This is a genomic window from Streptomyces sp. 35G-GA-8 (genome assembly GCF_023534745.1).
GTDB lineage: Bacteria > Actinomycetota > Actinomycetes > Streptomycetales > Streptomycetaceae > Streptomyces.
Genome location: NZ_JAMHJQ010000007.1, coordinates 390,425 through 448,095 on the forward strand (window position 1 = coordinate 390,425; position 57,671 = coordinate 448,095).

At 70.4% G+C, this 57,671-nt stretch carries 46 protein-coding genes (2 of these 46 running past the window's edge); 26 read left to right on the plus strand and 20 right to left on the minus strand.

What is annotated here, in order from left to right:
• From trpD to M1203_RS18585, 5 genes are all read right to left on the minus strand, one after another.
• Positions 1-1,031: the 5' portion of an anthranilate phosphoribosyltransferase gene (gene trpD, locus M1203_RS18565; RefSeq protein ID WP_249950846.1), read on the minus strand. The gene continues 34 nt to the left of window position 1, outside the view; 1,031 of the gene's 1,065 nt are visible here — the first part of the coding sequence; the start codon lies at positions 1,029-1,031; its stop codon lies off the left edge, out of view.
• A gap of 194 nt (positions 1,032-1,225) precedes the next feature.
• Positions 1,226-2,851: a ubiquinol-cytochrome c reductase cytochrome b subunit gene (locus tag M1203_RS18570; protein ID WP_249950847.1), complete on the minus strand. Its 1,626-nt coding sequence runs from the start codon at positions 2,849-2,851 to the stop codon at positions 1,226-1,228.
• The gene (locus M1203_RS18575) at positions 2,848-3,903 is read right to left on the minus strand and encodes a ubiquinol-cytochrome c reductase iron-sulfur subunit (RefSeq protein ID WP_249950848.1); all 1,056 of its coding nucleotides are present in this window, start codon (positions 3,901-3,903) and stop codon (positions 2,848-2,850) included. The genes M1203_RS18570 and M1203_RS18575 overlap by 4 nt, the downstream gene beginning before the upstream one ends.
• Positions 3,900-4,709 (minus strand): c-type cytochrome, encoded by an 810-nt coding sequence (locus M1203_RS18580; RefSeq protein WP_249950849.1) that lies wholly within the window; start codon positions 4,707-4,709, stop codon positions 3,900-3,902. The genes M1203_RS18575 and M1203_RS18580 overlap by 4 nt, the downstream gene beginning before the upstream one ends.
• A 70-nt stretch (positions 4,710-4,779) precedes the next feature.
• On the minus strand, positions 4,780-5,400 hold the full coding sequence (locus tag M1203_RS18585) for a heme-copper oxidase subunit III (protein WP_249950850.1): 621 nt from the start codon (positions 5,398-5,400) through the stop codon (positions 4,780-4,782).
• A 196-nt stretch (positions 5,401-5,596) separates the two neighbouring features.
• On the opposite strand from M1203_RS18585, the gene M1203_RS18590 reads away from it, so the two are divergent.
• The gene (locus M1203_RS18590; protein WP_249950851.1) at positions 5,597-5,998 is read left to right on the plus strand and encodes a hypothetical protein; all 402 of its coding nucleotides are present in this window, start codon (positions 5,597-5,599) and stop codon (positions 5,996-5,998) included.
• Between the two features lie 83 nt (positions 5,999-6,081).
• Here the strand turns inward: M1203_RS18590 and M1203_RS18595 are convergent, their stop codons facing one another.
• The 4 genes from M1203_RS18595 to coxB form a co-directional block, all read right to left on the minus strand.
• Entirely contained in the window at positions 6,082-7,332 is a 1,251-nt protein-coding gene (locus tag M1203_RS18595) for an Ig-like domain-containing protein (protein ID WP_249950852.1), read from the minus strand.
• Between the two features lie 106 nt (positions 7,333-7,438).
• Positions 7,439-7,837 carry a cytochrome c oxidase subunit 4 gene (locus M1203_RS18600; RefSeq protein ID WP_249950853.1) on the minus strand — a complete coding sequence of 133 codons (399 nt, stop codon included), beginning with the start codon at positions 7,835-7,837 and terminating at the stop codon, positions 7,439-7,441.
• Positions 7,834-9,573, minus strand: coding sequence for a cytochrome c oxidase subunit I (gene ctaD / locus M1203_RS18605; RefSeq protein ID WP_249950854.1), 1,740 nt, complete (start codon positions 9,571-9,573; stop codon positions 7,834-7,836). Before ctaD ends, M1203_RS18600 begins: the two co-directional genes overlap by 4 nt.
• A complete protein-coding gene (gene coxB, locus M1203_RS18610; protein ID WP_249950855.1) occupies positions 9,570-10,532 on the minus strand; it encodes a cytochrome c oxidase subunit II in 963 nt (320 codons plus the stop codon). Before coxB ends, ctaD begins: the two co-directional genes overlap by 4 nt.
• 278 nt (positions 10,533-10,810) lie before the next feature.
• Here coxB and M1203_RS18615 point away from each other — a divergent pair, with 278 nt between their 5' ends.
• Positions 10,811-12,196 carry a cysteine desulfurase/sulfurtransferase TusA family protein gene (locus M1203_RS18615; protein WP_249950856.1) on the plus strand — a complete coding sequence of 462 codons (1,386 nt, stop codon included), beginning with the start codon at positions 10,811-10,813 and terminating at the stop codon, positions 12,194-12,196.
• Positions 12,197-12,205: 9 nt separating this feature from the next.
• Here M1203_RS18615 and M1203_RS18620 read toward each other — a convergent pair whose 3' ends face one another.
• A complete protein-coding gene (locus tag M1203_RS18620; RefSeq protein ID WP_249950857.1) occupies positions 12,206-13,180 on the minus strand; it encodes a carbohydrate kinase family protein in 975 nt (324 codons plus the stop codon).
• A 241-nt stretch (positions 13,181-13,421) separates the two neighbouring features.
• On the opposite strand from M1203_RS18620, the gene M1203_RS18625 reads away from it, so the two are divergent.
• Complete coding sequence (locus M1203_RS18625; protein ID WP_374403332.1) at positions 13,422-15,005, plus strand: hypothetical protein; 1,584 nt, start codon at positions 13,422-13,424, stop codon at positions 15,003-15,005.
• Between the two features lie 113 nt (positions 15,006-15,118).
• Here the strand turns inward: M1203_RS18625 and M1203_RS18630 are convergent, their stop codons facing one another.
• Positions 15,119-15,475 (minus strand): iron-sulfur cluster assembly accessory protein, encoded by a 357-nt coding sequence (locus M1203_RS18630; RefSeq protein ID WP_030355429.1) that lies wholly within the window; start codon positions 15,473-15,475, stop codon positions 15,119-15,121.
• 266 nt (positions 15,476-15,741) lie between these two features.
• Between M1203_RS18630 and nadA the strand changes: the two genes are divergently transcribed.
• On the plus strand, positions 15,742-16,929 hold the full coding sequence (nadA, locus tag M1203_RS18635) for a quinolinate synthase NadA (RefSeq protein WP_249950859.1): 1,188 nt from the start codon (positions 15,742-15,744) through the stop codon (positions 16,927-16,929).
• Between the two features lie 1,020 nt (positions 16,930-17,949).
• On the opposite strand, the gene M1203_RS18640 is transcribed toward nadA, so the two are convergent.
• The 5 genes from M1203_RS18640 to M1203_RS18660 form a co-directional block, all read right to left on the minus strand.
• A complete protein-coding gene (locus M1203_RS18640; protein ID WP_249950860.1) occupies positions 17,950-21,108 on the minus strand; it encodes an efflux RND transporter permease subunit in 3,159 nt (1,052 codons plus the stop codon).
• 217 nt (positions 21,109-21,325) lie between these two features.
• Positions 21,326-22,018 carry a response regulator transcription factor gene (locus M1203_RS18645; RefSeq protein ID WP_249950861.1) on the minus strand — a complete coding sequence of 231 codons (693 nt, stop codon included), beginning with the start codon at positions 22,016-22,018 and terminating at the stop codon, positions 21,326-21,328.
• Positions 22,015-23,256: a histidine kinase gene (locus M1203_RS18650; protein ID WP_249950862.1), complete on the minus strand. Its 1,242-nt coding sequence runs from the start codon at positions 23,254-23,256 to the stop codon at positions 22,015-22,017. Before M1203_RS18650 ends, M1203_RS18645 begins: the two co-directional genes overlap by 4 nt.
• A 164-nt stretch (positions 23,257-23,420) precedes the next feature.
• Entirely contained in the window at positions 23,421-23,702 is a 282-nt protein-coding gene (locus tag M1203_RS18655) for a hypothetical protein (RefSeq protein WP_249950863.1), read from the minus strand.
• 9 nt (positions 23,703-23,711) lie between these two features.
• Positions 23,712-24,479, minus strand: a complete 768-nt coding sequence (locus M1203_RS18660) for a PspA/IM30 family protein (RefSeq protein WP_249950864.1) — start codon at positions 24,477-24,479, stop codon at positions 23,712-23,714.
• Between the two features lie 285 nt (positions 24,480-24,764).
• Here M1203_RS18660 and M1203_RS18665 point away from each other — a divergent pair, with 285 nt between their 5' ends.
• The 5 genes from M1203_RS18665 (at position 24,765) to rph (ending at position 32,207) form a co-directional block, all read left to right on the plus strand.
• Complete coding sequence (locus M1203_RS18665) at positions 24,765-25,361, plus strand: DUF3043 domain-containing protein (protein ID WP_249950865.1); 597 nt, start codon at positions 24,765-24,767, stop codon at positions 25,359-25,361.
• A 59-nt stretch (positions 25,362-25,420) separates the two neighbouring features.
• A complete protein-coding gene (locus tag M1203_RS18670) occupies positions 25,421-26,155 on the plus strand; it encodes a bifunctional 2-polyprenyl-6-hydroxyphenol methylase/3-demethylubiquinol 3-O-methyltransferase UbiG (protein WP_283958790.1) in 735 nt (244 codons plus the stop codon).
• A 66-nt stretch (positions 26,156-26,221) separates the two neighbouring features.
• Positions 26,222-28,021 (plus strand): ABC transporter ATP-binding protein, encoded by a 1,800-nt coding sequence (locus M1203_RS18675; protein WP_249950867.1) that lies wholly within the window; start codon positions 26,222-26,224, stop codon positions 28,019-28,021.
• Between the two features lie 136 nt (positions 28,022-28,157).
• Positions 28,158-29,246 (plus strand): S1C family serine protease, encoded by a 1,089-nt coding sequence (locus M1203_RS18680; protein ID WP_249950868.1) that lies wholly within the window; start codon positions 28,158-28,160, stop codon positions 29,244-29,246.
• A 363-nt stretch (positions 29,247-29,609) separates the two neighbouring features.
• Entirely contained in the window at positions 29,610-32,207 is a 2,598-nt protein-coding gene (rph, locus tag M1203_RS18685; RefSeq protein ID WP_249950869.1) for a rifamycin-inactivating phosphotransferase, read from the plus strand.
• 76 nt (positions 32,208-32,283) lie between these two features.
• Here the strand turns inward: rph and M1203_RS18690 are convergent, their stop codons facing one another.
• Positions 32,284-32,493, minus strand: coding sequence for a hypothetical protein (locus tag M1203_RS18690; protein ID WP_249950870.1), 210 nt, complete (start codon positions 32,491-32,493; stop codon positions 32,284-32,286).
• 92 nt (positions 32,494-32,585) lie between these two features.
• Here M1203_RS18690 and M1203_RS18695 point away from each other — a divergent pair, with 92 nt between their 5' ends.
• From M1203_RS18695 to M1203_RS18745, 11 genes are all read left to right on the plus strand, one after another.
• Entirely contained in the window at positions 32,586-33,794 is a 1,209-nt protein-coding gene (locus M1203_RS18695) for a bifunctional adenosylcobinamide kinase/adenosylcobinamide-phosphate guanylyltransferase (RefSeq protein WP_249950871.1), read from the plus strand.
• A gap of 652 nt (positions 33,795-34,446) precedes the next feature.
• Positions 34,447-35,535 carry a nicotinate-nucleotide--dimethylbenzimidazole phosphoribosyltransferase gene (gene cobT, locus M1203_RS18700; protein WP_249950872.1) on the plus strand — a complete coding sequence of 363 codons (1,089 nt, stop codon included), beginning with the start codon at positions 34,447-34,449 and terminating at the stop codon, positions 35,533-35,535.
• 75 nt (positions 35,536-35,610) lie between these two features.
• A complete protein-coding gene (locus M1203_RS18705) occupies positions 35,611-37,389 on the plus strand; it encodes a phosphatidylglycerol lysyltransferase domain-containing protein (protein WP_249950873.1) in 1,779 nt (592 codons plus the stop codon).
• 23 nt (positions 37,390-37,412) lie between these two features.
• On the plus strand, positions 37,413-38,228 hold the full coding sequence (locus M1203_RS18710) for an adenosylcobinamide-GDP ribazoletransferase (protein ID WP_249950874.1): 816 nt from the start codon (positions 37,413-37,415) through the stop codon (positions 38,226-38,228).
• Between the two features lie 204 nt (positions 38,229-38,432).
• Positions 38,433-39,965 carry a leucyl aminopeptidase gene (locus M1203_RS18715; protein WP_249950875.1) on the plus strand — a complete coding sequence of 511 codons (1,533 nt, stop codon included), beginning with the start codon at positions 38,433-38,435 and terminating at the stop codon, positions 39,963-39,965.
• Positions 39,966-40,213: 248 nt separating this feature from the next.
• Positions 40,214-41,602, plus strand: a complete 1,389-nt coding sequence (lpdA, locus tag M1203_RS18720; RefSeq protein WP_249950876.1) for a dihydrolipoyl dehydrogenase — start codon at positions 40,214-40,216, stop codon at positions 41,600-41,602.
• A 96-nt stretch (positions 41,603-41,698) separates the two neighbouring features.
• Positions 41,699-43,480, plus strand: a complete 1,782-nt coding sequence (gene sucB, locus M1203_RS18725; protein ID WP_249950877.1) for a 2-oxoglutarate dehydrogenase, E2 component, dihydrolipoamide succinyltransferase — start codon at positions 41,699-41,701, stop codon at positions 43,478-43,480.
• A 131-nt stretch (positions 43,481-43,611) separates the two neighbouring features.
• A complete protein-coding gene (locus M1203_RS18730) occupies positions 43,612-44,235 on the plus strand; it encodes a GntR family transcriptional regulator (RefSeq protein WP_249950878.1) in 624 nt (207 codons plus the stop codon).
• Positions 44,236-44,451: 216 nt separating this feature from the next.
• A complete protein-coding gene (aceE, locus tag M1203_RS18735; protein WP_249950879.1) occupies positions 44,452-47,130 on the plus strand; it encodes a pyruvate dehydrogenase (acetyl-transferring), homodimeric type in 2,679 nt (892 codons plus the stop codon).
• 82 nt (positions 47,131-47,212) lie between these two features.
• Positions 47,213-48,178 carry a YafY family protein gene (locus tag M1203_RS18740; RefSeq protein WP_249950880.1) on the plus strand — a complete coding sequence of 322 codons (966 nt, stop codon included), beginning with the start codon at positions 47,213-47,215 and terminating at the stop codon, positions 48,176-48,178.
• A gap of 108 nt (positions 48,179-48,286) precedes the next feature.
• On the plus strand, positions 48,287-48,808 hold the full coding sequence (locus tag M1203_RS18745; protein WP_249950942.1) for a DUF4240 domain-containing protein: 522 nt from the start codon (positions 48,287-48,289) through the stop codon (positions 48,806-48,808).
• A gap of 10 nt (positions 48,809-48,818) precedes the next feature.
• Here the strand turns inward: M1203_RS18745 and M1203_RS18750 are convergent, their stop codons facing one another.
• Positions 48,819-49,316: a GNAT family N-acetyltransferase gene (locus M1203_RS18750; protein ID WP_249950881.1), complete on the minus strand. Its 498-nt coding sequence runs from the start codon at positions 49,314-49,316 to the stop codon at positions 48,819-48,821.
• 35 nt (positions 49,317-49,351) lie between these two features.
• Between M1203_RS18750 and M1203_RS18755 the strand changes: the two genes are divergently transcribed.
• Positions 49,352-50,245, plus strand: a complete 894-nt coding sequence (locus tag M1203_RS18755) for a TIGR01777 family oxidoreductase (RefSeq protein WP_249950882.1) — start codon at positions 49,352-49,354, stop codon at positions 50,243-50,245.
• A 672-nt stretch (positions 50,246-50,917) separates the two neighbouring features.
• Positions 50,918-52,240, plus strand: a complete 1,323-nt coding sequence (locus tag M1203_RS18760) for an NAD(P)/FAD-dependent oxidoreductase (RefSeq protein WP_249950883.1) — start codon at positions 50,918-50,920, stop codon at positions 52,238-52,240.
• Positions 52,241-52,337: 97 nt separating this feature from the next.
• Here the strand turns inward: M1203_RS18760 and M1203_RS18765 are convergent, their stop codons facing one another.
• Positions 52,338-53,789 carry a regulator gene (locus M1203_RS18765; RefSeq protein ID WP_249950884.1) on the minus strand — a complete coding sequence of 484 codons (1,452 nt, stop codon included), beginning with the start codon at positions 53,787-53,789 and terminating at the stop codon, positions 52,338-52,340.
• Between the two features lie 273 nt (positions 53,790-54,062).
• On the opposite strand from M1203_RS18765, the gene lipB reads away from it, so the two are divergent.
• The 4 genes from lipB to M1203_RS18785 all read left to right on the plus strand — a co-directional run bounded on the left by lipB (position 54,063) and on the right by M1203_RS18785 (position 57,301).
• Entirely contained in the window at positions 54,063-54,860 is a 798-nt protein-coding gene (gene lipB, locus M1203_RS18770) for a lipoyl(octanoyl) transferase LipB (RefSeq protein WP_249950885.1), read from the plus strand.
• A gap of 218 nt (positions 54,861-55,078) precedes the next feature.
• Positions 55,079-56,041, plus strand: a complete 963-nt coding sequence (lipA, locus tag M1203_RS18775; protein WP_249950886.1) for a lipoyl synthase — start codon at positions 55,079-55,081, stop codon at positions 56,039-56,041.
• A 359-nt stretch (positions 56,042-56,400) separates the two neighbouring features.
• Positions 56,401-56,586 (plus strand): hypothetical protein, encoded by a 186-nt coding sequence (locus M1203_RS18780; RefSeq protein ID WP_249950943.1) that lies wholly within the window; start codon positions 56,401-56,403, stop codon positions 56,584-56,586.
• 10 nt (positions 56,587-56,596) lie between these two features.
• Complete coding sequence (locus M1203_RS18785; RefSeq protein ID WP_249950887.1) at positions 56,597-57,301, plus strand: DUF4191 domain-containing protein; 705 nt, start codon at positions 56,597-56,599, stop codon at positions 57,299-57,301.
• Between the two features lie 152 nt (positions 57,302-57,453).
• Here M1203_RS18785 and M1203_RS18790 read toward each other — a convergent pair whose 3' ends face one another.
• Positions 57,454-57,671, minus strand: partial view of an RDD family protein gene (locus tag M1203_RS18790; protein ID WP_249950888.1) — the end only. 250 nt of this gene lie beyond the right edge of the window; the window shows 218 of its 468 coding nt (coding positions 251-468); its start codon lies off the right edge, out of view; it ends in the stop codon at positions 57,454-57,456.

Here is a 57,671-nt window from a genome sequence, read left to right on the forward strand (position 1 = left end):
GCCCGCCCCGCCTCGCCCGAGTCGATCGACTCCGCCGCCCGCTCCATCCCCGCCGACAGCTGCGTCGCCAGCGACTCCCCCGTCGGGTCCAGCGCCACCAGCGCCGCCGCCGAGTTCAGCAGCACCGCGTCCCGCACCGGCCCCGTCTCCCCCGCCAGCAGCCGCCGCGCGACATCCGCGTTGTACGAGGCGTCCGCGCCCCGCAGCGCCTCCACCGGTACCAGCTCCAGGCCCACGTCCCGCGGGTCGAACGCCTCCTCCGTCACCGCGCCGTCCCGTACGACCCACACCCGCGACGTCGCGGTGGTGGTCAGCTCGTCGAGGCCGTCGTCGCCGCGGAAGACCAGCGCGGAGGAGCCGCGCTCGGCCAGTACGCCCGCGATGATCGGCGCCATACGGGCGTCCGCGACGCCGGTCGCCTGCGCGCGGACCTTCGCCGGGTTGGTGAGGGGGCCCAGGAAGTTGAAGGTGGTGCGGATGCCCAACTCGCCTCGCGCGGCGGCCACATGGCGCAGGGCGGGGTGGAACTTCACCGCGAAGCAGAAGGTGATGCCGGCTTCCTCGGCGACCTCGGCGACCCGCTGGGGGGTCAGCTCCAGGTTGACGCCGAGCTTCTCCAGTACGTCGGAGGCGCCGCTCGCCGAGGACGCGGCGCGGTTGCCGTGCTTGACGACCTTCGCGCCGGTGCCGGCGACCACGATCGACGACATGGTCGAGATATTGACGGTCTTGGCGCCGTCACCGCCGGTGCCGACGATGTCGACGGTCCGGCCGGGCACCTCGATCAGGTTGGCGTGCGCGTACATCGAGCGTACGAGGCCGCTGATCTCGGCGACCGTCTCGCCCTTGGCGCGCAGCGCGACGGCGAAACCGGCGATCTGGGCGTTGGTGGCCTCGCCGCTCATGATCCGGTCCATCGCCCAGGCGGTGGCGTCCGCGCTCTGGTCTGCGCCGCTCAGCAGCGCGTTCAGTACGTCCGGCCAGGTGCGGGCCGCCGCGGTGTCGCCTCCGACGGGGGTCACAGCGCTCATGCTCGCTCCTGGGTGTCCGGGTCCAATACGTGGGCCTTGTGTGCGGCCCTTGGCCAGCCTATCGGCGCGTACCGGCGCACAGGGCGGATGCCCGTACTCCGGGACGGAACCTACGCCGAGGGCCCCGGCCGGTTCCCTCGCGGGAGACCGGGCCGGGGCCCTCGGTGGTGGCGACCTGATGAGGCCGGGCGGGATCAGTGGTGGCCGTGGCCGCTGGTGATCTCCTTGTACTCCTCGGCGGTGGGCTTGGGAATCTGGCTGCCCTCGCCGTAGTAGCCCTTGCTCAGCTTCGAGCGGAGCTTCTCGGTCGGGCCGACCTTGCGCTCGACGCCGTTCTCGTCGACCGTGGGGCCGATCTCGGCCGGCTTGTACTGCTCGTGCGCGGTGAGCTTGTGCAGGTCTCCCTGCTCCAGCGGGGTGTGGACCTCGATGAACTCACCGTGCGGCAGCCGCTTGATGACTCCGGACTCGCGTCCGTGCAGCACCTTCTCGGCGTCGCGCCGCTGGAGACCCAGGCAGATCCGCTTGGTGACGATGAAGGCGATGACCGGTCCGGCGAAGAAGGCGATCCGGACGAACCAGGTGATCGCGTTGATCGACAGATGGAAGTGCGTCGCCCACAGGTCGTTACCACCACCGACCAGCAGGATGAAGTACCAGGTCAGCCACGCCACACCGAACGCGGTACGGGTCGGTGCGTTGCGCGGGCGGTCCGCGATGTGGTGCTCGCGCTTGTCACCGGTGACCCAGGACTCGATGAACGGGTAGACCGCGATCGCGACCAGCACCAGCGGGAAGATCACCAGCGGGATGAAGACACCCAGGACGAGGGTGTGGCCGGCGAAGTTGATCTCCCAGCCGGGCATCACACGGATGAGTCCCTCGGAGAAGCCCATGTACCAGTCGGGCTGGGCGCCGGTGGACACCTGGTCGGGACGGTACGGGCCGAGGGCCCAGATCGGGTTGATCGTGGCGATCGCGGAGACGATCGCGATCACACCGAAGACCAGGAAGAAGAAGCCTCCGGCCTTCGCCATGTAGACCGGCAGCAGCGGCATGCCCACGACGTTGTTGTTCGTACGGCCGGGGCCCGCGAACTGCGTGTGCTTGTGGTAGAAGACCAGGATCAGGTGGGCCACCACCAGTCCGAGCATGATGCCGGGCAGCAACAGGATGTGGACCGAGTAGAACCGGGCCACGAAGTCGCCGCCGGGGAACTCCCCGCCGAAGAGGAACATCGACAGATACGTTCCGACGACCGGCACCGACAGGACCGCGCCCTGCATGAACCGGACACCGGTGCCGGACAGCAGGTCGTCCGGGAGCGAGTAACCGGTGAACCCGGTGAACATGCCCAGGACGAACAGCAGGAAGCCGAACAGCCAGTTGACCTCGCGCGGCTTGCGGAACGCGCCCGTGAAGAAGACACGCATCATGTGGACGAGCATGGCCGCGAGGAAGATCAGCGCGGCCCAGTGGTGGATCTGCCGGATCAGCAGACCGCCGCGGACGTCGAAGCTGATGTCCAGCGTGGAGGCGAACGCCTCCGACATCATCACGCCCTGGAGCGGGACGTAGCTGCCGTGGTACTCCACCTCGTTCATCGACGGGTGGAAGAACAGCGTCAGATACACACCCGTGAGGATGATGATGATGAAGCTGTAGAGGCAGATCTCACCGAGCATGAAGGACCAGTGGTCCGGGAAGATCTTCCGCATGTTGGCCTTGGCCAGGCCGTAGATGCCCAGCCTGCCGTCCGCCCAGTCGGCGACCCGCTCACCGGCGGGCGCCTTGCGGTTCTTTTCGTCAGCGGTACTCATCCGCGCTCCCAGAAGGCAGGGCCGACGGGCTCGTCGAAGTCGCCGAGCGCTTCGAGGTTGCCCTCAGCGTTCACACCGATACGCAGCTGCGGAAGGGCGTGACCGGCCGGGCCGAAGATGACGCGGGCGCCGTCGGAGAGGTCGAAGGTGGACTGGTGGCACGGGCAGAGCACGTGGTGCGTCTGCTGCTCGTACAGGCTGATCGGGCAGCCGACATGGGTACAGATCTTCGAGTACGCCACGATCCCCTGGTGGGACCATTCGAGCTCGCGCTTGTCCTTGATCTCGTCCGGCTGGATCCGGACGATCATCAGAGCCGCCTTGGCGATCTGCTTCTGGAAGTCCTCGCTGTGCGTGTCGAGGCCCTCGGGCATGGCGAAGGTCAGCGAGCCCACGACGATGTCCTCGGGGCGCAGCGGCTCATTGGTGTTCATGTTGATGAGCTCTTTGCCCTTGCGCCACAGCGTGGAGCGGAGCTTCTTCTCGGGCAGCGGGCCCAGGTCGCGCAGGAGCACCACGCCGGAGAGCGGCACCAGCGCCATCGCGCCGAACATGGTGTTGCGGATCAGCTTGCGCCGGCCGAAGCCGGACTCCGCCGCACCCTGGGCGAAGTCCTCCAGGACCTTCGCCTTGACCTCGGGCGTCGCCTCGATCGGATGGCGGTCGTCGGACATCTCCACGTCCGACATCAGCGTGCGGGCCCAGTGGACCGCGCCGGCGCCGATGCAGAAGAGCGCGATACCCAGGGTCAGGCCCAGCGAGAAGTTCAGGATGCTGATGTGGCCGAACGGGAAGATAAAGACGATCTTGTCGACCGGGAACGCCACGTACGAGGCGATGAACGCCACCGTCGCGACCATCGACAGCAGGAACAGGAAGGCGATCGCGCGCTCGGACCGCTTGGCCGCCCGCTCGTCGATGTCCTGCACCCGCGGCCGGTGGGCCGGCAGGCCCGGGTCGGCGAACGGGTCGTCCGTACGCTCCACCGCGCTGCCCGCGGCCCCCTGCTCGCTCGGCAGGTTCTTCTCTTGGATGTCTTCTTGGCTACTCATGACTTCTTGGCCTTAGCGGTGTGGGCCGCGACCCAGACGGCAACTGCGATCAAAGCACCCAGACCGAAGATCCAGGCGAAGAGCCCTTCGCTGACCGGGCCGAGGCCACCCAGCTTGAGACCGCCGGGGCTCTCGGACTGCTCACCGTTCACCGCCTTGACGTAGGCGATGATGTCCTTCTTCTGCTGCTCCGGCATCGTGGAGTCGGGGAAGGACGGCATGTTCTGCGGGCCGGTCTGCATGGCCTCGTAGATGTGCTTCGGATCCACGCCCTCAAGCGACGGCGCGGTCTTGCCGTGTGTCAGCGCCCCACCCTCACCGGTGAAGTTGTGGCACTGGGTGCAGTTGGTACGGAACAGTTCGCCACCGTTGGCGATGTCCGCACCGGCGGGGCTGTACTGCTTCTCGGTCGGTGTGATCGGACCGGCGCCGAGGGACGCGACATACGCGGCGAGCTGGTCGATCTCCTTCTGCGAGTAGATGACCTTCTTCTTCGGCACCTGGGCGCCGGGCGCCATGGCCGGCATACGGCCGGTGCCGACCTGGAAGTCCACGGCGGCGGAGCCGACGCCGACCAGGCTCGGGCCGTCAGAGGTTCCCTGACCGCCGGTTCCATGGCAGCTGGCACAGCCGACGGCGTAGAGCTTCTTGCCCTCCTCGATGGCGAGGGACTGGGCGGTTTCGTCAGCCTGCGCCTTGCCCGCGGGCGCGAACGCGGTGTACAGCCCCCCGGTGGCCGCCAGCGCGAGGAGTAGGACGACGACCGCCGCCAGCGGATGGCGTCGTCGTGCGGAGAGCTTTTTCACGGATTACCCCGGTGTCAGGATCTTCTGCGTCGGTGCTTCTGGACTGTGTGCGCTCGGGCGCGGTGCCCGGCTACTTGATCAAGTAGATCGTGGCGAAAAGGCCGATCCAGACGACATCGACGAAGTGCCAGTAGTAGGACACGACGATGGCGGCGGTCGCCTGCTCGTGGGTGAATCTCTTGGCCGCGTACGTCCTGCCCAGGACGAACAGGAACGCGATCAGACCCCCCGTCACGTGCAGACCGTGGAAGCCGGTGGTCAGATAGAACACCGAGCCGTACGGGTCGGAGGAGAGCGAGATGCCGTCCTTCTTGACCAGCTCGGTGTACTCGAAGACCTGGCCTCCGATGAAGATCGCACCCATCACGAACGTGATCACGAACCAGGTGCGGAGCTTCTTCACGTCACCTCGCTCGGCGGCGAAGACGCCGAGCTGACAGGTGAGGGAGGAGAGCACCAGGATCGTGGTGTTCGTTGCCGAGAACGGGATGTTCAGGGCATGAGCCATTTCCTTCCAGTACTCGGCTCCCATCACCGATCGCAGGGTGAAGTACATCGCGAAGAGGGCCGCGAAGAACATCAGCTCGGAACTCAGCCAAATGATGGTTCCGACGCTGGTGAGGTTCGGTCGATTGACCGACGGGTGCGCGTGCCCGGTTTCTACTGTCGTTGCTGTCGCCACGACCGACATTATGTCGGTCGCTTATCCCGCCCTGACCCCGGGGGTGCCGTTCGGTGTGTCCACGGGGTGTGCCCTGCTCGAACAGCCCGGCGAAGGGGTGTCATTACCCGTGCTGACATGGTGTCCGACGGAGTAGCATCCGCGGCATCGGTTCATGGCAACGACGCCCTGAAGCCCTCGCAGACACTGATGTCACGGAGGAACAATGCAGCCGACCGCCACGGTGCTGGTCTACAGCGACGACGCGAACACCCGCGAGCAGGTCCGGCTGGCAGCGGGACGCCGGCCGGCCGCCGATGTGCCGCCCGTCGAGTTCCTGGAGTGCGCCACTCTGCCCGCGGTGCTCAAGCAGCTGGACAAGGGCGGCGTCGACGTCTGCGTGCTGGACGGCGAGACGGTCCCGGCGGGCGGCATGGGGGTCTGCCGGCAGATCAAGGACGAGATCTTCAACTGCCCGCCCGTGCTGCTGCTGATCGGCCGCCCGCAGGACGCCTGGCTGGCCACCTGGAGCCGCGCGGACGCCGCGGTGACGCTTCCGGTCGAGCCGGTCGGCTTCGCGGAGGCGCTGGCCTCCCTGCTGCGCACCAGGCTCTCCGTGGACGCCTGAGGGCCACGCACGACTGAGGGCCGCGGACGTCGGCCAGGACGTCCACGGCCCCTTCTCGGACCATGCGGTTCGGTTCCCCGGATTCAGACGACGGGACGGAGCCTCGCCTTGTCGGCGGGGCTGCTGCCCTCCCGTGTACCGGCCTGGAGGACGCTGCCCTCGCGCCAGTCCTTCCAGTCCACGTTCCAGTCGCCGTAGCCGTTGCCGAAGTCCTCCATGTAGTCCCCGGCGCTGTTGATGACCTGGACGATGTCGCCCTCCTGGACGGTCTCGAAGAACCAGGCGGCGTTGCCGGTGGACATGCCCACGCAGCCGTGGCTGACGTTCGCGGACCCCTGCGAGCCCACGGACCATGGCGCGGCGTGTACGTACTCACCGCTCCAGGTGACGCGGGTGGCCCAGTAGACGGGCAGGTCGTAGCCCTCGCCGCCGCCGATGCCCACGCTGGTGCCGCGCATCCGTACGAAGTACTCCTGGCCCAGTACGACCTTGATGCCGTTACGCGTGGAGAAGCCGGGCTTGCCGGTGGTCACCGGAATGCTGTTGATCTCTTCCCCGTTGACGTAGACCGTCATGTAGTGCGCGCTGGCGTCGACGATGGCCTCGACCCGGTCGCCGGTCTTCATCTTGATCGGCTTGACCGTCCCGCCGTACAGCTTGTCGCTGATCTTCACACCTTCGAGGGTGCTCCACGCGGTGACGGTCCCGTTGGCGGGCCAGTAGTCCTTGGGGCGGTAGTGGAGTTCGGTTTCGTCCACCCAGTGCCAGGCGCCGCCGTCCGCGGCGGGCTGGGAGCGGACCTTCAGGGACCGCTCGACCACGTCCCTGGCCTTCTTGGAGGTGACCGGCTCGCTGAGCGTGGCGGTGATGGGCTGACCGACCCCGTACTCGCCGGAGTCCGGGCCGAATTCGACGGTGAGCTTCTTCTTGGCGGGGCGAGTATCGAAGGTGAGCGTCCGGAGCCCGGGGGCACCCTTCTTGCTCTCCGTGGAGACCTTGACGGTGTAGCGGCTGCCGGCGGCCAGGGGCGCCGTGGAGTGCCAGCGTGTGCCGTCGGCGGCGAGTTCGCCGGCCAGGTAGTGGCCCGTCTTGTCGACAGCGGTGACGTCGGTGATCTTGCCATCGGCCCCTGTGGAGGTGACTTCGAGGGGCTTGTCCGGGTCGGCCTTGGTCTTGCCCGCGGACGTACTGAAGGAGATCTTGCCGGTGGCGTCGGACGGCTTGGCGGAGAGCGGGTGCTTCTCGTTGCCGCCGCACGCGGTCGCGCTCGCCCAGAGGGACACGACCAGCAGGGTGCAGCTCAAGACAGTGCGCAAGCGTGGCGTGTGATTCATGAGCACAAGATAAGAACGCCTGCCGCTTTTGCGCGCGGTGAGAAGAGCAAACGGGGGACCCGAGCACTCCGCATGGAATGCTCGGGCCCCGGGTTCACTCGGAGTGCTACTGGTTCTGGTTCTCGCCCCGGTAGAACTCGAAGACCCAGCCCCAGAGGCCGATCAGGATCAGTGGTGCCGAGAAGTAAAGCAGCCACCAGCCGATAGCGATACCCAGGAAGGCGAGCGCACCACCGACGGCGAGCGAGAACGGCTGCCAGCTGTGCGGGGCGAAGAACCCCACCTCGCCGGCCTCGTCCGCGACATCGGCCTCCTTGTTGTCCTGAGCCAGCGCGTCCATCCGGCGAGCCGTGAAGGCCAGATAGAACCCGATCATGATGCTCAGGCCGAAGGCCAGGAACAGCGCCGTCGTACCGACCGGCTCCTTCGACCAGACGCCGTAGACAACGGCGGTGGCGAGGATGAAGACGCTCAGCCAGATGAACAGCCTGCCTTGGATCTTCACTTGCCGACCTCCTTGCCACCCGCGAGGGCGGTGTCCTTGTGGCCGTCGAGCTCAAGGTGTTCCAGTGCGGCGATCTCCGGGTGGTGCAGATCGAACGCCGGCGATTCGGAACGGATGCGCGGCAGCGTGAGGAAGTTGTGCCGCGGCGGCGGGCAGGAAGTCGCCCATTCGAGCGAACGGCCGTAGCCCCACGGGTCGTCGACCTCGATCTTCTTGCCGTACTTGGCCGTCTTCCAGACGTTGTAGAAGAACGGCAGGACGGAGGCGCCGAGGACGAACGAGCTGATCGTGGAGATGGTGTTCAGCGCGGTGAAGCCGTCGGCGGCGAGATAGTCCGCGTAACGGCGCGGCATACCTTCGGCGCCCAGCCAGTGCTGGACGAGGAAGGTGCCGTGGAAGCCGATGAACAGCGTCCAGAACGTGATCTTCCCGAGCCGCTCGTCCAGCATCTTGCCGGTGAACTTCGGCCACCAGAAGTGGAATCCGGCGAACATCGCGAACACCACGGTGCCGAACACGACGTAGTGGAAGTGCGCCACCACGAAGTAGGAGTCGGACACATGGAAGTCCATCGGCGGCGACGCCAGGATCACACCGGTCAGACCACCGAACACGAAGGTGATCAGGAATCCGATCGTCCACAGCATCGGTGTCTCGAAGGACAGTGAGCCCTTCCACATCGTGCCGATCCAGTTGAAGAACTTCACACCGGTGGGCACCGCGATCAGGAAGGTCATGAAGGAGAAGAACGGCAACAACACGCCGCCCGTCACATACATGTGGTGCGCCCATACCGTCACCGACAGGCCCGCGATCGCGATCGTCGCCGCCACCAGACCGATGTAACCGAACATCGGCTTGCGCGAGAAGACCGGGATCACTTCGGAGACGATGCCGAAGAACGGCAAGGCGATGATGTACACCTCTGGATGCCCGAAGAACCAGAACAGGTGCTGCCACAACAACGCCCCGCCATTGGCGGAGTTGAAGATCTGCGCACCGAACTTGCGGTCGGCCTCCAGCGCGAAGAGCGCGGCGGCAAGCACCGGGAAGGCCAGCAGGACCAGCACACCGGTCAGCAGCACGTTCCAGGTGAAGATCGGCATCCGGAACATCGTCATGCCGGGGGCGCGCATGCAGATGATCGTGGTGATGAAGTTGACCGAACCGAGGATCGTGCCGAAGCCGGAGAAGGCCAGACCCATGATCCACAGGTCCGCGCCGATGCCCGGCGAACGCACCGCGTCAGACAGCGGCGAGTACGCGAACCAGCCGAAGTCGGCGGCGCCCTGGGGGGTGAGGAAACCGCTCACGGCGATGATCGAGCCGAAGAGGTAGAGCCAGTACGCGAACATGTTCAGCCGCGGGAACGCCACATCGGGCGCGCCGATCTGCAGCGGCATGATCCAGTTCGCGAATCCGGCGAAGAGCGGCGTCGCGAACATCAGCAGCATGATCGTGCCGTGCATCGTGAACGCCTGGTTGAACTGCTCGTTCGACATGATCTGCGTACCGGGACGGGCCAGTTCGGCGCGCATGAAGAGCGCCATCAGACCGCCGATGCAGAAGAACGCGAACGACGTGACCAGGTACATCGTGCCGATCGTCTTGTGATCTGTGGTGGTCAGCCACTTCACGACGACATTGCCCGGCTGCTTGCGCCGTACCGGCAGCTCGCTCTCGTAGGAGTCGTCAGCTGCTGCGGCGGCACCCTGGGGTTCGTTGAGGATGCTCACAGTTTGTTCGTCTCCGCGTTCTTGGCCGGATCCGTCTGCGCGATGCCCGACGGGATGTAGCCGCTCTGGCCCTTCTTGGCCAGATCCTCCAAGTGCTGCTGGTAGCGCTCCGGGGAGACCACCTTGACGTTGAAGAGCATCCGCGAGTGGTCGACGCCGCAGAGCTCGGCGCACTTGCCCAGGAAGGTGCCCTCCTGGTTCGGGGTCACCTCGAAGGAGTTGGTGTGCCCCGGGATGACGTCCTGCTTCATCAGGAACGGCACCACCCAGAAGGAGTGGATGACATCACGCGACGTGAGGATGAACCGGACCTTCTCGCCCTTGGGGAGCCACAGCGTCGGACCCGGGTTCCCGGTCTGCGGGTTCCGCTGGCCCGGCACACCGGCGTCGTAGACGCCCTCGGCACCCTTGGGGAACTGGTCGGTGAACCGCTTCGGGATGGCATCGAGCTCCGGGGGGATCTCGTTGCCCGTGGAGGTGTTGCCGTCCACGTTCTCGATGTAGTTGAAGCCCCAGCTCCACTGGTAGCCGACCACGTTCACGGTGTGGGCCGGCTTCTCGGAGAGCGAGAGGAGCTTCGACTCGTCCCGGGCGGTGAAGTAGAACAGCACCGAGACGATGATGAGCGGGACCACGGTGTACAGCGCCTCGATGGGCATGTTGTACCGGGTCTGCGGAGGTACCTCCACCTTGGTGCGGCTGCGCCGGTGGAAGATGATGCTCCACAGGATCAGACCCCATACCAGGATGCCCGTGACGAGCGCTGCCGCCCACGAGCCCTGCCAGAGGGAGAGGATCCGGGGAGCCTCCTCCGTCACTGGGGTGGGCATTCCAAGGCGGGGGAAGTCCTTGTATGTGCAACCGGTGGCGGTCGCGAGGATCAGGCCCGCAGTCAGCACCTGCGGCAGCTTCCGCCGCATCGGGCGCCGCGACGAGCGGTCGGAGCCGTTGGGACTCACGTAGCGCCTTCCCGAGAGTCTCGCCCGCGCGGTCGGCTGCGGCCATCTCCTGGTCGGTCGCCGGCCCACGCAGGCAGGGGTTTGGATGTTTATGCGGACCAAACCCTACTGGACGCGATTTAGGGCCGTGCGGGGAGGGTGCCCAACGCGCCGCCCGACTCCACGAAGGGGTGGACTTGCCGTTCCCGGGGCTCTCCCGGGGCCTTGGAAGGGCCGCTTCCGGGGCGCTTCTGACGCTCCCTCCGGATAACCGGAACCGGCGCGCGTTAGCGTGGGGCGTGGCCTACTTCGACGTCGCTTCCTCGGCTCCGCTGCACCCTGTCGCCCGGCAGGCTCTCCAGGCTTCCCTGGACGAGGGCTGGGCCGACCCCGCCCGGCTCTACCGCGAGGGCCGGCGGGCCGCGGTGCTGCTGGACGCGGCGCGCGAGGCCGCCGCCGAGGCCGTCGGATGCCGCCCCGACGAACTGGTTTTCACTCCTTCGGGGACACATGCGGTGCATTCCGGAATGTCGGGCGCGCTGTCGGGGCGCCGGCGTATCGGGCGGCACGCGGTGGTCTCCGCGGTGGAGCACTCCTCGGTGCTCCACGCGGCGGCGGCCCATGAGGCGGCGACCGGCGGCGCGGTGACCGAGGTGCCGGTGGACCGGCTCGGCGCGGTGTCGCCCGACGCGTACGCGGGAGCGCTGCGCGAGGACACGGCGCTGGCCTGTCTCCAGTCGGCCAACCACGAGGTGGGTACGGAGCAGCCGGTGGCGGCCGTCGCCGAGGCGTGCCGCAGCCGGGGCGTACCGCTGCTGGTGGACGCGGCGCAGTCGCTGGGCTGGGGCCCGGTGGAGGGCGCGTGGTCGCTGCTGACGGGCAGCGCGCACAAGTGGGGCGGCCCGGCGGGCGTGGGGCTGCTCGCCGTACGCAAGGGTGTCCGGTTCGCCCCGGGGGGTCCGGCCGACGAGCGGGAGTCGGGGCGCGCTCCCGGGTTCCAGAACATCCCGGCGATCGTGGCCGCGGTGGCCTCGCTGCGGGCGGTACGCGCGGAGGCCGCGGACGAGTCGGTGCGGCTGCGGGCGCTGGTGGACCGGATCAGGACGCGGGTGCCCGAGCTGGTGCCCGATGTGGAGGTGGTGGGCGATCCGGACCGCCGGCTCCCCCATCTCGTCACGTTCTCCTGTCTCTATGTCGATGGAGAGGCGCTGCTGCACGAGCTGGACCGGGCGGGGTTCTCCGTCTCCTCCGGCTCCTCCTGTACGAGCAGCACGCTGACCCCGAGCCATGTGCTGCGGGCGATGGGCGTGCTGTCGGAGGGGAACGTCCGGATCTCGCTGCCCCCCGGCACGCCGGAGACGGATGTGGACGGGTTCCTGGAGGTGCTGCCCTCGGTGGTGTCCGGCGTACGGGAGCGCCTGGGAGCGCCGGTCTCCGCCGCCGGGTCCCCGGGCATGGAGCCGTCGCTGGTGGTGGACGCGCTCGGCAAGCGGTGCCCGATTCCGGTGATCGAGCTGGCGAAGGTGTTCGGCGACGTACCGGTGGGCGGGACGGTGACGGTGCTCTCGGACGACGAGGCGGCGCGGCTGGACATTCCGGCGTGGTGCGAGATGCGCGGCCAGGAGTACGTGGGCGAGCGGCCGGCGGACCACGGTGTCGCGTATGTGGTCCGCCGGATGTCGTAGAGCGTGGAGTCAGGCCAGGTGGGCCTGGACCTCGGCGGCGGCGTCATGGCCGTACGCCTTGGTGAAGCGCTCCATGAAGTGGGTCCGGCGCAGGGTGTACTCCTGCGTGCCGACGGTCTCGATGACGAGGGTCGCGAGCATGCAGCCGACCTGGGCCGCGCGCTCCAGCCCGACGCCCCAGGCGAGGCCCGAGAGGAATCCGGCGCGGAAGGCGTCGCCGACGCCCGTCGGGTCGGCCTTGGTCTCCTCCTCGGGGCAGCCGACGATGATCGGCTCCTCGCCGACGCGGTCGATACGGACGCCGTTCTTGCCGAGCGTCGTGACGCGGTGGCCGACCCGGGAGAGGATCTCGGCGTCCGACCAGCCGGTCTTGGACTCGATGAGCCCCTTCTCGTACTCGTTCGAGAAGAGATAGGTGGCGCCGTCGAGCAGGGTGCGGATCTCGTCCGAGCCCATGCGCGCGATCTGCTGCGAGAAGTCCGCGGCGAACGGGATCCCGCGGGTGCGGCACTCCTCGGTGTGGCGGAGCATCCCCTCGGGGTCGTCCGCGCCGATCAGCACCAGGTCCAGGCCGCCGACGCGGTCGGCGACCTTCTTCAGCTCGATCAGCCGGGCCTCGCTCATCGCGCCCGTGTAGAAGGAGCCGATCTGGTTGTGGTCGGCGTCGGTCGTGCAGACGAAGCGGGCCGTGTGCAGGACCTCGGAGATACGGACCGACAGGGTGTCGACCCCGTGGCGGTCCAGCCAGGCGCGGTACTCGTCGAAGTCCGCACCGGCCGCGCCGACCAGGATGGGAGCTGTGCCCAGCTGGCCCATGCCGAAGCAGATGTTGGCTCCGACACCGCCCCTGCGCACATCGAGGTTGTCGACCAGGAAGGAAAGGGAGACCGTGTGGAGCTGCTCGGCGACCAGCTGGTCGGCGAAGCGGCCGGGGAAGGTCATCAGATGGTCGGTGGCGATGGAGCCGGTGACTGCGATTCGCACGGCGTGAACGCTCCTGATGAGGAGAACGGTTGACAGTTCACGCTATCGGGTCCCCGGCGACCTTCCTAAGCTCACTAACCGCCTGATAGCGGTGTCTTCTCGGCGAAACGGGCGGTCATACGGGGCGGATACGGGACGCGGATACCGGACAACGTCCGGCCCGGACACCCACTCGGCGCACTCCGGGGAACCGCCCGTTCCTCCGTTCCGTCCCACCGGCGTCAGGGGACGACCCGGGACGATGCACAGCCGAAGGAGCGCAGCGGTGACCAGCACGGAGCGGCCTCAGCAGAGCACAGCGGGCGCCGACGCCCCCGAACGCCCCCGCCTGCGGCGTTCCCCGCTCGCCATCGCCACGGTGGCGGCGGCGGTACTGATCGCCGGGGGCGGTGGCGCGTATTTCGCCACCAGCGCCTCCGGCGACGCCACGGACGGCGGAAGCGGTGCGGCGGGGAGCGGCAAGCCACCGCCGCTCGCCCTCGACGGCGCGGCGAGCGGTTCCGGAACCGGGTCCGTGGCCGGAACCGGCCCGTCCGAGCCGCCCGGCATCGCGCCGGGCGAGCCGGATCCGAGCGGGGTCACCTACCGCGCCAAGGGCGCGCTGCCCGACGGTCCCGCGACGGCCCGGGTCTACCGGACGAACGGAGAGGTCGCGGCGGCCGATGTGGCCCGGCTGGCCGGGGCGCTCGGGGTGGCGGGCGCGCCGCGGTCCGACGGGACGGTCTGGAAGGTCGGTACGGAGAAGGACGGTTCCGGTCCGCTTCTCCGTGTCGACAAGCAGGCGCCGGGCACCTGGACCTTCGAACGGTACGGCCCCTCGGGCGGTGACAACTGTCTCAAGGGGAAGAGCTGTCCGAGCATGGGTGGCGCCGGCGGGTCCGGATCCGTGGCCGGCACCGGGGGCGACGGCCGCGCTGAGGCCGTGAGCGAGGCGGCGGCGAAGCGGGCGGCGGCTCCGGTACTGAAGTCGCTGGGCCAGGACCAGGCCGCGCTGGACGCACGCCAGTTGATGGGCGCGATCCGGGTGGTGAACGCGGACCCGGTGGTCGGCGGGCTGCCCACCCATGGCTGGTCCACCGGGATCCAGGTGGACGCCAACGGGCATGTGACGGGCGGCACCGGCCAGTTGACGGCCCCCGAGGAGAGCGACTCGTATCCGGTGATCGGCGCGGACGAGGCGCTGAAGGAGCTGAACGCGCCGGGCGACGCCACCGGCGGCGGGATCGGCGGTTGCGCGACCCCGGCGCCGCTGGAAGAGCCGCTGGAGAAGGGGACCTCGAAGGGGACCTCGTCGGAGGGCGGGAACCCCGCGGCTCCGTGTCTGCCCAAGAGCGCCCCGAACCCGGAGCCGCTGGTGGTCGAGAAGGCGGTCTTCGGGCTGGCGATGCGGTCCGTGGACGGGCGCGGTGCGCTCGTACCGTCCTGGCTGTTCGAGGTGGCGCCGGGCGGGGACGCCCTGCCGTACACGGTCGCCCATCCCGCGGTCGCCCCGGAGTTCCTGGCGAAGCCGAAGCCTCCGCAGTCACGGCCGCAGCCGAGCGAGGAGTCGCCGGGCGGCCGGGTCCAGCGGGTCACCTCGTACACCGCCGAGGGGCGGACCCTGACGCTGCACTTCTCGGGCGGTATGTGCAGTACGTACACGCCGTCGGCGGACGAGAGCGGCACGGCGGTGAAGGTGCGGCTGACCGAGTTCAGTGAGCCGGGGACGGTCTGTGTGGCGATGGCCAAGGTCATGACGGCGAAGGTGACGCTCGACAAGCCGCTGGGCGACCGGCGCGTGATCGAGGCGACGACGGGCGATCCGCTGCCGCTGAAGAAGTCCTAGACGAGCAGGCACGGGAAGGGACACGAACGACAGGCGGCGGCCCCAGGGTTCCGGGGCCGCCGCCTGTCGTTCGCGCGCTCTGTCCTGGCCGGACAGGACCTACCGGGCAGGACCTAGCTGAAGGAGTCCCCGCAGGCGCAGGAGCCCGTCGCGTTCGGGTTGTCGATCGTGAAGCCCTGCTTCTCGATGGTGTCGACGAAGTCGATGGAGGCGCCGCCCAGGTACGGGGCGCTCATCCGGTCGGTGACGACCTTGACGCCACCGAAGTCCTTGACGACATCGCCGTCGAGCGAGCGCTCGTCGAAGAACAGCTGGTAGCGCAGGCCGGAGCAGCCACCGGGCTGTACGGCGACGCGCAGCGCGAGGTCGTCCCGGCCTTCCTGGTCCAGCAGGGCCTTGACCTTGCCCGCGGCGGCGTCGGACAGGAGGATGCCGTCGCTCACGGTGGTGGTCTCGTCCGATACGGACATCTGCTTCTCTCCCGGGTTGTACGGACTGCTTGCCGACAGTGCAACCGGCTCGGCCGCGGATTCATTCCGGGCCCTGGCGCGTGTCTTTCCCTCCTTCATGCTCGCACACCGGCTCGCGATGCGGCAGCCGGTGGTTCCTCGGGGCCCCCGCCCGGGAACGCGTCACATCGACGCTATGGGCATCGTCAAAGTGACGTGAACCGGTTATCATAGATAGTGTCAATTAGACGAAAAGGCTCGTCTGCAGAGAAGAAAGGGTGCGTGACGTGACCACCGCCCAACCCCGTCAGGATCTCGCCGTCCAGCCGACGCCCCTCGCCCTGCTGCTGCTCGGCCGCGAGGCGGACCCGCGCAGCGAGCGCGGCGTGGAGTGTCCGGGCGATCTGCCCTCCCCGTCCGACCCGGACCTGGTGGAGCGCGCCCGCGCGGCGAAGGAGAAGCTCGGGGACAAGGTCTTCGTCCTCGGCCACCACTACCAGCGCGACGAGGTCATCCAGTTCGCGGATGTCACCGGCGACTCCTTCAAGCTGGCCAGGGACGCGGCGGCGCGGCCCGACGCCGAGTACATCGTCTTCTGCGGCGTGCACTTCATGGCCGAGTCCGCGGACATTCTGACCGGCGACGACCAGAAGGTCGTCCTGCCCGACCTGGCCGCGGGCTGCTCCATGGCCGACATGGCCACCGCCGAGCAGGTAGCGGAGTGCTGGGACGTACTGACCGAGGCCGGCATAGCCGAGCGGGTCGTCCCCGTCTCGTACATGAACTCCTCGGCCGACATCAAGGCCTTCACCGGCAAGCACGGCGGCACGATCTGCACCTCCTCCAACGCCGAGCGCGCGCTGAACTGGGCCTTCGAGCAGGGCGACAAAGTCCTCTTCCTGCCCGACCAGCACCTGGGGCGCAACACGGCGGTGCGGGATCTGGGGATGTCGCTGGAGGACTGCGTCCTCTACAACCCGCACAAGCCGAACGGCGGCCTCACGCAGCAGGAGCTGCGCGACGCGAAGATGATCCTGTGGCGCGGCCACTGCTCGGTGCACGGGCGCTTCTCGCTGGACTCCGTGCGTGATGTACGGGAGCGGATCCCGGGCGTGAACGTGCTGGTGCACCCGGAGTGCAAGCACGAGGTCGTGGCCGCGGCGGACTACGTCGGCTCGACGGAGTACATCATCAAGGCCCTGGAGGCGGCCCCGGCCGGCTCGAAGTGGGCGATCGGCACGGAGCTGAATCTCGTACAGCGGCTGGCGAACCGTTTCGCCGCCGAGGACAAGGAGATCGTCTTCCTCGACCGTACGGTCTGCTTCTGCTCCACGATGAACCGGATCGATCTGCCGCATCTGGTGTGGGCACTGGAGTCGCTGGCCGAGGGCAACGAGGTCAACCGCATCCAGGTCGACAAGGAGACGGCGGACTTCGCGCAGCTGGCGCTGGAACGGATGCTGGCGCTTCCGTAGGTACGCCACGCCTTGTCGCGGGGTAGTCGGGGTGGGCCGGAGTCGGACATGGCGGGTGGGGGCCGCCCCTTAGGTTTCAGTTTCGCGGTTGCGGGTCGGGCGTCAAGGGCGCTCCTTCGTCGCGTCGGCAAGCCGATGGGCTGCGCCCACCCTTGACCCCCGCCCCTCCACCGCAAGTGCTGCTTTGAGGGGGGCGGCCCGGGGGAGGGGTCCCCGGAGGGCTGTCCAGTGGACCGGCCCGGTTCCCGGCCTGCGACCCGGTGGACCCTGCGGGGCGCGCGGCAGTGGAGTGGGGCGGCCCGGCACCGGCTCAGCGAGCCGATGTGAGTGGGTAGTTGGGACTCATGCCCCGCTGTGCGGGCTCGTTGTCGCCTGCACCTGTCGACGGAGGCAGACGAGCCCGTCACCCACCCCCTATGTCCCAGTTTGGCAAGCCATTCCAGGGCCCTCAGGCCGGTGATGCGTCCTGAGTTCGGTTAAGTCGTCTCCACGACACATCACCGCCTCCGACCCGCCCACTCAGCGCCTCACCAGTCACACCCACCCCACCACCCACACAGCCTCACCAGCGGGGCATGAATCCCCGCCGCCCACGGGGATCAGTCGCTGAGCCGGTGCCGGGCCACCCCATTCCACTGCCGCGCGCCCCGCAGGGCCCACCGACCTGCGGTCGGCGACCGGCCTCCGGCACATGGGTGCTTCCCCGGGGACCCCTCCCCCCGGGCCGCCCCCCCTCAAAGCAGCACTTGCGGTGGAGGGGCGGGTGTCAAGGGTGGAGCGAAGCGCAATCGGCGCAGCCGACGCGACGAAGGAGCGCCCTTGACGCCCGACCCGCAACCGCGACACTCAAAGATCAGGGGCGGCCCCCACCCGCCACCAAACCCCCCGGCCCACCCCGACCACCCCTCCGCCCCAACCCCCACCACACACCAGTGCCCCGGAGCAGCGACACGATCATCGCCGCCCCGGGGCACCTTCGGTTACCTCACGTACCTCACGTATCTCATCTCACGAGATACCTCAGACGTTCACCGGCTCCGGCTCGCTCGGCGAATCCGAGGCCGGGGTGCCGTTGCCCCCCTTGGCGTGCCGCTTCCCCACCTTCTTCTTCGCGCGGCGCTCCTTCCGCAGCTCCACCATCGTGTACAGCGTCGGCACGAGCAGCAGCGTCAGCAGCGTCGACGACACCAGACCGCCGATCACCACGATCGCCAGCGGCTGCCCGATGAAGCCGCCCTCGCCGGTGATGCCCATCGCCATCGGGAGCAGCGCGAAGATCGTCGCCAGGGCCGTCATCAGGATCGGACGGAGCCGGTGACGGCCGCCCTCGACGACCGCTTCCACCACGCCCATACCCTGTGCCCGGTACTGGTTGATGAGGTCGATCAGCACGATCGCGTTGGTCACCACGATGCCGATCAGCATCAGCATGCCGATCATCGCGGGCACGCCCATCGCCGTACCGGTCATGACCAGCAGACCGATCGCGCCGGTCGCGGCGAAGGGGATGGAGACCAGCAGGATCAGCGGCTGGATCAGCGAGCGGAAGGTCGCGACCAGGAGCATGAAGACGATCGCGATGGCCGCCAACATGGCGAGAGCCAGCTGTCCGAAGGCGTCGTCCTGGTCCGCCGAGACACCGCCGATGGACGCGGTCGCACCCGCCGGCAGTTCCAGGGCGTTGATCTTCGACTGGAGCGAGGCGGTGACCGTGCCGGTGTCGTCACCGGTCGGCCGCGCCGTGATCGTCGCGGCCCGCGCGCCGTCGATCCGGGTCATCGAGACCGGACCGTCGACCAGCTTCACGTCCGCGATCTCCCCGAGCTTCACCGGACCCAGGGACAGGTTCTTCAGCTCGGCGATCGTCTTGGCCGGCTTGGCCGAGGCGACGACGACATCCCGCTCGGTGTCGTCCAGGATCGCCTTGCCGGCCTCGGTGCCGCGTACCGCCTGACCGACCGCCGCACCGAGTGTGGCGTCGTTGAACCCGGCCTCCGCGGCCTTGGCGTTGGCCTTGACCGAGATGCGCGGGACGGACTGCGACAGGTCGCTCTCCACATCGGTGACGCCGTCGAGCTTCGCGACGGTGTCCCGGACCTGCTCGGCGGCCTCGCGGAGGGTGTCCGCCTCGGACGCCTTGACCACGACGCTCACGTTCTGGCTGCCGAGGCCGCCGCCACCCGAGGAGATCGCCGTATGACCGATGCCGTCGAGGCCGGCCAGTTCCTTCTCGATGCGGTCCTGCGTCTCCTTGTACGTCGCGGCGTCCTTCAGGGTCACCTGGTACGTCGCCTGGTTGGCGCCCGAACCGCCGCCGAAGGCGGCCGCGAAGCCGGAGGCGCCGACGGTGACCTGGTACTCCTTGATCTCCTCGATGCCGGAGAGGACCTTCTCGACCTTCTTCGCGGAGGCGTCGGCCGTCTCCAGGCTGGTGCCCGGGTCCAGCTCCTGCTTGATGGAGAGGACTTCCTGATCACCTGCGTCGAACAGGTTGGTCTTGAGCGCCGGCACCATGGCGAACGTGACCAGCAGGACGACGACCGCGATGACCACGCTCTTGATGCGGCGGTGGGTCGCGAAGTGCAGCACCCGTACATACCGCCGCTGGAGCTTGCTGTTGCTCTCCTTCTCCTCGGCCTGACGGCGGGCCTCTTCGGGGCTGATCCCGATGGCCTCCTTCGGCGCGCGCAGGAACCAGTACGAGAGCACCGGTACGACGGTCAGCGAGACGAGCAGGGAGGCGAGCAGCGCCGCCGTGACCGTCAGCGAGAACGAGCCGAACAGCTCGCCGACCATGCCGCCGACCAGACCGATCGGCAGGAACACCGCGACGGTGGTGAGGGTGGAGGCGGTGACGGCTCCCGTGACCTCCTTGACCGCGGTGAGGATGGCGGTCTGACGCTCCTCGCCGTAGCTCAGGTGGCGCTTGATGTTCTCCAGGACGACGATCGAGTCGTCGACCACCCGGCCGACCGCGATGGTCAGCGCGCCGAGGGTGAGCATGTCCAGCGACAGGTCACGCGTCCACAGCACGATCAGCGCCAGGACGACGGAGAGCGGGATGGAGACGGCGGTGACGAGGGTGGAGCGGATCGAGCGAAGGAAGACCAGGATCACGAGCACGGCGAAGACAAGACCGAGCATGCCCTCGGTGGTCAGTCCCGAGATCGACTTGGAGACCATCGGGCCCTGGTCGCTGACGACCGTGAGGGTGGCGCCGGAGCCGAGGTCCTTGCGGAGGTCGGGCAGCTTCTCCTTGACCGCGTCCGAGATGGCGACGGCGCTGCCGTCCTTGTCCATGGTGATCGTGACGGCGAGGCTGGGCTTGCCGTCGGTGCGGGTCAGCGAGGTCTCGGTGGCCGGCTTCTGCTTGACGGTGGCGATGTCACCGACGCGTACCGCGGAGGGCGTTCCCGTGGCGCCGCCCGGGGCCGCCTGGGGCAGTACCCGCAGGTCCTCGATCTGCTTCAGCGAGGTGAATCCGCCGCCGACCTGGACCGTACGGCTCTTGCCGTCCTCGGAGAACGAACCCGCGGGGAAGGTGGCACCGCCGGCCTTCAGCGCCTCGGAGAGCGCCATGGCGTTGAGGCCCGCGGCGGCGAGCTTCTTGTCGTCGGGGGTGACGGCGATCTGGAGGTCACGGACACCGTCGATGGAGACGTTGCCGACGCCGGAGATGTCCTGAAGGGCGGGGACGACCGAACGGTCCAGCTGATCGGCCAGCGCCTGCTGGTCCTTGTCGGAGGTGACGGCGAGGACGACGGCCGGGATGTCGTCCGTCGAGCCGGCCACGACCTGCGGGTCGACACCGGCGGGGAGCTGGGCGCCCGCGCGGTTCACGGCCTGCTGGACGTCGGCGACCAGCTGCTTGGTCTCCGTGCCGCCGAAGTCGAAGCTGGCCTGGATGACGGCGTTGCCCTCACTGGCCGTAGCGGTGGTGCCGGTGAGGCCGTCGACCGACTTGATGGAGTTTTCGAGCGGTTCGACGACCTGCTTCTCGACCACATCCGGGGAGGCGCCCTGGTAGGAGGCGACCACCGACACCATAGGGAATTCAATGGACGGCATGAGCTGCTGCTTGAGCTGCGGTATCGCGATGGCTCCGAAGACGATCGCGACGATCGACATCAGCCCGATCAGGGCCCGTTGCGAGAGACTGAATCTCGACAACCAGGACATGGGGGTCTCTCTTCTGTGGTGTACGCGGGAGGTGGAAGCGGCGGCTCGGCCGCGGAGGGGCACTGCGGAATCTCCGCGGATGGGCGACGACGGCCCCTCTATACGATCGGCCATCAACGGGGGCCGATCCGTAGACCAGAAGTCGAGTTCTTTATCCGGCGCGTACCGCACTTGGAGTACGCACGAGCGGTGTGCTATTCCACCCCCGGACGGTGTCCTACTCCACCCTTGGGCGTACCAGGCCCGATTCGTACGCGATTACTACCAATTGGGCCCTGTCGCGGGCCGCGAGTTTGGCCATCGCGCGGTTCACATGGGTCTTGACCGTCAGCGGACTGACCCGGAGACGCTCCGCGATCTCGTCATTGGAGTAGCCGCCCGCGACCAGCACCAGCACCTCGCGCTCGCGCCCGGTGAGCGCCTCCAGCCGCTTCGGGCTGACCGTCGGGGCCGCGTGCTCGCCCGAACCCGCGCTCGCGCTCTGCGCGAGGAAGGTGGCGATCAGACCCTTCGTCGCGACGGGCGAGAGCAGCGCCTCACCGGCCGCCGCGATCCGGATGGCGTTGAGCAGTTCCTCCGGCTCCGCGCCCTTGCCGAGAAAGCCGGAGGCTCCGGCACGCAGCGACTGCACCACGTACTCGTCGACCTCGAAGGTCGTCAGCATGACGACATGCACCCCGGCGAGGTCCGGGTCCGCGCTGATCACGCGGGTGGCGGCGAGGCCGTCCGTGCCGGGCATCCTGATGTCCATCAGCACGACATCGGGCCGGGTGGAGCGGGTGAGGGCCACGGCCTGCGCGCCGTCGGCGGCCTCCCCGACGACCTCCATGTCCGGCTCGGAGTCCACCAGGACCCGGAACGCGCTGCGCAGCAGTGTCTGGTCGTCGGCGAGCAGGACCCGGATCGTCATACGTTCTCCCCCGTGCGGTTCATGACCGGCAGTATCGCCTGGGTGCGGAAGCCGCCGCCGTAGCGGGGCCCCGCGCTGAGGGTGCCGCCGAGGGCGGAGACGCGCTCGCGCATGCCGATGAGGCCGTGGCCGCCGCCGTCCCCGGGCTCGCCCGTGCCCCGGCCGTCGTCCAGCACGGTGATCTCGACGGTGGCGCCCACGCGTACGACGCTGACCTCGGCCTTCGCCGACTGCCCCGCGTGTTTCCGCACGTTGGTCAGGGCCTCCTGGATGATCCGGTACGCGGCGAGGTCGACGGCGGCGGGGAGCCGGCTCCCGGAGCCGCCCGCCCCGTTCACCGCGAACTCCACGGGGAGGCCCGCGTTGCGGAAGGTGTCGAGGAGCCCGTCGATGTGGGCGAGGCCGGCGGCCGGTTCGGTGGGGGCCGTCGGATCGCCGGACTGCCGCAGCAGCCCGACGGTCGCGCGCAGTTCGTTGAGCGCGGAGCGGCTGGCCTCCCGTACATGGGCCAGCGCTTCCTTGGCCTGGTCGGGGCGCTTGTCCATGACGTGCGAGGCGACTCCGGCCTGCACATTGACCAGGGCGATGTGGTGGGCGACCACATCGTGCAGATCGCGGGCGATGCGCAGCCGCTCCTCCGCGACCCGGCGGCGCGCCTCCTCCTCCCGGGTTCGTTCGGCCCGTTCCGCGCGCTCGCGGATGGCGTCGATGAAGCGGCGGCGGCTGCGTACGGCGTCCCCCGCGGCGCCCGCCATGCCGGTCCAGGCGAAGAGCGACACATTCTTCTGGGCGTACCAGGGATCGGGGCTCACCCACATCGCCACGGCGGTGAGGACGACCGCCGTCGCGAGGCCGACCCGCCAGGTGGTGGGCCGGTCGGTGTGGGCGCCGACGTTGTAGAGCGCGATGATGGCGCAGATCACCACGCTCTCGGGCGGATGGTTCGTGAAGAGATCGACGAGGGACAGTCCGCCGGTGCACAGCAGTACGGGCAGCGGCGCGCGGCGGCGGAAGGCGAGCGCGCTCGCGCCGAGCACCATGAGCAGGACGCCGAGCGTGTTGGGGGAACGGGTGCCGAAGGTGGGGCCGCCGGGACCGGTGTGCGGCTCGGTGAACGACCCGAGCAGCATGCAGGTGAGGACGACCGCGGCCAGCACTCCGTCGGCCACGAAGGGATGCGCGCGCACCGAGCCGCGCGCACGGACGAGCGCGGTTCCGAGGGGGGTCACGTCAGGCATCCGAAAGGGGTCACGAAGCAACGGTACGGGGTCCGGGGTGGCGCGCCCACGCGCCTGTGTGCCGCATCCCGGACGCGGGGCCGTGCATGCGCGTGCCCCGCGCCCACCGGACGGAGCCGGAGGCGCGGGGCACGCGGGGAGTGCTGGAGTGCGGGAGACGCCGGTCAGGCCGAAGGGATCAGGCCGTCGTCGTTCAGCATCTCGCGGACCTCTTCCAGGGTCGCGCCAGGAGCGGGCAGGATCAGTTCGGACGGCTCCAGGGAGTCGTCGGGCAGTGGCTCGCCGAGCTCGCGGACCTTGTCCAGGAGGGCGTGGAACGTACGGCGGAAGCCGTCCGTGTCACCGTTCCTGATCTCGGCCAGCAGCTCGTCGTCCAGCTTGTCGAGTTCGGTGAAGTGGCTGTCCGCCAGCTTCACCTGGCCCTCCCCCATGATCCGTACGATCATGACGAATCCCTACTGCTTGTCGAATTTGTTCGTGGTCGGCGGGGCGTCCTGGGTGCCGCCCTCGATCGCCTGCTTCGGGGCCGAGCCGCCCGCGAGCTCCGCCTTCATGCGCTGGAGCTCGAGCTCGACGTCCGTGCCGCCGGAGATCCGGTCCAGCTCGGCGGCGATGTCGTCCTTCGCCATCCCGGACTGGTCGTCCAGGGCGCCGGAGGCCAGCAGCTCGTCGATCGCGCCGGCGCGCGCCTGGAGCTGCGCGGTCTTGTCCTCCGCGCGCTGGATCGCCATACCGACGTCGCCCATCTCCTCGGAGATGCCCGAGAAGGCCTCCCCGATCCGGGTCTGCGCCTGTGCCGCGGTGTAGGTGGCCTTGATGGTCTCCTTCTTCGTACGGAAGGCATCGACCTTGGCCTGGAGGCGCTGCGCCGCGAGCGTGAGCTTCTCCTCCTCGCCCTGCAGCGTCTGGTGCTGCGTCTCCAGGTCGCTGACCTGCTGCTGGAGCGAGGCACGGCGGGAGAGCGCCTCGCGCGCCAGGTCCTCCCGGCCGAGCGCCAGCGCCTTGCGGCCCTGGTCCTCCAGCTTCGACGACTGGCCCTGCAGCTGGTTCAGCTGCAACTCCAGCCGCTTGCGGGACGTCGCCACATCGGCGACCCCGCGACGTACCTTCTGCAGCAGCTCAAGCTGCTTCTGATACGAGTAGTCAAGGGTCTCGCGCGGATCCTCGGCCCGGTCAAGGGCCTTGTTGGCTTTCGCGCGGAAGATCATCCCCATACGCTTCATGACACCGCTCATGGGCTTCGCGCGCCCCCTTCTGACGGACTACAGCTCCAGCACTCCAACAGAACCCACAGTACGGGCCCTGCCTCTATTACCGCACTGTTCCAGCACGGATGCGCTCCTCCCCAAGGACGACTGCTCCGCCGCCCGGTCAGGCGCAAGGAGTAGACGGCTGTCAGGGACAGGGGAGACAAAGTCCCCCTCTGTCCCCATACGGACGCTCGCTGTTGCGGGATCGTTCCCCGCGGGGGTGGGGTCCAACCACGGCACCCCGTACCCTTGGGTTTTGTGTTCCGAAGCCGTTCCAAGGAAGAGAAGGCCCCCGCCACCCAGGTGACACCGGGCCTCTCCACGCAGCCCCGCGACCCGCAGGCCCCCAAGGGCCGCCCGACTCCCAAGCGCAGTGAGGCGCAGACGCAGCGACGTCGCGCCTCCACGACGCCGACCGACCGCAAGACGGCCATGAAGCGCCAGCGCGAGGCACGCCGCGCGGATCTGGCGAAGCAGCGCGAGGCGCTGGCGAGTGGTGACGAGCGCTATCTGCCAGCCCGTGACAAGGGGCCGGTACGGCGCTTCGTCCGCGACTTCGTCGACTCACGCTTCTGCATGGCCGAGTTCTTCCTGCCGCTCGCGGTGGTGATCCTCGTGCTGAGCATGATCAGGGTCGGTGCCCTCCAGAACATCGCGCTGCTGCTGTGGCTCGGTGTGATCGTGCTGATCGTCATCGACTCGATCGGGCTCTGGTTCCGGCTGAAGAAGCAGCTCGCCGAGCGCTTCCCGGACACCCCCAAGCGCGGTGCGGTGGCCTACGGCCTGATGCGTACGCTCCAGATGCGCCGACTGCGGCTGCCGAAGCCGCAGGTCAAGCGCGGAGAGCGGCCCTGAGCACGGAAGTCCCCCGCCACCCGGAGGGCCCGGCCGACAGACCGGTCACCGGTGGCGCGCTGCGCCATGTCGTCCGGCGTGAACTCGTCGCGCGCCAGCTCGACGAGCAGATCGTCGGCCGTTTCCCGGTGGGGCGGCGGCTGCGCGTCCTGGACGTCGGCATGGGACAGGGCACCCAGGCCCTGCGCCTGGCGCGCGCCGGACACACGGTCACCGGCCTTGAGTCGGACGCCGCGCTGCTCACCGAGGCCCGCGCGACGCTCGCCGACGAGCCCGCGGGCATACGTGAGCGGGTCAGGCTGATCGAGGGCGAGGGCCTGGAGACCGGGGTGCACTTCCTGCCCGGCAGCTTCGACGTGGTCCTCTGCCACGGGGTGCTGATGTACGCCGACGAGCGGGACGCGCTGCTCGCGGGGCTGGCCAGAATGGTGGCACCGGGCGGTCTGCTGTCGCTGCTCGTACGCAACGGGGACACCCTGGCCCTGCGGCCGGGTCTGGCCGGGGACTGGGCGGGGGCGCTGGAATCCTTCGACACGGACACCTATGTCAACCGGCTGGGGCTGCGGGTACACGCGGACCGGCTGGAGGCGCTCACCGCCACGCTGGCGGGGATCGCCGCGCCGCTGGGCGCCTGGTACGGCGTACGCGTCTTCACGGACGGCGCGGCCGGGGACGCCGAGGCGCCCGCCAGGGAGGAGCTGGAACGGCTGCTGGCCCTGGAGGACCGGGCGGGGCGCACCGATCCGTACCGGAGGGTCGCCGCGCTGCTGCATCTGTGCGGCGTGCGTGGCTGAGACCCGGGACATGATCCGGCCGGGGAGTCAGTCAGGTGAGGGGCCCCCGGACGCGTCCTCACGGTCGTGAGCAGCAGAGAGAGCGGCGGCGGAGCCGGCGCACCCGAGACGGCCCGGCTCTCCGCCGGGGAGACCTGGCGGGCCCTGTACCGGCACTTCCGGCCGCACCGCCGGATCGTTGCCCTCGGCGCCTTCCTGGCGCTGATCGGCGCGGCGGCCGGACTGGCGCAGCCGCTCGCCGCCAAGACCCTGGTCGAACGGCTGGGTGAGGACGGTTCGATCACCGGCATCCTGCTGGTGCTGACGGGGCTGGTGGTGTTCGGTACGGCGATCGAGGCGCTCGCCTCGTATCTCCTGGAGCGGACCGCCGAGTCGGTCGTCCTCGCCGCCCGCCGCACCCTGATCGGACGGCTGCTGCGGCTGCGGCTGCCCGAGGTGGAGCGGACCCAGCCGGGCGATCTGATGTCCCGGGTCACCTCGGACACCACACTGCTGCGCGCGGTGACGACCCAGTCGATCGTCTCGGCGGGCACCGGCGGGCTCGCGTTCCTGGCGACCGTCGTGCTGATGGGCGTGATGGACGTGGTGCTGCTCGGGGTGACGCTGGGCGTGATCGTGGTGATCGGCGCCGCCGTGGCGCTGGTCATGCCCCGGATCTCGCGGGCGACGCGACGGTCGCAGGAGGCCGTCGGCCATATATCCACCGTGCTGGAGCGGGCCTTCGGCGCGTTCCGTACGGTCAAGGCGTCGGGCGCGGAGGAGCGCGAGGCCGCCGTGGTGGAGGCGGCGGCCAAGGATGCGTGGCGGCACGGCGTACGGGCCGCGAAGTGGCAGTCCCTGGCCGGGTCCTCGGTCGGGCTCGCCGTACAGGTGTCGTTCCTCGCGGTGCTGGGGATCGGCGGGGCCCGGGTGGCCTCGGGGGCCATCTCCATCTCGACGCTGATCGCGTTTCTGCTGTTCCTGTTCTATCTGATGGATCCCGTCTCGAAGCTGGTGCAGGCGGTGACGCAGTACCAGGTGGGATCGGCGGCCGTCGCCAGGATCGCGGAGGCGGAGCGGCTGGAGACGGAGGTCCTGGAACCGGCCGCCGAAAGGGCGGGGGCGGCCGGGTCGCACGGCGGGGGCCCGGCCACCGTGGCCTTCGAGGACGTCACCTTCCGGTACCGCGAAGAGCTTCCGTACGTCCATCACGGTGTCTCCTTCGAGATTCCGGGCCCCGGGATGACGGCCTTCGTCGGCCCCTCGGGCGCGGGCAAGACGACCGTCTTCGGACTGATCGAACGGTTCTACGAGGCCACCGGCGGCCGGGTCCTGGTCGACGGCAGGGACGTACGCGACTGGTCGCTGCCCGAGCTGCGCGCGACGATCGGCTATGTCGAGCAGGACGCGCCGGTGCTGGCCGGGACGCTGCGCGAGAATCTGGTCTTCGCCGCCCCGGGCGCCACCGACGAGCGGATCCGGGAAGTCCTCGTACGAGCCAGGCTGGACGGGCTCGTCGAGCGGCTGCCGGACGGTCTGGAGACGCTGGTCGGGCATCGTGGCTCCAAGCTGTCCGGCGGTGAGCGCCAGCGCGTGGCGATCGCGCGGGCGCTGCTGCGCGGGCCCCGGCTGCTGCTCCTGGACGAGGCGACGTCCCAGCTGGACGCGGTCAACGAGCTGGCGCTGCGGGACGCGGTGGCGGAGGCGGCGAGGGAGGTGACGGTGCTGGTGGTGGCGCACCGGCTGTCGACGGTGACGCTCGCGGACCGCATCGTGGTGATGGACGCGGGCAAGGTGCGGGCGGTGGGCACGCACGACGAGCTGGTGGCGAACGATCCGCTGTACGGGGAGCTGGCGGCCACTCAGTTCCTGGCGGCGGCACGCTGAGGAGCGCGTCGGCGCCCGTGCCGGTCGGGGCCGGTCGGGGCGGGTCCGCGCCGGGTCGGGGCCGGTCGGGTCGGCGTCCCCCTGATCGGCGGTGCCCCGCAGGCACCACCGACAGGACAAACGGGATACTCCGGGCATGGATGTTTCCCTTCACCGCCGTCGCACCCGCCGGCCGCTGGGGCCTCTGACCGCCGCGATCTGCGTGGCGGCGGTGGCCGGCGGCTGTGCCGGCCCCGGCACCCCGGGCTCCCACAGGTCGAACCCCGACACCACGACCCAGGCGGCGGCCGTGCGGCGCGCGGGCAACGATCTGCAGACCGCCTACGAGACGGCGATCAAGAACGTGCTGCCGTCGGTCGTCCAGATCCAGTCGGGGGGCAATCTCGGGTCGGGCGTCGCCTACGACGGACAGGGTCATATCGTCACCAACGCCCATGTCGTCGACGAACAGCGGACCTTCTCGGTCACCTTGGCCAACAACGAGCAGCCCCTCCCGGCCAAGCTCGTCTCCAGCTTCCCCGAGCAGGATCTGGCCGTCATCAAGCTCGACAAGGTCCCGGCCGGGCTGAAGCCCGCCAAGTTCGGCGAGACCTCGGCGGTCGCGGTCGGTCAGATCGTGCTGGCCATGGGGTCACCGCTGGGGCTGCAGGGCAGCGTCACCCAGGGCATCGTCTCGGCGGTCGGACGGACCGTCAGCGAGCCCTCGTCGGGCGGCGGTACGGGCGCCACCATCGCCAACATGGTGCAGACGTCGGCCGCGATCAACCCGGGCAACAGCGGGGGCGCGCTGGTCAATCTGAACAGCGAGGTGATCGGCATCCCGACGCTGGCCGCGGTCGACCAGCAACTGGGCAACAGCGCCGCGCCCGGGATCGGCTTCGCGATCCCGGCGTCGCTGGTGAAGACGATCGCCGACCAGATCATCAAGAACGGCCGGGTCATCGACTCGGGCCGGGCGGCCCTGGGCATCAGCGGGCGTACCGTACTCGGCCCCGACTTCCAGCCGATCGGCGTCGCGGTCGTCACGGCCCCGAGGAGCGGCGCCGCGGCCAAGGCGGGGATCAGGCCCGGGGACATCATCACCAAGATCGACGGCACCCCGGTCACGACGATCCTCGCGCTGTCCGAGGAGCTCGCCTCGCACAAGCCGGGACAGAAGATCAAGGTGACGTACACGCGGCACGGCGCGAAGAAGACGGCGGAGGTCACGCTCGGCGAGATGTAGCGGCGCGGGGGGCGTTGACGCCCGATCACGCCGACTCGGCACACACGACAGGGCCCGCCGGACACGACCGGCGGGCCCTGCCCGCACGGTGCCATCGCCTCGGCAAACGCTTCGGCCAAAGGAAAAGGCGAGGAGAACTCTCCCCGCCACTCTCAACGTATAGCGCACCGGGGGGCTTGCGGCAAGACCCCCGTCACGGCGCAGAATCGTCGGCCGATGCCACAACCTGCGGAAACGGGAGCACGACGTGCGGCAGCCAGGGGCGAGGACGTGCCTGACAAAAGATTCGAGGGAGCGGGAGGCGCTGGTGATGCGACAGCCCGGTGCGGTGCGACCGGACATGGCCGCCCCGGAGGTGTCGCGATGACCGAGCGGTACGTATGGGATCTTCACGAGGTCGACGAGACGCGGATCGCGGCCGTCGGCGGCAAGGGCGCGCACCTGGGCGGGCTGTCGCGGATCGAAGGCATCCGGGTGCCGGGGGGCTTCTGTGTGACGACGGACGCCTTCCGACGGATCATGGCGGAGGCGCCGTCGATCGACGAGCGACTCGATCAGCTGTCGCGCCTGGACCCGGACGACCGGGAGGCGATCGGGGCGCTCAGCGCGCGGATCCGCCGGACCATCGAGGAGATCGCCATCCCGGGCGATCTCGTGGCGGCGGTCACCGGCGCGCTCGCCCGGCTCGGCGAACAGGCCGCCTACGCCGTCCGGTCCAGCGCGACGGCAGAGGACCTGCCGACGGCCTCCTTCGCCGGCCAGCAGGACACGTACCTGAACGTCATGGGGCCGGCCGCGATCCTCCGGCACATCAGCCGCTGCTGGGCCTCGCTGTTCACCGAGCGGGCCGTGACCTACCGTCAGCGCAACGGCATCGATCACCGTACGGTCCACATGGCCGTGGTCGTACAGCGGATGGTCTTCCCGCACGCGGCCGGCGTCCTGTTCACGGCCGACCCCGTCACCGGCGACCGGAAGGTCGCCACCGTGGACGCCGGCCTCGGCCTCGGCGAGGCCCTGGTCTCCGGTCTGGTGAACCCGGATGTCTTCAAGGTGCGACACGGCGAGATCATCGCCAGGACGATCGCCGCCAAGCAGCGCGCCGTGCACGCCCTGCCGGCCGGCGGTACGCGGGAGGTGGCGGTCGACCCGCGGCGGCAGGAGCTGCCGGCGCTGACGGATGCGCAGGTCGTGCGGCTCGTGGAGCTCGGACGGCGGATCGAAGCGCACTTCGGCCGCCCGCAGGACATCGAATGGTGCCTGGCCGACGACGGCTTCCAGATCGTGCAGAGCCGGCCGGTCACGACGCTGTTCCCCGTCCCCGACAGCGGCGACCAGGAGAATCACGTCTATGTCTCCGTGGGGCATGGGCAGATGATGACCGACCCCGTGAAGCCTCTGGGGCTCTCCATGTGGCGGCTGACGGCCATGGTGCCGATGCACGAGGCAGGCGGAAGGCTGTTCGTCGATGTCACCCGGCGTCTGGCCGCGCCCGCGAGCCGCGCCGGCCTCCTGGACGTCATGGGGAGAGGAGATCCGCTGATCAGGGACGCTCTGGAGACCGTCCTCGATCGCGGCGATTTCGTCCCGTCGCTGCCGGACTCGGGTCCCGGCGCACCGCCGGCCGGCGGTGCGCCCGCCCCGATCGAGACCGATCCGGCCGTCATCGCCGAGCTGATCGAGCGCAGCCGGGCGTCCATCGCCGCCCTGGAGCGCGACATCAGGACGAAGACCGGACCGGCGCTGTTCGACTTCCTGCTGGAGGTCTTCGAGGAGCACAAACGAGTCCTCGGTGATCCGCTGAACATTCGGGCGATCATGGCGGGGATGGAGGCCACGTGGTGGCTCAACGACACGCTGTGGGAGTGGCTGGGCGAGAAGAACGCGGCCGACACGCTCACGCTGTCCGCCCCCGACAACGTCACGTCGGAGATGGGACTGGCGCTGCTCGACGTCGCGGACGTGATCCGGCCGTGGCCGGAGGTGGTGGCGTTCCTCCAGGGTGTCGAGGACGAGGGCTTCCTGGACGAGCTGCCGAAGCTCGCGGGCGGGACCGAAGCGCGCGACGCGATCGAGGACTACCTCGACCGGTACGGCATGCGCTGCGTCGGCGAGATGGACATCACGAGGCCACGTTGGCGCGAGCGCCCCACCTCGCTCGTGCCCGTGATCCTCGACAACGTCAGGAACTTCGCACCCGGCGCCGCCGAGCGGCGCTTCGAACAAGGGCGGCAGAAGGCGCGGAAGAAGGAACAGGACGTCCTGTCACGCCTGCGGGCCCTGCCGGACGGGGACCGGAAAGCCGGCGAGGCCAAGCGGATGATCGACCGGGTCAGAACCTTCATCGGGTACCGGGAGTACCCGAAGTACGGCATCATCAGCCGCTATTTCGTGTACAAGCAGGCCCTGCTGGAGGAGGCCGGGCGCCTCGTGCGGGCCGAGGTGCTTCCCGAGAAGGAGGACATCTTCTACCTCACGTTCCAGGAACTCCACGACGTCGTGCGCTCGCACCAGGTGGACGAACGGCTCATCCAGGAACGCAAGGACGCGTTCCGTTCGTACCACGCGCTCACCCCGCCCCGGGTGCTCACCTCGGACGGTGAGGCCCTCACCGGGTCGTACCGCCGCGACGACGTGCCGGCCGGCGCCCTGATCGGCGTCCCCGTTTCCGCCGGGACCATCGAGGGAAGGGCCCGCGTCATCCATGACATGGCGGAGGCCGATCTCGCGGCGGGCGACATCCTGGTCACGACCTTCACGGACCCCAGCTGGTCACCGCTGTTCGTCGGAATCGCGGGCCTGGTGACGGAGGTGGGCGGCCTGATGACCCATGGCGCGGTGATCGCCCGGGAGTACGGCCTGCCGGCCGTCGTGGGCGTGGAGCGGGCCACCCGGCTGATCCGGGACGGACAGCGGATCCGCGTGCACGGAACCGACGGGTACGTCGAGATCCTGCCCTGACCACACCGCGCCGAGAAGCCCCCCGCCAATGCCGGGTGCCCGCGGACCGCTCCGCGGGCACCCGTGCGCGTACGGGTCAGCTCTCGTCGGCCCGCAGGCTCATCGGACCGTAGATCTTGGCACCGTCCTCGAACAGCGAGACCTGCTCCGCGCCTCCGTCGAGAAGCTCCTTCCACGCCTCGCCGACCCACGACTCGGCATCCCCCTGCGTCGTGAACTCCTCAGGCTCCACCGCCGGCGAGACCTCCGTCCCGTCGGCCTTCTCGAACCGCCACATCCACGCCATGTGCGCCTCCCGGCTCCCGCGGAACTGATCAATTTCCTGCCCGCAGCGTAGCCGGGCGCGCACCGTGAGCGGTGACACGGGAGGATCGCCCCGTGGAACTGACTCTGCTCGGCACCGGAGCCCCCTCGGGACTCCCCCGCCCCCACTGCACCTGCGCCGCCTGCGCGACCGCCCGAGGTGAGCGCGCCCGCGCCGCGACCGCCCTGCTGGTGGACGGCGTCCTGCTGCTCGACCTCACCCCGGGTGCGGCGCTCGCCGCGGCCCGCGCCGGGCACTCCCTGGCGGGCGTACGGCAGGTCCTGCTCAGCCATCCGCACGACGGTCCGGCGGTGGAGCTGCCCGCCGGACTGCCCGCGGCGGGCCGGGTGGCGGACGGCCGGGTACTGACGCTGCTCGGCGGACACCGGGTACAGGCGGTGCCGATGGACGCGCCGGGTACGGGGTACGAGGTGACGGCGTCCGGCGGCGAGCGGCTGCTGTATCTGCCGCCGGGCGGGGCGCCCGCGGGTCTCTCACCCGAGAACGGCCGGGCCGCGGCCCCCTACGACATGGTCGCCGCCGACGTGGTGGGGCGGCCCGACGCGGTGGCGCGACTGCGGGCGGCGGGGGCGATCGGGCCCGACACCGATGTCATCGCCGTCCATCTCGACCACGATGTGCCGCCGGGCCCCGAACTGGACCGGCGGCTGGCGGCGGCGGGCGCGCGGGCCGTACCCGACGGGACGACGCTGATCGTCGGCGCGTACCACCCCGTGCCCCAGGTGCCCCGGCGCACGCTGGTGACCGGCGGGGCGCGTTCGGGCAAGTCCTGGGAGGCGGAGCGGCGGCTCGCGGCGTTTCCCGGGGTGCTGTACGTGGCGACCGGCGGCGGTCGCGAGGGCGACCCCGAGTGGGACGCGAGGGTCCGCGCGCACCGTGAGCGCCGGCCGGGGTCCTGGCGCACGGAGGAGACCTGCGACCTCGTGCCCCTGCTCGCGGCGGAGGGCCCGCCGCTGCTGATCGACTGCCTGTCGCTGTGGCTGACGGACGCGATGGACGGGGTGAACGCGTGGGACGACGCGGCGTGGGCGGCGGGGGGCGAGAAGGCGCTGCGGGAGCGGACGGGGGCGCTGGTGGCGGCGGTACGGGCTACGCGGCGCACGGTGGTGGCGGTGACGAACGAGGTGGGGTCGGGGGTGGTGCCGGGGACGGTGTCGGGGAGGCGGTTCCGGGATGAGCTGGGGAGGCTGAACGCGGGGGTGGCGGGGGAGTGTGAGCATGTGCTGCTGGTGGTGGCGGGCCAGGCGGTGGCGCTGCGCTGAGCTCGCGCGGTTTCGGTTGCGGTCTCGTTGTCGGCTGCCGGGGTCCGGGGCCTCCGGAGGTACATGTCCGGACGGCACGATTTACGGCGCGAACCTGCCCAGACGATGGTTCGGGCGTCCGCGCGCCACAAATCACGCTTTAGTGTCCGGACACGCACCTCCTACGACCCCGACCCCCTCCCCCGGTGGTCCCAGCTGCTCGCCGCCCGGCGGGGTGTTGGGGGCGGGTGCGGCCCGGTGGCCCCGGCTACTCGCCGTCCCGGCCGGGGCGGGTGGGCTGGTGCGGAACGGTGCCGCCGCCTCCCCCACCCACCCTCGCGCACGACCGGGCCGCTTGAGCGGGCGGTGAAGGGGGGCGCGCAGGGGTCGTGTCCGGGACGTAGAGCGTGATTTGTGGCGCGCGACCGCCCGTTTCCTGACTGTGGCCCGTTGCGCGCCGTAAATCATGCAGTCCCGGACGCGAACCCGGAGCGACCACCGGCAACAACCCGCACCCGAAAACCGCCCCCAGCCGAAACGCACCGCAACCATGCCCCCGCCGGAGGCGCACCGCCCGGAGCGACCACCGGCGACAACCCGCACCCAACCACCGGCCCCAGCCGAAACGAACCGCACCCCCAACCGCCCCCGGCCAAACGGTAACCTCGGCGAAATGAGCTCGCTTAATCTCGATGACTTCTCCGATCTGATCGAGCGCCCCGACAGCGGTACGCGGCGGGACGCCGAGGAACGGCGGGAGCGGCTGGCCGTGCCGAGTGGGGCGCTGGGGCGCCTGGACGAGCTCGGTGAGTGGCTCTCCGCCGCGCAGGGGTCCGTACCGGTCAAGGCCGTCCGGCAGCCCCGCGTCGTGCTGTTCGCGGGTGATCATGGCGTCGCCGCGCTCGATGTCTCGGGGCGGCCCGCCGGCAGCGCGCAGTCGCTGGTGCGCGCGGTGCTGGAGGGCGAGAGCCCCGTCGCCGTGCTGGCCCGGCTGGCGGAGGTGCCGGTGCGGATCGTGGACGCCGGGCTCGACTGCGATCCGGCGCTGCTGCCCGACGAGGTCGTACGGCACCGGGTGCGGCGTGGCAGCGGGCGGATCGACATCGAGGACGCGCTGACGATCGAGGAGGCCGAGCGGGCCGTACGGCTCGGGATGGCGATCGCGGACGAGGAGGCGGACTCGGGCACGGATCTCGTCGTACTGGGCGATCTCAGCGTCGGCGGCACGACCTCCGCGGCCACCCTGATCGCCGCGCTGTGCGGTACGGACGCGTCCGTGGTGACCGGGCGTGGTGGTGCCGGGATCGATGATCTGGCGTGGATGCGCAAGTGCGCGGCGGTGCGGGACGCGCTGCGCCGGGCGCGGCCGGTGCTGGGGGATCAGCTGGAGCTGCTGGCGACGGTGGGTGGCGCGGATCTGGCCGCGACGACCGGGTTCCTGCTGCAGAGCGCGGTGCGGCGGATGCCGGTGATCCTCGACGGTGTGGTCTCGGCGGCCTGCGCGCTGGTCGGCCAGCGGGCGGCGTTCCGCGCGCCGGACTGGTGGCTCGCGGGCCAGTTGACCGGGGAGCCCGCGCAGGCGAAGGCGCTGGACAGGATGGCGCTCAACCCGCTGCTGGACCAGGGCGTCACCGTAGGGGAGGGATCCGGGGCGCTGCTCGCGCTCCCGCTCGTCCGGGCCGCGGCCGCTCTCGCGGCGGAGTTGCCCGAGCGGGCCGCGGCGCGGGACGCGGAGGACTCCTCGGAGTACGTCACCGAGTGAGGCATCGGTGCGGTCGCTACCACGAGCGGCCGTATCAGTCTGCATGAAACACGATGCCCCATATGATCGTGTTTTATGGGAGAAGTCCGCATGGCTGTCTATCCGTTGGGCCGGGCGACCGGGGCGAGCCGGGCCACCGACCGTTCGCGGCGCGGCGCGGCGTTCGCGGTCTGGTATCTGCGCGCCGTCACCTTCGTCAACTTCCTGAGCGCCGTATGGGTCTCGCTCGGTCAGGATCTGCGGCGGCACAACGTCGACAACTACTTCACCCCGTATCTGCTCACGGCGGGCTTCGCGTCCGGTGTCTTCACGCTCTTCCTGGCGATCACCATGCGCCGCCGCAAGCGTGCCGCCTGGATTCTCAATCTCGTTCTCGCCGGGTCCTTCCTGCTGCTGTTCTCGTTCGTGATGGTCTTTCCGGAGATCAGGCGGTACCCGCAGAACTGGGTGTCGCTGGGGCTGACCGGCGCCTTCGTCTGCGCGCTGCTGCTGGGGCGGCGGGAGTTCTACGCGAAGGGCGACCGCTCCAACCCGAGGCTGGCGGCGGCCGTGGCGGTCGGCGGGCTGCTGGTCACCTCGCTGCTGGCCGCGCTGCTCGTCACCGTCACCAACACCGCCGGGGGCTCCTCGTCCTTCACCGAGCGCTGGCGGTACGGGACGGCGCGGCTCGTCTCGCTGATGGCGGACGACTCCCGGTTCCCGGGGATCGTGACACCGGGCTGGGTCAAGGTCACCATCAACGTCCTGTCCACACTGCTGCTGCTCGCCGTGTTGTACGCGGCCTTCCGCTCGCGGCGCGCGGTCGACCCGATCACCGGGGACGACGAGGCGAGGCTGCGGGTGCTCCTGGACCGGCACGGGGAGCGTGACTCGCTCGGCTATTTCGCGCTGCGCCGTGAGAAGAGCGTGATGTGGTCCCCGACCGGCAAAGCCGCCATCACCTACCGGGTGGTGGGCGGGGTGTCGCTCGCCTCCGGCGATCCGATCGGTGATCCGGAGGCATGGCCGGGGGCCATCGAACCCTGGCTGGCCGAGGCGCGGGAACACGGCTGGCTGCCCGCCGTGATGGGGGCGAGCGAGGAGGCCGGCACGATCTACGCCCGGCACGGTCTGGACGCGCTGGAACTGGGCGACGAGGCGCTCGTCGAGACCGCCGAGTTCACCCTGGAGGGGCGGGCCATGCGGACCGTGCGCCAGGCGTACAACCGGGTCGCGCGGGCCGGCTACCGGGTCACGGTCAGGCGGCACGAGGACATTCCCGCCGACGAGATGGCCGAGCTGCTGCGCCGCGCCGACGACTGGCGCGACGGCGCGACCGAGCGCGGCTTCTCGATGGCGCTCGGCCGGCTGGGCGACCCGGGCGACGGCCGCTGCGTGATGCTCGAATGCCATGACGGGAAGGGCGAGCTGAGGGCGGTGCTGAGCTTTGTGCCCTGGGGGCCCAAGGGGCTCTCGCTCGATCTGATGCGCCGTGACCGGGACAGCGAGAACGGGCTGATGGAGTTCATGGTCATCGAACTCCTCCGGCGCGCGGGGGAGATCGGGATCACCCAGGTCTCGCTGAATTTCGCGATGTTCCGGTCGGTCTTCGAGCGGGGCGCGAAGCTGGGCGCGGGCCCGGTGCTCCGGCTGTGGCGCTCGCTGCTCAGCTTCTTCTCGCGCTGGTGGCAGATCGAGTCGCTGTACCGCGCCAACGCCAAGTACCGGCCGATCTGGGAGCCGCGCTTCATGCTCTTCGAGAAGAGCGCCGATCTGCTGCGCATCGGTATCGCGGCGGGCCGCGCCGAGGGCTTCCTGGAGGCGCCGGGGCTGCCGGGGTGGCTGCACCGCAGAAGGCTGGGGACGCGTCGCTGACCGTCGCGGGCTACTCTCGCGCGATGACCCCCATGGACGGCGAACGCGTGGACGCCGCACGCGCCCCGGTGGCCGACGGCATACGGTTCGCCTTCGGCACCCTCACCGTGCTCCCGGTCCGGCTGAGGCGCTGGGACCGCGGCGCCGCCCGTGCCGGGATGCTGAGCGCGCCGGGCGCCGGGCTGGTCGTGGGGGCGGGCGCGGCGGGCGCCGGGGCGCTGCTGCTCCTGGCGGGCGCGCCACCGCTGCTCGCGGCGGTGGCGGCGGTGGCCGTACCCGCCGTCCTCACCCGCGGTCTTCATCTCGACGGCCTCGCCGACACCGCGGACGGCCTCGGCAGCGGCAAGCCCGCCGAGGACGCGCTGCGGATCATGAAGCGGTCGGACATCGGTCCGTTCGGGGTGATCACGCTGGTGCTGGTGCTGCTGGGGCAGATCGCGGCGGTGGCCGGTCTGTACGCCGGGAGCCCGGCGCGCGGCGCGGTGGCGGTGGTCGTCGCCGGGGTGACGGCGCGGCTGGCGCTCACCCTGGCGTGCCGTACGGGGGTGCCGCCGGCCCGGCCCGACGGTCTGGGCGCGGCGGTGGCGGGGGTGGTGCCGGTACGGTCCGCCGCGGTCGCCGCGCTGCTCGTCCTGGCGGCCTGCGCGGCGGCCGGTTCGCTGTTCGGTCCCTACGGCGCGGTGCGGCACGCGCTGGCGGCCGTGGCCGGACTGGTCGCGGCCCATCTGCTGCTGCGGCACTGCGTACGGCGCTTCGGCGGGGTCACCGGCGATGTCTTCGGCGCCCTCGCGGAGACGGCCGCGACCGTGGCGCTGGTCGCGCTGACGCTGGGCTTGTGACACCGGCTGTCCGGTGTTGTTCCGGCGGGCCGCAATGGTGCGAAAGCCGCCCACAGCCGAAGGAACCGCCTCCCCGGTGAGCGACGTATATCACTGAGCGTAGGCTCGTTCCCGCCGCGGGCAGCCTCCGCTTACGATGCGGCGGGCACGGTCGGCCCACCCCTCGACCGCCAATGAACCTAACGGAAGCGAGATTTCACCACCGTGACTGCTCTCACTCTCAGCACTGCCGGGGCGGCGACGCTGCGCGCCGACGCGATTGTCGTCGGTGTCGCGAAGGGCGCCAAGGGACCGGTCGTGGCGCCGGGCGCCGAGGCCGTGGACAAGGCTTTCGACGGAAAGCTCGCCTCCGTCCTGGAGACCCTCGGCGCCACGGGTGCCGAGGGAGAGGTGACCAAGCTGCCCGTGCTGTCGGGCCTGAAGACACCGGTCGTCCTCGCGGTCGGGCTCGGCCCGGTCCCGAAGAAGGACGCGACGTACGACGCCGAGGCGCTGCGCCGCGCGGCCGGGGTCGCCGCGCGCGCCCTGTCGGGCGTGAAGAAGGCCGCGTTCGCGCTGCCCGTCGAGGCGTCCGATGACGTCGAGGCCGTCGCCGAGGGCGCCCTCCTCGGCGCGTACGCCTTCACCGCGTACCAGGGCGGCGAGAAGAAGGCCAAGAAGGGCGACAACGGCCCGAAGCGGCCGCTCGGCGAGGTCGCGCTGCTGGGCGCCAAGCCGCGCGACAAGGCGCACAAGGCCGCGGCCGACCGCGCGATCGCGCTGACCGAGGAGGTCAACCGCGCCCGTGATCTGGTGAACACCCCGCCGAACGACCTCACCCCCGAGTCCTTCGCCGCCGTGGCCACCGCCGCCGGCAAGGAGAACGGCATCAAGGTGCAGGTCCTCGACGAGAAGGCGCTCGCCAAGGGCGGCTACGGCGGCATCCTCGGGGTCGGCCAGGGCTCGGCCAACCCGCCGCGGCTGGTGAAGCTCGCCTACACGCACCCCGAGGCGGAGAAGACCCTCGCCCTCGTCGGCAAGGGCATCACCTACGACTCGGGCGGCATCTCGCTGAAGCCGGCCGGTCACAACGAGACGATGAAGTGCGACATGAGCGGCGCCGCCGCGGTGTTCGCCGCCGTCGTCACGGCCGCGCGGCTCGGTCTTCCCGTCAACGTCACCGGCTGGCTCGCCCTCGCGGAGAACATGCCGTCCGGCACCGCCACCCGCCCGGGTGACGTGCTGCGCATGTACAGCGGCAAGACCGTCGAGGTCCTCAACACCGACGCCGAGGGCCGGCTCGTGCTGGCCGACGCGCTGACCCGGGCCTCCGAGGAGAACCCGGACGCGATCGTCGACGTGGCGACCCTGACCGGCGCGATGGTGCTGGCGCTGGGCAACCGGACGTTCGGGATCATGGCGAACGACGAGGCGTTCCGTACCTCGATCCACGAGATCGCGGAGGAGGCGGGCGAGGCGTCCTGGCCGATGCCGCTCCCCGCGGACCTGCGCAAGGGCATGGACTCCCCCACCGCCGACATCGCGAACATGGGCGAGCGGATGGGCGGCGGTCTGGTCGCCGGACTCTTCCTGAAGGAGTTCGTCGGCGAGGGCATCACCTGGGCCCACCTGGACATCGCGGGCCCGGCCTTCCACGAGGGGGCGCCGTACGGCTACACGCCGAAGGGCGGTACGGGCTCCTCGATCCGTACGCTCGTCAAGCTCGCGGAGCGCATCGCCGCCGGCGACCTGGGCTGAGTCACGGACCGGGTCACGGTCCACACGCGAAGGCCGGCGGACCGGGGCTCCGGAGGCGGGCGGGGGCGGGAGAAGTATGTCGCCCGTCTCACCTCCGGGGCCCCGCGTCCCGTCTTGCTTCGACAAGTGCGAAGATGGGTTCTCGGCAGGACAGGGCCCCCACCACAGGGCCGAAGACATAGCGGCCGAAGACCAGCCGCCGCCCGGTCACCGGACCGCGCCCGGCGCACATGCATGGAGGACGTGACGTGGCGAACGACGCCAGCACCGTTTTCGACCTAGTGATCCTCGGCGGCGGTAGCGGCGGTTACGCCGCGGCGCTGCGCGGAGCGCAGCTGGGCCTGGACGTCGCCCTGATCGAGAAGAACAAGCTGGGCGGCACCTGCCTGCACAACGGCTGCATCCCCACGAAGGCTCTGCTGCACGCCGGCGAGATCGCGGACCAGGCGCGCGAGAGCGCGCAGTTCGGTATCAGGACCACCTTCGACGGCGTCGACATCGCCGGTGTGCACAAGTACAAGGACGAGGTCATCTCGGGCCTCTACAAGGGCCTCCAGGGTCTGGTCGCCTCCCGCAAGGTGACCTACATCGAGGGCGCGGGCCGGCTCTCCTCCCCCACCTCCGTCGATGTGAACGGGCAGCGCGTCCAGGGCCGTCATGTCCTCCTCGCGACCGGTTCCGTACCGAAGTCGCTGCCGGGTCTGGTGATCGACGGCGACCGCGTCATCTCCTCGGACCACGCGCTGACGCTGAACCGCGTCCCGCAGTCCGCGATCATCCTGGGCGGCGGCGTCATCGGCGTCGAGTTCGCCTCCGCGTGGAAGTCCTTCGGCACGGACGTCACGGTCGTCGAGGGCCTCAAGCACCTCGTCCCGGTCGAGGACGAGAACAGCTCCAAGCTGCTGGAGCGCGCCTTCCGCAAGCGCGGCATCAAGTTCAACCTCGGTACGTTCTTCGAGAAGGCCGAGTACACGCCGGACGGTGTCCGGGTGACGCTGGCCGACGGCAAGACCTTCGAGGCGGAGATACTGCTCGTCGCGATCGGCCGCGGTCCGGTCTCCGAGGGTCTCGGGTACGAGGAGCAGGGCGTCGCGACCGACCGCGGCTATGTCCTCGTCGACGAGTACATGCGCACGAACGTGGAGACCATCTCGGCGGTCGGTGACCTCGTCCCGACCCTCCAGCTCGCGCATGTCGGCTTCGCCGAGGGCATCCTGGTGGCCGAGCGGCTGGCCGGTCTGAAGACCGTTCCGATCGACTACGACGGCGTGCCCCGGGTGACGTACTGCCACCCCGAGGTCGCCTCCGTCGGTATCACCGAGGCCAAGGCCAAGGAGATCTACGGCGCGGACAAGGTCGTCGCTCTCAAGTACAACCTCGCGGGCAACGGAAAGAGCAAGATCCTCAAGACCGCGGGCGAGATCAAGCTCGTCCAGGTCAAGGACGGCGCCGTGGTCGGCGTCCACATGGTCGGTGACCGTATGGGCGAGCAGGTCGGCGAAGCTCAGCTGATCTACAACTGGGAGGCCCTGCCGGCCGAGGTCGCGCAGCTCATCCACGCGCACCCGACCCAGAACGAGGCTCTCGGCGAGGCCCACCTGGCCCTGGCCGGCAAGCCCCTCCACTCCCACGACTGATGCTTCAGTCCGGGCGCGACGACCACTACCGCACTTCCCCTCGCTCGGCGCTCCGCGCGAGCTGGGGAGACCCCATCGTTAGGAGCAACTGAAACCATGGCGGTTTCCGTAACCCTGCCGGCGCTCGGCGAGAGCGTCACCGAGGGCACTGTCACCCGCTGGCTGAAGGCCGAGGGCGAGCGCGTCGAGGCCGACGAGCCCTTGCTCGAGGTCTCCACCGACAAGGTCGACACCGAGATCCCGGCCCCGGCCGGCGGTGTGCTGGCCTCCATCAAGGTGGCCGAGGACGAGACCGTGGAGGTCGGCGCCGAGCTGGCCATCATCGACGACGGCACGGGCGGCGTCGCGGCGGCCCAGCCGACGCAGACCGTTCCCGCTCCGGCGCCGGTCGCCGAGCCCGCCCCGGCCCCGGTGGCCGAGGCTCCCGCGGCCCCCGCTCCGGCCCCCGCGCCCGCCGCCGCTCCGGCCGGTGGCGCCTCCGGCACCGACGTCACGCTGCCCGCGCTGGGCGAGTCGGTCACCGAGGGCACCGTCACCCGCTGGCTGAAGCAGGTCGGCGAGGAGGTGGCGGAGGACGAGCCGCTGCTCGAGGTCTCCACCGACAAGGTCGACACCGAGATCCCCGCCCCGGTCGCCGGTGTGCTGCTGGAGATCGTGGTCGGCGAGGACGAGACCGCCGAGGTCGGCGCCAAGCTCGCCGTGATCGGTGCTCCGGGGGCCGCCCCGGCCGCCGCTCCGGCTCCGGCCGCTCCGGCGCCCGCGCCGGTCCAGCAGGCTCCGGCCGCCGCCCCGGCTCCCGTCGCCGCTCCTGCACCGGCTCCGGCCCCGGCGCCCGTGCCGGTCCAGGCCGCTCCCCCGGCTCCGGCACCCGCTCCGGCCGCCCCGGCACCCGTGGCCCCGGCCCCGGTCACCCCGGCGCCCGCCGCGACCACCGGTGACGACGGCGCGTATGTCACCCCGCTGGTGCGCAAGCTCGCCGCCGAGAACGGTGTCGACCTGTCCTCGGTCAAGGGCACCGGCGTCGGTGGCCGTATCCGCAAGCAGGACGTCGTCGCCGCCGCGGAGGCCGCCAAGGCCGCCGCGCGGGCCGCCGCCCAGGCTCCGGCCGCCGCTCCCGCCGCCGTGTCGAAGGCGCCCACGCTGGAGGCGTCCCCGCTGCGCGGTCAGACCGTCAAGATGACCCGCATGCGCAAGGTCATCGGCGACAACATGATGAAGGCGCTGCACACGCAGGCCCAGCTGACCTCCGTGGTCGAGGTGGACATCACCAAGCTGATGCGGCTGCGCGCCCAGGCCAAGGACTCCTTCGCCGCGCGCGAGGGCGTCAAGCTCTCCCCGATGCCGTTCTTCGTCAAGGCGGCGGCCCAGGCGCTGAAGGCCCACCCGGTCATCAACGCCCGGATCAACGAGGACGAGGGCACGATCACGTACTTCGACTCGGAGAACATCGGCATCGCCGTGGACTCCGAGAAGGGTCTGATGACCCCGGTCATCAAGGGTGCGGGCGATCTGAACATCGCCGGTATCTCCAAGAAGACCGCGGAGCTGGCGGCGGCGGTCCGGGCGAGCAGGATCACCCCGGACGATCTGGCCGGCGCGACCTTCACCATCAGCAACACCGGTTCGCGCGGTGCGCTGTTCGACACGATCATCGTGCCGCCGAGCCAGGTCGCCATCCTGGGGATCGGCGCCACCGTCCGGCGTCCCGTGGTCATCAACCACCCGGACCTCGGCGAGACGATCGCGGTGCGCGACATGACGTATGTCGCGCTCTCCTACGACCACCGGCTGGTGGACGGCGCCGACGCCGCCCGCTATCTGACGGCGGTCAAGGCGATTCTGGAAGCCGGCGAGTTCGAGGTCGAGCTCGGACTGTAGGCCCGAAAAGCCTGACGGCACTCTGTACGGCAAAGGCGCCCCCGCCCGGATCATTTCCGGGCGGGGGCGCCGCCGTATGGTGCGCGCCGCCGTATCGTTCATCCATCGACCGCTGCCCCCAGGAGCGCTTCATGACCCCGCCCGTCATCCACTCGCTGCGCGAACAGATCCGCGAGCACATCGTGGAGGGGATCGTCAGCGGCCGCTGGAAGCCGGGTGAGCGGATCGTGGAGCGGCGCATCGCGACCGAACTGCGGGTCAGCCAGACGCCCGTACGCGAGGCGCTGCGCGAGCTGGAGAGTCTGCGGCTGATCGAGTCGGCGCCCAACAAGGGCGTACGGGTTCGGAATCTGACCGCGGCCGATCTGGAGGAGAGCTATCCGGTACGGGCGGGGCTTGAGCAGATCGCCGCGGAGCTGGCCGCCGAGCGCCTCGCGCTGGACTGCTCGGCGCTGGAGCCGCATGTACTGGCGCTGTACGAGGCGGACCGAAGAGCCGACGGGACCGGTCAGGTGCGGCACACCGTGGCCTTCCACCGGGAGCTGGTGCGGGCCGCCGGTAACAGTGTGTTGCTGCACACCTGGGAGGGGCTGGGCATCGAGGTCTTCACCGCGCTGTCGATCCGCTGGCTCGGAACGGTGCAGAAGTCGTACGCCGAGGAGCACGAGGAGCTGGTCCAGGCGTTCCGCAGAAGGGATCCGGGCATTGGCGCACTGGTGAAGGACCATGTGCTCGGATGTGCGCCGCGCGCCTGATTCGCCCCTTCTGTCATGACTCACTCTCCGTCACTCGGTGCCCCGTTCTGCGGCACGGAATGCCAATTTCTCCAGATCGAGAAGTTTTGCCTTTCAACCCTTTGATCGATCATCGATCAGCGATTTACAGTCTTAGACGGACTGCACCCAGTCCTCCGCCCTGTCCTGCCAGACAAGGCTCTTCTCCACCCCCCTCCTGTCCGGAAGGCGGCGACCATGCCCGACCCCGTAGGCAAGCTTCCGAGTGAGCTCGACCAGCTCCCGGACCGTGATGCCGAGGAGACCGCCGAGTGGGCGGCCTCGCTCGATGCCGTGACCGAGCACGCCGGCCCGCACCGCGCCGCCTATCTGATGCGGCGCACCCTCCATCACGCGGGAACGGCCGGGGTCCCGGTGCCCGCGCTGCTGGAGACCGACTATGTGAACACCATCCCCACCGCCTCGGAGCCCGCCTTCGACGGCGACGAGGCGATGGAGTCCCGGATCACCGCCTGGAACCGCTGGAACGCGGCGGCCATGGTCACCCGCGGCGCCCGCTTCGGCGTCGGCGGCCATATCGCCACCTTCGCGTCGGCGGCCTGGCTCTACGAGACCGGCTTCAACCACTTCTTCCGCGGCAAGGAGTCCCAGGAATCTCCCGGCTCCGGCGACCAGCTCTATATCCAGGGCCACGCCTCCCCCGGCATATACGCCCGCGCCTTCCTCGACGGCCGGCTGACCGAGTCGGACCTCGACAACTTCCGCCAGGAGGCGGGCGGCAAGGGTCTGCCCTCGTACCCGCATCCGCGCCGGCTGCCCTGGCTGTGGGAGTTCCCCACCGTCTCGATGGGCCTCGGCCCGCTCTCCGCGATCTACCAGGCGCGCTTCAACCGCTATCTGACCAACCGCGGGATCAAGGACACCTCCGCCTCGCACGTCTGGGCGTTCCTCGGCGACGGCGAGATGGACGAGCCCGAGTCGACGGCGGCACTGGCGCTCGCCTCCCGTGAGCAGCTGGACAATCTGACCTTTGTCATCAACTGCAACCTCCAGCGGCTCGACGGTCCCGTCCGCGCCAACTTCAAGATCGTGCAGGAGCTGGAGGCGCAGTTCCGCGGCGCCGGCTGGAATGTCATCAAGTCGCTGTGGGGCTCGGCCTGGGACGAGCTGTTCGCGCTGGACACCACGGGGGCGCTGGTCCGCCGGCTGCGCCAGGTGCCCGACGCGCAGTTCCAGACGTACGCGACCCGCGATGTCGCCTACATCCGCGAGCACTTCTTCGGTGTGGACCCGGCCCTCATCGCCCTCGCCGAGCTGCTGCCCGACGCGAAGATCGCCGAGTGCTTCTACACCTCGCGCGGTGGCCACGAGGCCCGCAAGGTGTACGCGGCCTACCGCGCGGCCCTGGCGCACAAGGGCGCCCCGACCGTGATCCTGGCGCAGACCGTGAAGGGCTACACGCTCGGCGCGGGCTTCGAGTCGCGCAACGCCAACCACCAGATGAAGAAGCTCTCGGGCGACCAGTTCCGCGCCATGCGGGACCTGCTCGACCTGCCCATCCCGGACGCGAAGCTGGACGACAGCCTCGTACCGTACGGCCACCCCGGCGCCGACTCCCCCGAGGTCCGCTATCTCCAGGAGCGCCGCGCGGAGCTGGGCGGCCCCGCCCCGGCCCGCCGGGTGCACGCGGTGGCCCTGCCCGAGCCGTCCGACAAGCCGTTCCAGGCCGTCTACAAGGGCTCGGGCAAGCAGTCCGTGGCGACCACCATGGCGTTCGTCCGGCTGATGAAGGACCTGATGCGGGACAAGGAGACCGGCAGGCGCTGGGTCCCGATCGTCCCGGACGAGGCCCGCACCTTCGGTATGGAGGCGCTGTTCCCGTCGGCCGGCATCTACTCGCCGCTGGGCCAGACGTACGACCCGGTCGACCGCGACCAGATCATGTACTACAAGGAAGCCAAGGACGGCCAGATCCTCAACGAGGGGATCACCGAGGCCGGTTCGATGGCGGACTTCATCGCCGCGGCGACGTCGTACGCGACGCACGGCGAGACGATGATCCCCTTCTACATCTTCTACTCGATGTTCGGCTGGCAGCGTACGGGCGACCAGATGTGGCAGCTCGCCGACCAGCTCGGCAAGGGCTTCATCGTCGGTGCCACCGCGGGCCGTACGACCCTGACCGGCGAGGGCCTCCAGCACGCCGACGGCCACTCCCATCTGATCGCGTCCACCAACCCGGCCGCGCTCAACTACGACCCGGCGTTCGCGTACGAGATCGCCGTGATCGTCAAGGAGGGCCTGCGGCGGATGTACGGCCCCGAGGCCGAGGACGTCTTCTACTACCTGACGGTCTACAACGAGCCGATGCCGCAGCCCGCGATGCCGGAAGGCGTCGAGGAGGGCATCGTCAAGGGCCTGTACCGCTTCAAGGAGGGCACCCCGGCCGCGGCCGACGCCCCCCGTACCCAGCTGCTGGCGTCCGGTACGGCGATCCACTGGGCCCTGGAGGCACAGGAACTGCTCGCCGCCGACTGGGGCGTCACCGCCGATGTCTGGTCCGCCACGTCCTGGGGCGAGCTGCGCCGGGACGCGATGGAGGCCGACGAGGCGCTGCTGCGCGGCGAGGAGCGGGTGCCGTATGTGACGCGCGCGCTGTCCGGCGCGCCGGGTCCTGTCCTCGCGGTCAGCGACTGGATGCGTCAGGTCCCCGACCAGATCAGCCAGTGGGTCGAGCAGGACTACACCTCGCTCGGTACGGACGGCTTCGGCCTCTCCGACACCCGGGAGGCGGCCCGCCGTCACTTCGGTGTGGACGCCCGGTCGATCGTGGTCGCGGCGCTGGCGCAGCTGGCCCGCCGGGGCGAGGTCAAGCCGGAGCGGGTGGTGGAGGCCCGCGAGCGCTACGGCCTCTGAGCCCGTCGGGTCGCTCAAGGCCCGGTGAATGCCCCGGGAGCCCCTGTCACGGTGTGGCGGGGGCTCCCTGCATCATGGTGCAATGCGTGCTGCTCGGCTGATCAAGATGGTGCTCCTGCTCCAGTCCCGACCCTCCATGACCGCGGGCGAACTGGCCCGGGAGCTCGAAGTGTCCGAGCGGACCATCACCCGGGACGCCCAGGCGCTCTCCGAGGCCGGGGTCCCGGTCTACGCGGACCGCGGCAGAACCGGTGGCTACCGGCTGGTCGGCGGCTACCGCACACGGCTGACCGGGCTGGCGCGCGGCGAGGCGGAGGCGCTGTTCCTCTCCGGAGTGCCGGGCGCGCTGCGGGAGATGGGGCTCGACGATGTCTCGTCGGCGGCCCGGCTGAAGGTGTCGGCGGCGCTGCTGCCGTCGCTGCGGGACGCCTCGGACTCGGCGGCGCAGCGCTTCCATCTGGACGCGCCGGGCTGGTACCAGGAGCCGGAGACGCCCGAGCTGCTGCCGGTCCTCGCCGAGGCGGTCTGGGACGACCGGCTGGTCGCGGCGCGCTACCGCCGCGAGGACACCGAGGTGGAACGGGAGCTGGCCCCCTACGGTCTCGTGCTGAAGGCCGGTGTCTGGTACGTATGCGCCTGTTCCCAGGGGGCTTTCCGGGTCTACCGGGTGGACCGGTTCACCTCGGCGGAGACCTTGCAGGAACGTTTTTCCCGGGATGAGTCCTTCAATCTGCCCGGGTTCTGGGAGGAGCGCGCCGCCGAGTTCGCCCGCTCGCTGCTGCGTACGGAGATCGTGGTCCGGCTCTCGGCGGACGGCGCCCGGCGGCTGCCGTACACCGTCGACCGCGTGGCCGCCCGCGAGGCGCTGGCGACGGCCGGTCCGCCGGACGACCGGGGTCTGCTCACGCTCGCGCTGCCGGTGGAGTCGGAGGACGTGGCGTACGCCCAGCTCCTCACGCTCGGCCCGGACGTGGAGGTCCTGCGACCGGACACCCTCAGGGACCGCTTCGCCGAGGCGGCACGGCGGATGCGGACGCTGTACGAGTGACGGGGCCGCCGCGCGGCGTCGGCCCACCCGAACATCCGGCAACGAAACGGCTCACAATCCGTGGCTCCGCGTGCGCCGCCCTCCCGTAAGCACGATGCTTGACCCGTGATGGACGAGACGGAGTTCTGGGAGATCGTCGACAGCACCCGCGAGGCCGCCGAGGGCGACCCCGAGGACCAGGCCGATCAGCTGGTCGAGCGGCTGCTGCAACTCGACCCCGAATCCGTACTGGACTTCTCGCGCCACTTCGAGTCGCGTTACAACCGCGCGTACCGCTGGGACCTGTGGGGCGCCGCCGCCGTTCTGCTCGGCGGCGTCAGCGACGACGCCTTCGACTACTTCCGCTGCTGGCTCATCGGCCAGGGCCGCGAGATCTTCGAGGGCGCGCTGCACGACCCGGACGCGCTGGCCGAGCTGCTGGACGACTTCGACCCGGACATCGACGGGGACGGCGAGGAGCTGGGGTACGCGGCCGACGAGGCGTACGAGCAGCTGACCGGCGTGGTGGCACCCGCCCTGGGCATCGCCTCCCAGCCGGCCGAACCGGAGGGCACACCACTGGACTTCGAGGACGAGGCGGCGCTCGCCGAGCGCTTCCCGCGGCTCTCGGAACGCTTCGGCGGCGCGTAGGTCCTCTCGCTCAGTCCGTCAGCGAGATCCCCATGAGCACGTCGTCCACATACCCACCGTCGAGGAAGAACTCCCCGGGCAGAACCCCCTCGACGACATAGCCCTCCGCCTCGTACAGCGCCCGCGCGGGCGCGTTGTGGCCGAGCACCCGCAGCGTCAGCCGCCGCGCCCCCTGGTTGCGCGCGTGCAGCGCCGCCGCGCGCAGCAGGGCGCGGGCCACCCCGCGCCCCCGCGCCCACTCGTGGACCGCGAGCCCCTGTATCTGCCGCACATGCGCGTTACTGGCGAGCGGCGTGGACCGCACCACCCGGACGTAGCCGGCGATCCGCTCGTCATCGACCTCCGCGACCAGGAAGTCCTCGGGCCGGTGCAGCGCGTCGAAGAACGGACCGTACGGCGGCTCCGGCCTCGGCGACACGGCGTGCAGCGACGACCAGGTCGCCCGGTCGAGCTCGCCCAGGGTTCCGTCGTCGGAAAGGAGTGCGGGACGTATCTGTGCGTCGGACATGGCGCAACTGTGCCATGGGCCGTTCCAGGGGCAGGATGGGTCCCATGAGGATCGCGATCACCGGTTCCACCGGGCTCATCGGTACGGCACTCGCACGCTCCCTGGGCACCGACGGCCACGAGGTGGTCCGCCTGGTGCGGCGCCCCGTCCGGACGGCCGACGAGGTCGAGTGGGACCCGCTGCGCCAGCGGGTCGACGCCCACCGCCTCAACGGCTGCGAGGCCGTCGTCCATCTCGCCGGAGCCGGCATCGGCGACCGCCGCTGGACCGAGGCCTACAAGAAGGAACTCCGCGACAGCCGGATCCTCGGCACCGCCGCCATCGCGGAGGCCGTCGCCACGCTCGACCAGCCGCCCCGGGTGCTCGTGTGCGGATCCGCCATCGGGTTCTACGGCGACACCGGGGACCGGAAGGTGGACGAGAGCGCGCCGCCGGGCGACGGGTTCCTGCCCTCGCTCTGCGTGGACTGGGAGGAAGCGGCCCGGCCGGCGGAAGAGGCGGGCGTACGAACGGTGTTCGCGCGCACGGGCCTCGTGGTCGCGCGGGGCGGCGGGTCCTGGGGCCGGCTCTTCCCGCTGTTCCGGGCGGGGTTGGGCGGACGGCTCGGCTCGGGGCGCCAGTACTGGAGCTTTGTCGCGCTCCACGACGAGGTGGCGGCGCTGCGGCATCTGATCGACACGGAAGCCCTGGAGGGCCCGGTGAACCTCACCGCGCCCGAACCCGTCACGAACCGCGAGATCACGGCGGCGATGGGGCGCGTCCTGCACCGCGCGACGCCGTTCCCGGTGCCGGCGGTGGCGCTGCGGGTGGTGCTGGGCGAGCTGTCGGCGGAGGTCCTGGGCAGCCAGCGGGTGCTGCCTACGCGGCTGCTGGAGTCGGGCTTCAGGTTCGCGTTCCCGACGATCGAGGAGGCGATTGGGGCGGCGTAGGGGGTGCGTTTCGGCTGGGGCCGGTGGTGGTGTGCGGGTTGTCGCCGGTGGTCGCTCCGGGCTCGCATCCGGGACTGCATGATTTACGGCGCGGTTCTGGCCTGTCGTTGGTTCGGGCGGTCGCGCACCACAAATCACGCTCTACGTCCCGGACACGACCCCTGCGCGCCCCCCTTCACCGCCCGCACAAGCGGGCCCGGCCGTGCGCGAGGGCGGGCGGGGGAGGCGGCGGCACACTCCCGCACCAGCCCACCCACCCCAGCCGGGATGGCGGATCGCCGGGGCCACCGGGCCGCACCCGCCCCCCACCCCCAGCCGAGTCGGCGCGTAGTCGGGACCCACCGGGGGAGGGGGTCGGGGTCGTAGGAGGTGCGTGTCCGGACACTAAAGCGTGATTTGTGGCGCGCGGACGCCCGAACCATCGTCTGGGCAGGATCGCGCCGTAAATCATGCCGTCCGGACATGTACCTCCGGAGGCCCCGGCCCCCGGCAGCCGACAACGAGACCGCAACCGAAACCACACCACGACCGCCCCCCATGCCTCCGTGACCCCCGTCGCGCGCGGACTCCCCCCGCCCCCTCCCTCCCTACTCTCGACCCAACTCGGGCGTTCCAGGGGCCTGATGCGCGCATCAGCCCCCACCCAGCCGCGCCGACCTCGGGGAGGGGCACGTGCTCAGCACCGCACTCAGCAGCGCGCACCACGCAGACGTCGTCATCATCGGAGCCGGCCTCGCGGGTCTGGCCGCGGCTCATCATCTGACCAGCGCCGGGGTGAGAGTCAGCGTCCTGGAGGCCGCCCCCCACGTCGGCGGTCGCATGGCCACCGACCGGGTCGACGGCTTCCGGCTCGACCGCGGCGGGCGGCTGCTCACCACCTCGTATCCGGAGTTGCTGCGCACCCCGGGACTGGAGGGCGCCGCGCTGCGGATGTTCTCGCCGGGCGTGGTCGTGCACAGCGACGGGCGGAACTACCGGACCGGGGCCGTAGGGAGCGCGCGGAGCGCACTGACAGTGGCGCGCGCCCTGGCGAGCGCCCCCCGCCCACCGCTCGGCGGCGCGGTCGACCAGGCCCGGCTGGGCGCGGTCCTGGGCCGCCTCGCGGCGACGCCGACCTCCCGGCTGCTGGCCCGCCCCGAACGCACCGCGCTGGAGGCCCTGTCGGTCCGCGGGCTGCCCGTGCGTACGGTCAACGGCTTCGTCCGCCCGCTGCTGTCCGCGCTGCTGTGCGATCCGGAGCTGACCACGTCGAGCCGGTGCGCGGACCTCGCGCTGCGCGCGTTCGCCCGGGGCAGGCTGTGTGTGACCGCCGGCGGCTCCTCCGTACTGCCCGAACTGCTGGCGCGGGCGCTGCCGGAGGGCACGGTCCGTACGGATGTGTGTGTGACGGACGCGTCGATATCCGGTGTCACCACCAAGGAGCACGGCGAGATCTCCTGCCGCTCGCTCGTGGTGGCGACGGGCGCGCGGGCCGCGGCCGAGCTGCTGCCGGGGCTGCGGGTGCCGGACTTCCACGCGGTGACGGTGCTGCACCACACCGCGCCCGCTCCCCCGTTGACCGATCCGACGCTGCTGCTGGACGCCGACCGGAGCGGACCGGTGGCGCATACGGCCGTGATGAGCGCGGTGGACCCCTCGCGCGCGCCGGAGGGTCGCGTGCTGATCTCGTCGACGGTGCTCGGGCCCCCTCCCCCGGCCGCCGTTCTCGACCGTACGGTCCGCGCGCAGCTCGCGCGGCTCTATGGGACGCCGACCGACGACTGGGAGCTGCTGGCCGTCCACCACGACTCGGAGGCGGTGCCCGCGATGCCCCCGCCGCACGATCTGCGCCGTCCCGTACGGCTGTTGTCGGGGCTGTATGTGTGCGGCGATCACCGCGATACGAACACGGTCCAGGGCGCGCTGTTCTCGGGCCGCCGCGCCGCCCACGCGATCCTGCGCGATCTGGGCGTGCGGCCCGCGTACGGGCCGTCGCAGCTGCCGGCGGTGGCGTAAGTCGTCATACTCCGCGCGGAACAAGGTCTCCGGTCCCGTCCGGGCGCCGACTCACCTCGGACGGGACCGGCTCAACTCTCGGCGGACGCAGGTGCGTTCAGCCGAGTGCCGCGACCCGGTCGCGGTAGTTCCGTACGGCTGCCGCGTCCCGGTACGGCTCCAGGCGCCGTTCGAAGTCCCGTACGTACTCCACCGCCCGCGCCGACCGCATCTCGGTGGCCTGCTGCGCCGCCTCCGCGCCCAGCAGGCACGCCTGGTCCAGCTCGCCGAGGCCCAGACGGCCGCAGGCGAGCACGACCCGGCAGAAGAGGCGGCTGCGCGCGAACGCCGGGGAGCGCAGCTGGAGTGAGCGCTCGGCGTGCTGCACGGCGGCGCGGTACTGCTGGAGATCGCGGTGGCAGTGCCCGAACTCGTCGGCGAGCTGCGCCTCGTCGAAGAAGCGGGCCCAGTGCGGGACGTCGTCGCCGGGGCGGGCCGTCCCCAGGGCGCGTTCCGCCCGTACGAGCGAGGCCGTACAGGCCCGTACCTCACCGAGGACGCCGTGGCCGCGGGCCTCGGCGGAGTGCAGCAGCGCCTGGACGACCGGGGGTGCGGACGCGCCGATGCCCTGCTGGGCGACGCGGGCCAGCTGGACGGCTTCCCGGCCGTGGCCGAGATAGACGGCCTGGCGGCTCATGGTGGTCAGGACGTACGAACCGTACGCCCGGTCGCCGGCCGCCTGGGAGAGCCGCAGGGCCTGGACGAAGTAGCGCTGGGCGAGCCCATGGGCGGCGATGTCGTACGAGGTCCAGCCCGCGAGCCGGGTCAGATCGGCCGCGGCGGCGAAGAGTCTGCGCCCGATGGTCTCCCCGTACAGACCGCGCAGCATCGGCTCGGCCTCGTGCTCCAGATAGCGGACGAGCGCCTGCCGGGCGTGCCCGCCGCCATAGGCGTGGTCGAGGGTGCGGAAGAGGTCACCGACCGAGCGCAGGGCCTCGATGTCCCCGGTGGTGACCCGCTGGCCGACGGCGCGTTCGGTGCGCTGCCGGGGGACGGCCGAGGACGCGGCTCTGCCCTGGGTGGGCACGCGGCCCCCGTTCTGCGGGGCGGCGGCCGGATGGGCCACTCGCTCGTCGGGGCGTCCGATCAGCCAGTCACGGCTGGGGACGACCAGCCCGGCCGGGGTGAACGCGATCTTGCGCAGTTCGCTGTGGCTGCCGGAGTCCTTGCGCCAGAGGCCGCCGACGATGTCGACGGCCTCCTCGGGCGTGGCGGCGAATTCGAGGCCCGCGTAGACGGGGGCGCAGGCGTCCAGGCCGAGATCCTGGGCGGAGAGCCGGCGGCCGAGGCGGCGGGTGAAGACCTCGGCGATGAGTGCGGGGGTGGTGCCGCGTGGTTGCTGTCCGCGCAGCCAGCGCGTCACCGACGTCTTGTCGTACCGCAGATCGAGGCCGTGCTCCAGACCGAGCTGATCCACCCGACGGGCGAGACCGGCGTGGGAGAAACCGGCTTCTGAGATGAGCGCGGCGAGCTGGCGGTTGGGGATGCGCTGCGGAGGTCGTTCCGACATCAGCTGTACGGTCTCCTGCCTTCCGGGCCCGGGGAGCAGCCCTCATGGAACGGCGCGAATTTAGTAGCAGTGACCGGTTTCACCGGCAGCTTCGTCCCATATTCATCCGTTCGTGTGAGGATCGAGGGCGTTGCTGACAAGCGGGCGGCGGCGGCCCGTCGGGAAGCCGCCGGGAGGTGCCCGGGAGCACCTGCCCGGCTCGCCGCCGAGGGCCCGCCGTACAGTGGCGAAGGCGCGATACGTGCACGGTGAAGGTTCTAAGGAGGCACTGCCGTGAGTGAGCTGCGGTACATCCGCCTGGGGTTCGGCGAGAAATCCGTCGAGTACCAGGAGGCATGGCAGGAGCAGCGCCGGGTACACGCGGCCCGCTTCGCGGACGAGATCCCCGACACCTGTCTGCTGTTGGAGCACCCGCCGGTGTACACGGCCGGACGGCGTACGGCGGACAGTGAACGCCCCCTGGACGGCACCCCCGTCGTCGATGTGGACCGCGGCGGGAAGATCACCTGGCACGGCCCCGGCCAGCTGGTGGGCTACCCGATCCTGAAGCTGCCGCGCCCGGTGGATGTCGTGGCGCATGTCCGCCGGCTCGAAGAGGCCCTGATCCGTACGGCCGCCGAGTTCGGTCTGGAGACCTCCCGGATCGAGGGCCGCAGCGGGGTGTGGGTGCTCGGGGATCCGGTGGCGCGACGGCCGGCCACGGGCGGGCTCTCGCTGGACTTCGACCCACGGGTGGCGGACGAGGAGTTCGACCCGCGGCTGAACGGTCCGGAGTACGCGCCGTCCAACGCGGGCCAGCGCCGGGAGGACCGCAAGCTCGCGGCGATAGGCATCCGGGTCGCCAAGGGCGTGACCATGCACGGCTTCTCGTTCAATGTGAACCCGGACAACACCTGGTTCGACCGGATCGTGCCGTGCGGGATCCGGGACGCGGGCGTCACCTCGCTGGCGTACGAGCTGGGCCGGGAGATCACGGTGGAGGAGGTCGTCCCGGTGGTGGAGAGGCATCTGCGGGACGTACTGGAGCACGCGGAGCCGAGGCCGCGCGAGGTCGAGCGCGCGAGCGCTTAGAACGTACCCACGGCCCGGCCGGGGCGTACAAGGTCCGGGGCGTACAAGGTCCGGGGCGTACACGGCCTCGGGCGGTGTACGGCCCGGGGGCTGGGCCGACCGGGGGAATGTGTCCCCCTGGCCACGGGTTGGCCACACGTAATGCCACGCAAATATCGGGCGTAACCTGGTGTTCGCCGAAGAATCGAATGCCGCGCCAGCAGAGAGAGGTGCCGGACGTGTCCGCTGTCGCACCCGACGGACGCAAGATGCTGCGCCTGGAGGTCCGGAACAGCCAGACCCCCATCGAGCGCAAGCCCGAGTGGATCAAGACCCGGGCGAAAATGGGTCCCGAGTACAAGCAGCTGCAGAACCTCGTGAAGAGCGAGGGGCTGCACACGGTCTGCCAGGAGGCGGGCTGTCCGAACATCTTCGAATGCTGGGAGGACCGCGAGGCGACCTTCCTCATCGGCGGTGACCAGTGCACCCGGCGCTGCGACTTCTGCCAGATCGACACGGGCAAGCCGGACGCGCTGGACCGCGACGAGCCGCGCCGCGTGGGCGAGTCCGTCGTCACGATGGATCTGAACTACGCCACGATCACCGGCGTCGCGCGCGACGACCTGGAGGACGGCGGCGCCTGGCTGTACGCGGAGACCGTGCGCCAGATCCACGCGCAGACGGCGGCGCGCGAGACCGGCGCCACCAAGGTCGAGCTGCTCGTCCCGGACTTCAACGCCGTACCGGAGCAGCTGGCCGAGGTCTTCTCCTCCCGGCCCGAGGTGCTCGCGCACAATGTCGAGACGGTGCCGCGGATCTTCAAGCGGATCCGCCCGGGGTTCCGGTACGAGCGCTCCCTCGAAGTGATCACACGGGCCCGTGAGGCGGGCCTGATCACCAAGTCCAATCTGATCCTGGGGATGGGCGAGGAGCGCGCCGAGGTCAGCGAGGCACTGCGGCAGCTGCACGAGGCGGGCTGCGAGCTGATCACGATCACGCAGTATCTGCGTCCGTCCGTACGTCACCATCCGGTCGAACGCTGGGTGAAGCCGCACGAGTTCGTCGAGCTGAAGGACGAGGCCGAGGAAATCGGCTTCTCCGGTGTGATGTCGGGACCGCTGGTGCGGTCGTCGTACCGCGCGGGCCGGCTGTACCAGCAGGCGATGGAGCGGCGCGGCGCGGCGGTCACCGCCCAGGCCTGACAAGGGATTCGGGCCTCGGCCAGGCTGTGTGAATCTGAGCACAAGCGACTACCCGGCAGTAAGGACGAGTCGTTCCGCGGCCCGTACTTCCCCGCAGGTCATGGGGGTGTACGGGCCGCGTCCGCGTCCACGGGGGTGGTCCGGGGGCCGCGTCAGGGTTTCATTCGCGTTTGACCGGTCGGTCACGCACTGGTAACACCAGTGAGTGACCCTGAATGCACGTTCCGCGTACAGGTGTCCACGCTTTCGCCGCTACGTTCACGTTCACCTTCACCGCTCCTGAAGGGACCGCCGCCATGCAGGTCGCGCCGGTACGACCCGTCACCGAAGTGGTGGCCGCGGCCACCCCCCGCACCCGCATGGTGCTGCCCTCCGTCTCCACCGCGCTGCGCGCCGTGGAGTACCTGCTCCTGAGCGGCGGCCAGCGCACGGCCCGCCGAAACGCCTGGACGGCCGTGCTGGAGGACCGCCGCAGGGCCAAGGACCGGGTCGAGGCGGAGCATGTACTGGAGGCCGTGTCCGAGGCCACCTCCCACGCCACGTAAACTTCTGGGCATGGCGAGGAAGGAAAACGCAGACACTGCTGCGAACCCGGGGCGACTGAAGCAGATCGCCCTTACCTACAAGATGACCCGGCGGGCCGACTCGAAGGTCGGTCTTGTCGTCGCGGGTGTGGGAATCGTCACCTTCGGTGTCTTCCTCGCGGTCGGCTTCTTGATCAACCACCCCATCTATCTGGGCATCCTGGGCTTCATCCTGGCGTTCCTCGCGATGGCGATCGTCTTCGGCCGCCGCGCCGAACGGGCCGCCTTCGGACAGATGGAGGGCCAGCCGGGAGCGGCGGCGGCCGTCCTGGAGAACGTCGGACGGGGCTGGACCACCACGCCCGCGGTGGCGATGAACCGTAACCAGGACGTCGTCCACCGGGCCGTCGGCAAGGCGGGCATCGTGCTGGTGGGCGAGGGCAACCCGAACCGGGTGAAGGGTCTGCTGGCGGCCGAGAAGAAGCGCATGGCGCGCATCGTGATGGACGTGCCGGTGCACGACATCATCGTCGGTGACGGCGAGGGCCAGGTGCCGCTGAAGAAGGTCCGTACGACGATGCTGAAGCTGCCCCGGGTGCTGGCCGGCCCGCAGGTGACGGCGGCCAACGACCGGCTGCGGGCGATGGGCGACCTGATGAGCAACATGCCGCTGCCGAAGGGGCCGATGCCCAAGGGCATGCGGATGCCCAAGGGCGGCGGCGGAAAGCCGCGCTGATCTTCGCGTACGCGGCTGGGCACACAGGTCGGAGAGCGTCAGAGGGCGGTCGGGAACGAGGTTCCGGACCGCCCTCTCTATGTGCTCATCCGTTGTAGTCGGATGTAGTCGGACACTGGGATCTACAACACTGGGATCTACGACACTGGGATCTACATCCGCACCTGTACGGCGCGGGCGAGGCGGTCGTGGAGCCCGCGGGCGTCGCGGTCCCAGATCAGCGCGGGGATGGCGAGGCAGAGCAGCGCGCTGCGTACGAGCGCCCGGCCGAATCCGATCCGCTCGCCGCTCTCGGTGATGACGCGCAGGCCGAAGAGGCGCTTGCCGGGTGTGAAGCCGACCGTACCGAGGGTGAGCACGCTGAGTACGA

Bases quoted from the DNA above. Each gene is read 5' to 3' on its own strand.
- M1203_RS18570 (WP_249950847.1), bottom strand. From the start codon at position 2,851: ATGAGTACCGCTGACGAAAAGAACCGCAAGGCGCCCGCCGGTGAGCGG.
- M1203_RS18575 (WP_249950848.1), bottom strand. From the start codon at position 3,903: ATGAGTAGCCAAGAAGACATCCAAGAGAAGAACCTGCCGAGCGAGCAG.
- M1203_RS18585 (WP_249950850.1), bottom strand. From the start codon at position 5,400: ATGTCGGTCGTGGCGACAGCAACGACAGTAGAAACCGGGCACGCGCAC.
- M1203_RS18590 (WP_249950851.1), top strand. From the start codon at position 5,597: ATGCAGCCGACCGCCACGGTGCTGGTCTACAGCGACGACGCGAACACC.
- M1203_RS18595 (WP_249950852.1), bottom strand. From the start codon at position 7,332: ATGAATCACACGCCACGCTTGCGCACTGTCTTGAGCTGCACCCTGCTG.
- M1203_RS18625 (WP_374403332.1), top strand. From the start codon at position 13,422: ATGCACAGCCGAAGGAGCGCAGCGGTGACCAGCACGGAGCGGCCTCAG.
- M1203_RS18630 (WP_030355429.1), bottom strand. From the start codon at position 15,475: ATGTCCGTATCGGACGAGACCACCACCGTGAGCGACGGCATCCTCCTG.
- M1203_RS18640 (WP_249950860.1), bottom strand. From the start codon at position 21,108: ATGTCCTGGTTGTCGAGATTCAGTCTCTCGCAACGGGCCCTGATCGGG.
- M1203_RS18645 (WP_249950861.1), bottom strand. From the start codon at position 22,018: ATGACGATCCGGGTCCTGCTCGCCGACGACCAGACACTGCTGCGCAGC.
- M1203_RS18650 (WP_249950862.1), bottom strand. From the start codon at position 23,256: ATGCCTGACGTGACCCCCCTCGGAACCGCGCTCGTCCGTGCGCGCGGC.
- M1203_RS18655 (WP_249950863.1), bottom strand. From the start codon at position 23,702: ATGATCGTACGGATCATGGGGGAGGGCCAGGTGAAGCTGGCGGACAGC.
- M1203_RS18660 (WP_249950864.1), bottom strand. From the start codon at position 24,479: ATGAAGCGTATGGGGATGATCTTCCGCGCGAAAGCCAACAAGGCCCTT.
- M1203_RS18680 (WP_249950868.1), top strand. From the start codon at position 28,158: ATGGATGTTTCCCTTCACCGCCGTCGCACCCGCCGGCCGCTGGGGCCT.
- rph (WP_249950869.1), top strand. From the start codon at position 29,610: ATGACCGAGCGGTACGTATGGGATCTTCACGAGGTCGACGAGACGCGG.
- M1203_RS18690 (WP_249950870.1), bottom strand. From the start codon at position 32,493: ATGGCGTGGATGTGGCGGTTCGAGAAGGCCGACGGGACGGAGGTCTCG.
- cobT (WP_249950872.1), top strand. From the start codon at position 34,447: ATGAGCTCGCTTAATCTCGATGACTTCTCCGATCTGATCGAGCGCCCC.
- M1203_RS18705 (WP_249950873.1), top strand. From the start codon at position 35,611: ATGGGAGAAGTCCGCATGGCTGTCTATCCGTTGGGCCGGGCGACCGGG.
- M1203_RS18710 (WP_249950874.1), top strand. From the start codon at position 37,413: ATGACCCCCATGGACGGCGAACGCGTGGACGCCGCACGCGCCCCGGTG.
- sucB (WP_249950877.1), top strand. From the start codon at position 41,699: ATGGCGGTTTCCGTAACCCTGCCGGCGCTCGGCGAGAGCGTCACCGAG.
- M1203_RS18730 (WP_249950878.1), top strand. From the start codon at position 43,612: ATGACCCCGCCCGTCATCCACTCGCTGCGCGAACAGATCCGCGAGCAC.
- aceE (WP_249950879.1), top strand. From the start codon at position 44,452: ATGCCCGACCCCGTAGGCAAGCTTCCGAGTGAGCTCGACCAGCTCCCG.
- M1203_RS18740 (WP_249950880.1), top strand. From the start codon at position 47,213: ATGCGTGCTGCTCGGCTGATCAAGATGGTGCTCCTGCTCCAGTCCCGA.
- M1203_RS18745 (WP_249950942.1), top strand. From the start codon at position 48,287: ATGGACGAGACGGAGTTCTGGGAGATCGTCGACAGCACCCGCGAGGCC.
- M1203_RS18750 (WP_249950881.1), bottom strand. From the start codon at position 49,316: ATGTCCGACGCACAGATACGTCCCGCACTCCTTTCCGACGACGGAACC.
- M1203_RS18755 (WP_249950882.1), top strand. From the start codon at position 49,352: ATGGGTCCCATGAGGATCGCGATCACCGGTTCCACCGGGCTCATCGGT.
- M1203_RS18765 (WP_249950884.1), bottom strand. From the start codon at position 53,789: ATGTCGGAACGACCTCCGCAGCGCATCCCCAACCGCCAGCTCGCCGCG.
- M1203_RS18780 (WP_249950943.1), top strand. From the start codon at position 56,401: ATGGTGCTGCCCTCCGTCTCCACCGCGCTGCGCGCCGTGGAGTACCTG.
- M1203_RS18785 (WP_249950887.1), top strand. From the start codon at position 56,597: ATGGCGAGGAAGGAAAACGCAGACACTGCTGCGAACCCGGGGCGACTG.